This is a genomic window from Gemmatimonadaceae bacterium, from assembly GCA_020851035.1.
In the GTDB taxonomy this organism is placed as follows: Bacteria; Gemmatimonadota; Gemmatimonadetes; order Gemmatimonadales; family Gemmatimonadaceae; genus JACMLX01.
On the sequence record JADZDM010000005.1, the window covers coordinates 171,278 to 228,251 of the forward strand.

Genomic DNA, 56,974 nt, shown 5'->3' on the forward strand with positions numbered 1-56,974 from the left:
CGGAAGGGCGAATCCGCTGGCGTTGATGAACGACGCGGTGTCCATGGCCGTGATCGAGGCCACGCCATCACCATTCCGCGCCATCGCCGTGCGCAGCGCCGCCGATCCGCCCAGGAGCAGCGTCACCACCGCGGCCCGCCGCACCCACGTCGCCCCGCCTGCCAGCATCGGCGACCGCTCGGCATGCGATGGCGCGTGGTGCGCGATCCGCTGCCGGCGCTCCTCCGCGATCCGCGCGTGCAGGCGGGCCGAGAAGTCGGCCGAGACCTCGATCTGCGGGGCGTTGCGGGCCACGAGCAGGGCGCGCCGGGCCAGGGTGTCGAACCGGGCACAGGGGGGACAGTCGCCAACGTGCCTGGCAAGCCTGTCACTTTCCCGGGGGTCGAGCACGTCGTCGGCCCAGTCACCGTGCAGCTGTCGGAACTCGCGGCAATCCATAAGTGACCGACGATACCCACAGGGGCCCCACCAGTTCCAGAGGGGGCGCGACATTCGTTTGCACGAATCGCCCCTGGAGCAGCCGGCTCCAGGGGCGATCGGGTTTGGCAGGCCGGGCCGTGGGGCCCGCCAGGGTCAGCGCAGCGAGGGTGAGATCCGCTCGGCGAAGCTGGCGCGGGCACGGTTCAGGCGGGACTTCACGGTGCCCAGGTTCACCCCGGTGATCTCCGCGATCTCCTCGTAGCTCTTCCCCTCCAGCTCACGAAGCACGAAGACCTCGCGGTGATGCGCGGGCAACGTCCCCACCACTTCCTCCACCACTTCCTGCAGGTAGCGCTTGTGGTAGGCGTCGTCCGGGCGTGCCGCGGTGTCCTCGAAGTCGAGCGGGCGTTCCTCGTCATCCGAGAACTTGTCGCGCACCGACTGGAACAGCACCAGCGGGTTCCGCGAGCGGTTGCGGAGCTCGTTCTTCGCCAGGTTCGAGGCGATGGTGTAGATCCAGGTGCTGAACTTCTTCGAGGCGTCGAAGCGGTGGAGATGGCGGTAGACGCGGATGAAGACTTCCTGCACCAGGTCTTCCGCCTTCTCGCGATCACCGATGGTCCGGTAGATGAAGTTCAGGAGCCGGGTCTGGTAACGTTCCACCAGCAGCTCGAACGCCATCTCCTCGCCCGCCAGGAAGGCGGCAACCACGTCGGCATCCTCGGCCGCCCGCAGCCGTTCGCGGCGCGTGGGAGCCGGCGCAACAGGCGCCACCGGCTGCGTGTGCAGCGAGAGGACTGTGTTACGAGCGAGCTCTGCCATGTGATTCTCCCGGCTTGAATGCCTCACCGACCCGTGCGGTCACGTCCGACCGATCGTCCGATGTTCCCTGAGCAATACGGCAGGGCGCGTGCCGTGGATTCGTCCCATGCCCACTGCTTCGTAACCGTAGACACCTGAACGGTTTACGCCCCCTACGCTGATCCGCGGCTTTCTGCGCGTCCTGAAATCAGGACAGACAGTCGGCCAAGTTGACCTGACAATAGGACAGGCAGCGGACTCTGCAATTTTGGGTTGGCAGACAGGGCAATTCTGCTGGTGAAGAATGCATGCTGTCTCTGCGGGTCCTGCGCTCGCGGACTCGGGAGGGCCGGTGGCTTTGGAGGATGCTGGTTCCCGCGGAGCCACGGAGTGCACGGAGGCCACGGAGAAACTGCTTGGGAGGAACTGCGCGCGCGAGGCAGCGTCCGCACCCGCGCGCGCAGTTCCTCCAAGAAGCTGTTGTCCTTCTCCGTGGCCTCCGTGCACTCCGTGGCTCCGTGAGAACCGCGATGCCCCAGCCCACACAAGCACCCGCGCACGCGCACCGTTTGCACTCCGAACCCGAAGACGACGCTACGGAAACGCCCCACCGAAGCGAGACACGTCCGGCTCCACGACCCATCGCCATCACGCGCCCGCCCGGAACCCCGCCGCGAAGAGAATGCCGAGCACCGTCTTGGCGTCGTTGATCTGCCCGTCCTTCACCATGTCGAGTGCACGTGTCAGTGGCATCACTTCCACGCTGATGAACTCGTCCGCCTCGGTGGCCGACGCCCCGCGCGTCAGGTCGAAGGCGAGGAAGAGGTGGATTTTCTCGTCGGTGAACCCGGGCGTCGTGTACATGGTGTGCATGTGCTGCAGGTGCGCCGCCGTGCACCCCGTCTCTTCCTGCAGTTCACGCCGCGCGCACTCGAGTGGCGGCTCCCCAGGTTCCAGCCGGCCGGCGGGGATCTCGTACAGGTACTGCAGCGCCGCGTACCGGTACTGCCTGATCAGCAGGATCTGCGGATCCGGGCCGGCCGGATCGCTGAGGAACGGCACGATCGCGCTCGCACCGGGATGACGCACCATCTCCAGCTCGCCCGTCGATCCGTCGGGAAAGCGCACGGTGTCGATGTCGAGGCTGATCACGCGCCCTTCGTACGCGCGGCGCGTGGAAAGCTGCCCTGGTTCGATCTGCATCGTCGGTTCCGCTCAGGTGGCCAGGGTGTCGACCGCGTCCGTCACCGTCACCGCACCCAGGCCAAGCGCGGCCAGCGGTGCCGAGATCGCATCGGGATCACCGACCGCCACGACCTGCAGCTTCGACGGGTCCAGGTGGGCCTGCGCCACGCGGAGGATGTCGTCCGCCGTCACGGCGCGGATGTTCGCGCGATAGGTGTCGTAGTAGTCGTCCGGCAGCCCGAAGATGGCGAGCGACGCGAGCGCGGACGCGATCGCCCGTGTCGTCTCGAACCGGATCGGGAACACGCCATCGAGGTAGCTCCGGGCCAGCGACAGCTCGCTGTCGCTCACGGGTTCCGTACGGATCCGATCGAACTCCGTCATGATCTCGCCGATCGCGGCCGCCGTCACGTCGCTCTGCACCGCCGCGTCCATCGAGAACGGGCCGGCACCGCGCCGCCAGTCCACGCCGCTGTGCGCGCCGTAGGTGTACGCGTGCTCCTCACGGAGGTTCAGGTTCAGCCGGCTGGAGAAGAGCCCGCCGAGGATCGCGTTGCACATCACCAGCGGGAAGTAGTCCGGCGTGAGGCGCGGCGGGCCCACGTGGCCCACGCGCAGCTCCGTCTGCGGCGCGTCGGCCTTGCGCACGATGTGCACGCCGCGCGGGACGTCCTGCACCGCATCGGGCGCGGCATACGGCGCCGGCACGGCACCGACCCAGTCACCGAGCACGCGCGACACCATCGCGAACCCATCCTCGGCCGCCACGTCACCCACCACCACCACCGTCGTCACGTGCGGCGAGTAGCGCGCCGCGTAGAACGCGCGCACCTGCTCGATCGTCAGCGCCTGCACGCTGACGTCGGTGCCACCATCCGGACGCGCATACCTGGCCTCGGGCGCATAGATCGCCCGCGCCAGCGCCTCGTCGGCCAGCGCACGCGGTTCGCTGCGCAGCTGCATCAACTCGGCCATGCGCTCGGTGCGCAGGCGCTGGAACTCGTCGGCTGACAGGGTCGGCTCGGTGAGCACGCGAGCCAGCAGGCCGAGGGCATCCGTGAGGCGCGACGACAGCGTCGTCAGCTTCACCACGCTCGAGTCCCAGTCGGCACCGGAATCCAGCGTGCTGCCCATCGACTCCACCAGCTCCGTGAGGTCGGCACCGCTGAGGGCACCCGTGCCCTCGCTGAGCAGGCTCGCCGTGAGCTGCGCGATGCCCTCCTGCCCCGCCGGGTCGGCGATCGAGCCGGCATCCACCAGCGCCAGGACCGTCACCAGCGGCAGTTTCGTGACCGGTGCCACCACCACGCGCAGGCCGTTCGGCAGCACGCGGGAGAAGAACGCGGGGAAAGTGTACGCCCGCGGCGCACCGGGGGTCGGGCGCACCGACAGGTCGGTAATGCTCATGCGGCCTCCTCGTCGTCGGCGTTCGCGGGGTTCTCGCGCGGCACGTAGAGCAGCGTCGCGCGGTTCGTGTCCCGGCACCATTCCCGGACGAAGGCCGTCACCTCTGCCGCCGTCACCCGCTGGTAGCGCGCCGGCTGCGTGTTCACGCGCGCGGGGTCGCCGAAGTAGGTGGCGAAGCGCGACAGCGTGTCGGCGCGGTCGGAAGCACTCTGCAGCGACGAGACGAAGTCCGTCTCGATCAGTGCCAGCGCGCGGTCCAGCTCCGGCTGCGTCACCCCGTCCAGTGCCACCGCATCCAGTTCGTCGTGCACCGCCTGCTCGATGCGCGCGGCGGTGATGCCCGCGTTGGCGGTGGCGTCCACCACCAGCAGGTCGGCGCCCTTGGTGAGGTCGAACGTGTAGGCACTCGTGTCCGAGGCCACCTGCAGCTCGCGCACCAGGCGCCGGTACAGCCGGCTGCCCTTGCGCATGCCAAGGATCGCGCTGGCCACCGAGGCCGCGTACCACTCCTCCGCGCCGCACGGCGGGATCCGCATCGCCACCATCACGCGCGGGAGCTGCACGTCGTCCTCCACCACCTCGCGCAGCGCGGCACCGAAGCGCGGCGGCAGCGAGAAGTCGGGGCGTGCCGGCGGGGACGGGTTGCGTGGGATGTCGCCGAAGTACTGCCGCACCAGCGCGCGCGCCTCCCCAGGGTCGAAGTCACCGGCGATCGTCAGGACCGCGTTGTCGGGCGTATACCAGGTCGCGAAGAACTCCGCCACGTCGTCGAGCGAGGCCTCGCTGAGGTGCTCCATGGAGCCGATCAGCGAGTGGTGGTACGGGTGCGTGGAGGGGAACGCCAGCGCCGGCAGCTTCTCCCACCAGGTGCCGTACGGCTGGTTGTCCACGCTCCAGCGCCGCTCGTTCTTCACCACGTCGCGCTGCGTGTCGAGCTTCTGCTGCGTCATCGCGGGCAGCAGGCGACCCATCCGGTCTGCCTCCAGCCAGAGTGCGATCGCGAGCTGGTTGCTCGGCACCGTCTCGAAGTAGTTGGTGCGGTCGAGCCACGTCGATCCGTTGAGCGTGCCGCCGGCGCGCTGCACGAGCTCGAAGTGCTCGTTCGCCGCCACGTTCGCCGAGCCCTGGAAGAGCATGTGCTCGAACAGGTGTGCAAACCCGGTGCGTCCCTCCCGCTCGTTGGCACTGCCCACGTGGTACCATAGGTTCACCGCCACCAGCGGTGCGACGTGATCCTCGGAATACGTCACGCGCAGCCCGTTGGGCAGCGTCTCGGTCTCGATCGGTATCTGCATAGGATGCAAAGATACCGCCCCGCGACACCGAAGTGCCGCGGGGCGGTCCGTCCGCCTGACGCCGCGCAGCGCGTGTCAGGGGACGGTCACCAGTGACACCCCGCATGCCGAAGTGCATGCGGGGCCGGGGGGCCAGGGAACCTTTCAGTACCCTGGGTCGCGCGCCCACCCCGAGTTTCCACCGAGTGACAGACCAGCCCGCAACACGAAGGAGCCGCCGCTGGCGCGCGTGTCATCCGAGATGCGCCGCCCGGCCCGCAGGAACTGGTAGCCACCGCCGATGTTCAGCTGCATGCCCTTCGCGAGATAGATCAGCGACCCGATGCCGCCGCCCATCTGCGTCACGTTCGACGTGACCTCCGTGCCGGCCACCGTCTCGGCGCGCTCCAGCACACCGCCGCGTCCGTAGAGGTACGGCGTGAAGTTCGACGCCGCGAACGGCAGCGCGAGTCGCGGCTCGATGTAGAAGCCCGACAGCGTCGCATCGCTCTCGGTGCCGGTCACGCGGTGCCACGAGCGCTGGTAGCCGCCCGACACCGACAGGTTGCTGATGCCCATCGTGACCTGTGCCTCGGCACCGCGGCCATCATTCAGGTCGCCGAAGACGCTGCCACGCAGCGCCTGGTAGGTGGCGCCGCCCTCCACGGTGAACAACGGCGCCTGGCGCTGCTGCGCCAGTGCGGGCGCGGCGGTGGCACACATGGCGGCGGCGGCAATTGCGATACGACGGTACATGGGACGCTCCGGTTGAGTTCATCGCAGCACCGGCGCGACCCGTGCTGCGTGACCATCACCAGAGGCATGCGCCGTTCCGCCCGGAACGTTGCTCCTAAGTCATTGTCAGTGAACGACTTGACAATTCATGCCGTGCGGCCGTGTCCTTTTCTGCGGACAGGGACGTGTCATTTCCTGCGCGCTGCGCCGTGGTGGACTCGCCGACCGACAAGGTCGCTGCGAGAGAGGGGTTCAGGGTGCCGGGTGTCGCGAAGATTCGGGGGCGGGTGGAAGGCACTTCTTCCCACGGAGCCACGGAGCACACGAAGGCCACGGAGAACAGCAACGGCATTGTGTGAACTGCGCGCGCGGATGCGATCTCAGCTTCGCGCGCGCAGTTCCCCCAAAGCACTTCTCCGTGGCCTCCGTGTGCTCCGTGGCTCCGTGGGAACAGGTCACTCCCATTCCCCACCGACCACCCGGGTCCTGCACGAGCCCTCCGCTCCGTCGCTACAGCTCAGCCGTCGGGTTCCGGCGGAGCTCCCTGGGCAGGCCGTCGAACAGCGCATTGAGCTCCGCCGCCCGCTCCAGCGACGTGACGAACGTCACCCCCGGCAGGCTCACCACCAGCAGCGAGTTCACGCCATACACCACCACGCGACCCGACTCGGTGTGCACCACGTTCGACTCGGCATCCACCAGCAGCGCATCGCCGATCACGCCGTTCCCCGTGTCATCCAGCTCGCGCACGCGTCGCAGGCAGGCCCAGGTGCCCACGTCGTCCCAGCCGAAGGAGCAGGGCACGCAGATCAGCGTGTCGATCCGCTCCAGCAGCCCGCGCTCGATCGAGACCGATTGCACCATGCCGAAGAAGCGGTCCACCTTGCCGTTCGAGAGGTAGGCCAGGCCGTCTTCCAGTTCCTGCGTCGTCGCCTCGAGTGCCTCGAACACGGCGCCTGCCTGCCAGCAGTAGATGCCGGTGTTCCACATCGCCCCGTCGGCGATGAACTCCTCCGCCTGCAGCGGACCGGGCTTCTCGACGAAGCGCGCCACGCGACAGGCGCCTCCCTTGGCGAGCGGCAGTCCCGGTTCCAGCTCCTCGCCACCCAGCATGTAGCCGAACCCGGTGTCCGGGCGCGTCGGGCGCGCGCCGAGCGCCACCAGCGCACGCTCGTCACGTGCCGCATAGCCGGCGGCCCGGCGGATCGCGCGCCGGAATTCGTCGTCGAACTGCGCCGACAGGTCGGCATGCAGCGCGCAGAAGACGGTCTTCGGACCCACGCGGTTGATGATCTCCTGCGCCCCCCACGCCAGCGCGGCGGCCGTGCCCAGTGGACGCGGCTCGACCAGCATGTTCTTCGCCGGCAGCTCAGGGATCGCCGCCCGGATCGCGTCGGAGATGTCGGCGCTCGTGAGCACCAGCGTCCGCTCCGCCGGGATCAGCGGGTGCAGGCGGCGGAGCGTGTCGGCAATCAGCGGCCGGTCACCCACCAGCCGAAGCAGCGGCTTCGGTCGCTCCGGCGTGCTCAGTGGCCAGAACCGCGACCCGATGCCGCCGGCAAAGACCACAGCCCAGAGCGCGTCGTCCAGCGCCTGGTCGTCCTCCATCTCCGGCTGCTCGAGCGGCAGGAACCCGAGCGCCAGCTCGTCGAAGGTGGCACTCGACGTGCCCGGTGAGCCCGGCTGCCCGGGGAGGGACGAATTCGGCGTGTCAGCCATGGTGCGTCATCTGCCCTGCTCCTCGCGCGGGTCCGGACGTAGCCTGCCCGGGCGACCCCGCTGAGGTCGAACCCGTGCGAACGCCAATGAAAGCCGATCCGCGTCCGCCAAGCCAGTCAGGGAGCACCGCCGGCCCGCCACGGGGCCACCCGCCTCCAACGACACGGCGCCCGACCCACAGCTGCAGGTCGGGCGCCGGACACGATGTCGATCGACTCAGGGCTTGAACGAGATTCCGAACGAGATCGGGATCAGGCGAGCCGAGCCGCCATTCGCCATCACGTTGTGGATCCGGGCCTCGGTGAAGGCATCGAACCCAGCCAGCCCGAAGGTCACACCACCGCCGGCGTTGATGCCGAAGTTCGTCCCGATGCCACCGTTCGCACTGTAGAGCCCGGCTCCGCCGAGCACATACGGAACGAAGGTCGCATCCTTCGCGCCCTCGAAATTGTAGACCACGTTGGCGTTCACCGTGAACCAGTTCTTGCCACTGTACTTCACCGACGTCCCGCCGCCGATCGGGGTGATCGACTTCCCGGGCGTGGTCCAGAGCCCGACGTCACCACGGAAAGCGAACGGGTTCGATCCCGGCTTGTACGTCGCGTGGCCCTGGATGTTGAACCCCGTGCCCTGCGTGTCCCCGATGTTGCCGATGGGCAGCGTCAGGCCGCCGGAAATCCCGTACTGAATCGCACTGGACGACTGCGCCTGGACCGCCGGAGTGGCGCCCACAATGGCCGCGAAAACCGCCGCGCCAACCAGAAGCTTCTTCATGCGTCTCTGACTCCTCGATGTTGTTGTTGTCCCGCATGCCGCCGATCACCCACTCGGCAACACACAACGGAATCCGCGCGACTTCCGATACCTGCACATTGGGCAGGGTCAGCTGTTAAGGCAACTCAACAGCAGACAGTTTCGTGCCAGTGTCGCGCCACTGATTATTCAACGACTCTTTGCTGTCCCGATCGCCAGGGTTAATCCCGGAGAGCGGCACACCGTGACAAACACCGCAACAACGCCCACAGCAGGCCACCGTCCCTCTCATTCCGGACAGCGGTGATCCGCCGCACCCACCATCCTGTCTGGTACCAGTACGGCTGCACATCGGTCCCTGTGTCAGTCGCCGAGCCACCGGAGCCGACCCGCACTGGCGCCCCTGCACCGCACACGACGCTGGCATTTCGTGTCCCATCAGGCGGACATTTCCGCGGTTGCTTGTCACGCCCCGCCAACGGACTACCATTCGCTCACGAGACGTCTTCGTCCCTTCCGGGCGACCGGGCAATACCCCTGCCAACGCCGGCCGGCCGGTCGTCCAACACCAGGCGCCGATCACCCGGGTGGGGACGAAAGACGGTACAACTCCCGGAGAACGCGGTGCCCGTACGGCCAGCCAGCAGCCCCACCCACCCAGCGCGCCGCGGGTTCCCGCGTCGCCGGCCGGCGGCGTGCCTGCGCAGCGTGACGGGAGCGTCGGCCGCATGAGCGCCGCCACCTCCATCCGGGTCTGGGTCGACGGTGAGCTGGTCAGCGACGGCAGCCGCGCCATCTCCGCCTTCGATCGCGGCCTGACTCTCGGCGATGGCATCTTCGAGACGATGCGGGTGCTCAACGGCGTGGCTCCCATGGCGCCGGCACACCTCGACCGACTCGCCAACGGCGCCGAGCGTCTCGGGCTCGTGCTGCCGCCCGCGATTGCGGAGCACGTCAACGAGTGCGCGGCCGCGGCGCAGCGCATGCACATGGCCGACGCCGTCCTCCGCCTGACCCTCACCCGCGGTGATGCCCTTCCGGGCATGGCGGGCCTCAGCGGCGGTGCCTCCCGCTCGATCGTCACGCTCACGCCACGCATCGCCGTGCGCGACGAGGTGATCGATCGCGGACTCACACTCATCACCAGCGAGTGGCGGTGGAGCGCACGGCGCCCCACCGCCGGCATCAAGACCCTGGACTACACCGCCAACGTGCTCGCACTGCGCGCCGCACACAGCCAGGGGGTGGACGACGCCCTCGTGCTCGACACCGACGAGCGCATGGTGGGGTGCACCGCCAGCAATGTCTGCTGGTTCTCGGAGGCCACGCTCTACACCCCGTCGGCCGCCACCGGCGCGCTCCCCGGCACCACCCTCGGCCTGCTCTGCGAGCTCGCCCCCTCGGTCGGCCTGACGGTGCAGCACGTGGAGGCACCCGTCGACGCCCTGCTCCATGCCGACGCCGCCTGCGCCGCCAGTTCCATCCGCGGCGTGGTCCCGATCACGCAGCTCGACGGCACGACTATCGGCGGCCAGGGCCGCTCGCCCCGCTTCCGCGCCCTCCACGATGCCTGGCGCGTGGAGATGGCCCGGCGCGCCAGTGTGGACTTCGTGGTCGATTGAGCGCCCGCGCGTCAGCGCGGCGACTCCTCCTCGAGCAGGAACGCCAGCGGCGCCTTCAGCGACTCCGCCAGCACGTACCGGATCCCCGCGGCGTCCGAGAGCACGATCGGGCTGCTGCGCGTGGGCGACCCGTAGGCCGTGAGGTCGAGCTTCCACGCCGTCAGCAGCAGGCGCAGCATGTGGAACCGGTCGCTCACCAGCACCACCGCGCCGAGGTCCCGTGCGCGCACGATCCGGGCGACGGCGTGCATCTGCTCCGTGGTGCTGCGGCTCTCGTCCTCGAGGATGATCGCCTTCGCCGGCACGCCATGCTGCCGCGCATACCGGGCGCTGGTCTCGGCCTCGCTCGTGATGTCGCCGGTGGCCTTCCCGCCGGTCACGATCAGGTACGGCGCCACGGTGCTGCGATAGAGCGCGATGGCGTGATCGAGGCGTGCCGTGAGCACCGGCGACGGCCGTCCGGCATACTGCGCCGCACCCAGCACCACGATGGCGCCTGCAGGCTGCGCGGCGTCGCGATGGCCCGCCACCAGCACGGCAGCGATCGAGACGCCCCACACCACGAGCAGCAGCAGCAGCGCGCGAGCGAAGAACCTGAGGATCGTGCCGGGTAGCGAACGTCGTCGTCGGGCCACGCCTGAAGTCTACACCCTCAGTCGGTCAGGCCGAGCGTGGCCAGCCAGAACACGTCGAACGAGATGCGCGCATTGCGCTCCGGCGCCACCACGCGATCCAGCGCCAGCCCGTCCACGAACGCGATGAAGGTGTCCGCCACCAGCGGCACCGGCACACGCGGGCGCAGGCCGAGTGCCTCGAAGAGCTGCGTGATCACGCCGGCGGCCGCCTCGCGCCGTGCGGCCGCCGTGGCGCGCACTGCCGCCTCCACCGACGCCCCCTTCACCAGCGTCAGGTCCAGCAGCGCCCGCAGGTCGCCCCGCTCCAGCTCGTCGGAGAGCCACTGCCAGAGCGCATCGAGCGCCGCCGTGGCCGGCACACCGGTCAGTGCCGTCTCCTGCCGCGCCACCAGCCCCGCCCGCAACCACTCCACCAGGCGCGCCAGCAGCTCGCCCTTGTCGTGGAAGTGGTAGTGGATCAGCGCCTTGCTCACGCCGGCCGCCTCGGCCACGTCCTGCAGGCTCACGTCGGCCGCGCCCATCGTCACGATGCACGTGCTGGTCGCCTCGAGGATGCGGCCGGCGGCCGCGCCACGTCCGGTGGAGCCCGAGGATGCTGCGGTGCTGGAGTCACTCATGCGGACCATCCCGTCGACGTCAGAGCTGGCAACGGTCGCCGGGTGCCGGCGCCGTGACGTGGAATCCCTTCGCCGACAGCTGCGCCGCCAGCGCCGCCTGCGCCGGCGGCTCGCCGTGCACCAGCAGCACCCGCGGCAGCACCGGCGAAGTGCCGCACACGGCGTCCAGCCAGAGCGCCAGCTCGCCGCGGTCGGCATGTGCGGAATAGCCGTCCAGGATCGCGACCTCCGCCTCGAGCGGCACGTCGTTCCCGTAGATGCGCAGCGTGGGACGTCGCTCCACGATGCGGCGCCCCAGGGTGTGCTCCGCCATGAAGCCCACCACGAGGATCGTGTTCTTGCGGTCGCCGGCAGCGTGCGCGAGGTGGTGGAGCACACGCCCCGACTCCGCCATGCCCGACGGCGAGATGATGATCATCGGCCCGCGCATCGCGTTCAGCGCCTTGCTCTCGGTCACGTCGCGCGTGTAGTGCACGAGGTCGAAGTGGAACAGCTCGTCCACCGCGCGCACGAGGTCCTCGGTGCGGTCGAAGCACTCGGGGTGCGTCTCGAAGACCTGCGTCGCGCCGGTGGCCAGCGGGCTGTCGATGTAGATCGGCACACGCGGGATCTCGTTCGCACGCGCCAGCGCATGCAGGTCGTAGACGAGTTCCTGCACCCGCCCCACCGCGAACGCCGGGATGATCACGCGCCCGCCGCGCGCGGCCGTCTCCCGCACCACGGCGCCGAGCGCCGCACGCGCATCGGAGATCGGCAGGTGATCGCGGTCCCCGTACGTGGACTCCATGATCACCACGTCGGCTCCCACCGGCGGGTGCGGGTCGCGGATGATCGCCAGGCCGCGCCGACCCACGTCGCCGGAGAACACCAGCCGCACGGTGCGCCCCTCCTCCGTGCACTCCAGCACCACCGACGCCGAGCCGAGGATGTGGCCGGCGTCCGTGAACATGGCGCGCACCCCCGTGACCACGTCGAACCAGCGGTCGTACGGCTGCCCGACCATCTGCCGGATCACCTGCGTCGCATCGTCGGGATCGTAGAGCGGCTCCGCATGCGGTGCACCGCGTCGCTCGAGGACCTCGGCATCCTTCACCTGGATGCGCGCCGAGTCGGCGAGCATCAGCGCACAGAGGTCGCGGGTGGCGGCGGTGGCGTGGACCGGGCCCTCGTAGCCGGACCGCACCAGGAACGGCAGCCGGCCGGCGTGGTCGATGTGGGCGTGGCTCAGGACCACCGCGTCGATCCGGTCCACGGGCAGGGGCAGCACCTCGTTCTTGCGCCGCGACTCGGCGCGGTGTCCCTGGAACAGCCCGCAGTCGAGGAGGACGGTCTTTCCGCCCACCTCGAGGATGTGACAGGACCCTGTCACCTCGTGCGCAGCCCCTGAGAACGTGACGTGCATGCACCACCACGGAAGACGGTTGACACGGCCGGTGTGCGCCAGCGCGCACCGCCCCTATCCCGCTAGCTACACCAAAGGCCAGCCGCTGGTAAGGGCGGGCACCGGTGACGGCGGCGACGGCGCGCACCCTTCCGTTCGCCGTCCACATCCGGGCATCTTGATCGCGTGACCGACACCCCCCTTCCCGACATGACCGGCGTGACGCTGGTTCGCCATCCGCTGGTGCAGCACAAGGTCACGCGGCTGCGTGACCGGAGCGCCTCGACGAAGCTCTTCAAGGAGCTGGTCGACGAGCTCTCCATGTTGCTGGCGTACGAGGCCACCGCATCACTCACGCTCGAGCCGTACCCGGTCGAGACGCCGCTGGAGGCACACACGGGCGTGACCGTGCAGGGGAAGAAGCTCACCGTGGTCCCGATCCTCCGCGCCGGCCTCGGCATGGTGGAAGGGGTGGTGCGGCTGGTGCCGGGCGCGCGAGTGGGTCACATCGGCCTGTACCGCGACCACGACACGCTCGAGCCGGTGGACTACTACTTCAAGGTGCCGGCCGATGCGGCGGACCGCGCCTTCCTGCTGCTCGACCCGATGCTTGCCACCGGTGGGAGCGCCGCTGCGGCGGTGTCGTCGCTGAAGCGGGCCGGCGCCGGACGCATCACGTTCATGTGCATCGTGGCAGCGCCGGAGGGAATCGCGCGCCTCCGCGCGGCACACCCGGACGTGCACATCGTCTGCGCCGCCATCGACCGCGGACTGAATGCCAGCGGGTACATCGTGCCCGGGCTGGGTGACGCCGGCGACCGCCTTTTCGGCACGCGCTGACCCGGCGGAGCACCATCGCGACCGTCCGCGGAAGGGCGCGCCGCCCCTTCCGCCGCTGATCCACCCCGGCTGCGCCGAGTGCGCGCTTGCTCAGTGCGACTTGCTCCCTTGTACGTGTACCGCTCGCGCCATAGAATGCCACCGGGACCGTCACCGTCGCGACGCGCTCCGCGAGATCCGAACACAAGGCTGATGCTCATCAATCTGCTCCCCGACTTCCTGGCCGTGCTGCACAGCGCCGATCGGGTTGCCGCATACGAGCGCTACTTCGCCGCCAACAAGGCGCTGCTGACCGCGTACTGGGACAACTACGTCGTTGACCCGACCGGCCCGCACGTGGGCGAGATCATCCGCAAGACGGTCGCCGCCGACCGCAGTGACCTGCTCGGGGTGCTCGACAAGGAGCCGCTCGTGCTCCGCGCCCGCCAGACCATGGCGCAGGCCATGAGCACGCTCGACATCACCGACGAACCCGACGTGGTGCTGATGGTCGGCGTCGGCGCCGCGAACGCCGGCGAGCTGGTGATCGACGGCCGGCCGGTCGCCTTCATCTGCCTCGAGCACTTCACCGGTGAACGGAATCCGGACACCGACTCGCTCGGGCTCGACCCGGCGCTGATCCCGCCCTGGCTCGCGCACGAGATTGCCCACGGCGTGCGCTACACGGCGAAGGACAGCGAGAGCACGATGAAGCAGCTGGTGGCCGAGAACGGGGGCTACTACTCGTTCTGGGACACCGGGAAGCGCGCCACGCTGCGCGAGCTGCTGGTGAACGAGGGGCTGGCCACACACGCGGCCCAGGCGATCTGCCCCGACTACGCCGCCTGGGAGTACATGGGCTACGGCCGTCGCCAGTACGCCCGGATCCGGGAGCTCGAGCCGCTGCTGGCCCGCACCATCAGCCCCGACCTGGACCGCAACGGACTCGGCCTCCGCCTCCGCTGGCTGAGCGACGGCACCAGTGACGACGCCCGCACGGTCGAGCGCCACGTGATCCCGGAACGCGCCGGCTACTTCCTCGGCCACTCCCTGGTGGCGCCCGCCGTCGCCGAGCGTGGCATCGCCTGGGCGCTCCGGGCCAGCACCGACGCCCTCATGCAGGTCGGGCGCAACGCTGCTGTCGCCAGCGCCTGATCGACGTCGGTTCAGGATCGCTGGAACTGCATCGACGCAAGGACGCAACGGGCGCGAAGGACGCAATGAGGTCGGTGCCCGAGACGGCCTTCGCTCGAGCGAGAAGCAGAGGAATCGAAGGGAACTGCAGTTGCAGTTGCAGTTCCGGAAGCAATGACGAGGCCCCGATGCGCATGGAGGACTGCTCCGCGCATCGGGGCCTCGTTCATCATGGTCTTCTTTGCGTCCTTCGCGCTCGTTGCGCCTTTGCGTCCAAGCCGTTCACGATGCCTGCTGAACACGGACCTCAGGCCTTGCGCGGCTTGGCAGGAGTGCCTTTGTCGCTGTAGACCACCGGCTTGTCCTTCGTCTTCAGCCGCTCGTTCGAGATCAGCCACTGCTGCGGGATCGCCGCCAGGTTCTGCACGAAGTAGTACAGGTTCAGCCCCGCCGCCGCGCTGAAGAAGAAGGTGAACATCATCGCCGGGAACATGTAGGCCATGATCTTCGCCTGCGGGTTCGGCGGCATTCCGCGCATGCCGATCCACGACAGGCCGAAGGCGCTCAGCGCCATCAGCAGCGGGATCACGAACGTCGGGTCCTTCTGCGAGATGTCGGCAAGGTAGAGAAACGGCACGCCGCGGAACTCGATCGTGTTCTGGAACACGAAGAAGAGCGTGATGAACACCGGCATCGGCAGCAGCATCGGCAGGCACCCCGACAGCGCGCTGAACGGCGACATGTCGTGCTCCTTGTACACCCGCATCGTCTCGGCCTGCATCTTCTGCGGGTCGGACTTGAACTTCTCCTGCACCGCCTGCAGCTCCGGCTGGAGCACCTGCATCTTCATCGAGGTCCGCATGGCGCGCTGGTTGAACGGCCAGAGCAGCAGCCGCACCGCCACGCCGAAGATCACCAGCACCCAGCCGTAGTTCAGCTTCATCGAGTCGTGCATCCACAGCAGCGCCTTCATCACCAGCGTCGCGAACGGCTGCACGAAGCCCTGCAGCCAGCCGCCGTACGGGTTGCTGTTCTCGAAGTCGCGGCCCAGCGCCCGCAGCCGCTTCCATTCCTGCGGGCCGGCATAGAGCTCGAAGCGGAAGGTGCCGTCCTGCAGCGACTGCAGCGCGGTCGCGATCACACGGCTTTCGAGCTTGCCCGTCTTCGGGCCGCCCGTCACCGTCACCTCGTCGAAGGGACGGTCACCGGTGGCGGTCAGCAGGCCGGCGATGAAGAACTTGTTCTTCGAGGCCACCCAGGTGAACGGGCCTTCCTGCAGCTGCCGCTCGCCGGGATCGAGCTTGTCGAACGCGATGCTCGAGGTGTTGCCCCCCTTCACCGGCTTCATCGCCACCGCGAGGTGGCGCTGGTCCTCGGTGGTGTCGGCCTCGCTGGAGTTCAGGCCGCTTGGCAGCGTGACACGCACGAACGCCGGCGCGGTGAGGCCGGTGACCTTGCCGCCCACGCGCACGAGGAAGCTGTCGGGCTGGAAGGTGTAGGTGATGGCCACCGTCGCCTCACCCGCCTGCCCGGTGTAGGCCACCGTCCGGTCGTCGGGACGGGTCGCTGTGAACGACACGCCGGCGAGGTCGATCACGCGGTTCCCGGCCGGCTCCTTCACGATCAGCGCGTACTGCAGCAATGCCTCGTCGCGGCGCACGAGCTCGACGCGCTCACCGGCACTCGCCTTCTCGGGCAGGCGCTTGTACCCCGAGAGCTGCACCGACACCGGCGCTGCACCCACGCTGCTGAGCCGCACGATGCTCTTGGTTCCCGTCAGCGTGGCCGTGTCGGCCGCCGCCGCCATCACGGCGGTCGCGGCGCCAGGCTGCAGCGCGGCGGCGGCGCCCGGTGCAACCGGCGCGACGGTTGCCGCCGGTGACGCGGCGGCTGGTGCCGGTGCCGCCGCCGGCGCGGGTGCGGCCGGCTTGGCCGCTGGCTTCACCGGAGGGAACAGGTACTGAGTGAGACCGATCACCGCCGCCGACAGGGCGAGGGCGAGCAGCATGCGCTTGTTCATACTGAGGTGTGGAGGGTCAGGCGAGGCGCGAAGGCGCGCTCAGAAGCGCGTACGATCGCGGCGGTCGGAAGGTTCAGGGAACGGGGTCGTGTCCGCCGGGCCGGAACGGGTGGCATCGCGCGATTCGCCGCGCTGCCAGCCAGGAACCGCGAAGGACGCCGTGTCGCTCGATCGCCTCGACGGCATATGCCGAGCAGGTGGGAGTATAGCGGCAGGTGGCTGGAAACAGCGGGGAGAGGAAGAGCTGGTAGACCCGGATCGCGGCCGTGGCGGTCCAGCGCGCCGCCGCCACCAGCGCGGGCAGCGGCGGCCGCGGCGGCGGCCCCTCGGGACCGGGCTCTGCCGGCGTGACCGTCATCAGTCCCGGGCCTGCGCCGCGGCGGCAGGCACCGGCTGCGTGTCGAGACGCCGGAGCAGTGTCGTCACCTCCGCCTGCACCTGCGCCCACGTCAGCCGGTACGCGCCCGGCAGCACTCGCACGACCACATCCTGCGGACGCAGCGCGGGCAGCGCCAGGACGCGGACCAGTTCGCGCAGCCGTCGCTTCAGTCGATTCCGGTCCACGATCTCGTGGCCATGCTTCGGCACGATGAACCCGGCACGCGCATACGACAAAGGGGAAGCCGCGACGCGGAGCTCGAAATGAGCCGACCGCACACGCTTCCCCTCACGTCGCACCCGTTCCAGCTCCGGTTTCCTCGTGAGACGCTGGTCTCGCGAGAACCGGAACGACTCAGGCGCCGGCGTACTTGTCCGGCAGCTGAACGGTCAGCTGCTTGCGGCCCTTCTTGCGACGACGTGCCAGCACCGCGCGGCCCCAACGATCGGCCATGCGGGCACGGAAGCCGTGCTTGCGGATGCGGCGCTTGTTTCTCGGACGATACGTCGGCTTGCCCATATGTACTCCAGGAGCGTTTGCTGTATTCGGGGAAAGTCTCCAAACCTATTCAGGACAAGCACTTCGGTCAAGCGACCTGATTCGACGGATCACTTGCCCGGACTCACGCGCACCACCATCTGCGCGGTTTGCGATCCTGCCCGCGTCCCTGTAAACTCGCGCTCCCGCAGTGAATTTCTCCCCGCCGCTCGTAATGCTCTCGGCTGCAGAAACCTGGGCCCGTCTGCTCGACCGCGCCCGCCTCGAACTCCAGGAGCAGACCGTCCGCACCTGGCTCGAGCCGTGCGAACCGCTCCGCGTGGACGAACGTGCCCTGACGGTCGGTGTCCCCGACCAGTTCGCCGCCGACTGGAACGAGTCGAAGCACTCGGCACTGCTCGCCAGCTTCGCTCCCGTCGCGCTCGGACACCCCCTCCAGGTGCAGTTCGTCGTCCACGAGTCGGCACGCACGCGGCCGCAGATGGACCTGTTCGTCGCCCCCGTCGAGGCGCCGCGGCCACCCGCCGTCCCGAACCCGAACTTCGCGCCACTCTCCGAGCGCTACACCTTCGAGCACTTCGTCGTCGGCAAGAGCAACGAACTGGCCGCCGCTGCCGCCATCGCCGCCGCTCAGGCCCCCGGCAAGCTCTACAACCCGCTCTTCCTCTACGGCGACACGGGGCTCGGCAAGACGCACCTGATGCAGGCCGTCGCACACGAACTGCTCAAGCGCGACGCCAGTACCCGCATCACCTTCGTCGGCACGGAACAGTTCACGAATGAGCTCGTCGGCTCCATCCAGAGCCGCACCACCCAGGATTTCCGCCGCCGCTACCGCGAGACCGACCTCCTGCTCGTGGACGATGTGCAGTTCCTGAAGGGCAAGGAAGCGACCCAGGAAGAGTTCTTCCACACCTTCAACGCGATCTACGAGGCCGGCCGCCAGATCATCCTGACCTCCGATCGACCACCATCGGAGATCCCGGGCCTCGAGGCCCGGCTGGTGAGCCGCTTCCAATGGGGCATGGTCGCCGACATCGCGCTCCCCGACGTCGAGCATCGCGTCGCCATTCTCCGGCGCAAGGCGCAACTCGACCACCTCGAGCTCACGATCCCCGACGATGTCATCCAGGTCATCGCCGACAACGTGCGGTCGAACGTGCGCGAGCTCGAAGGGGCGATCATCAAGCTCCTCGCCTACGCCTCGCTCAAGCATGCCGACATCACCGTCGACCTGGCCCGTGAGGCCCTCAGGGACCGCTTCAGGAGCGACGGTGGCGCTGCCGCGCCGGTCGGGGTCACCGTGGCCGCCATCCAGGCCGCCGTGGCCCGGGAATGGGGTGTCACGGCCGAAGGCCTGAAGTCGAAGACGCGCACGAAGATGCTCACCGTGCCACGGCAGGTCGCCATGCTGCTCTGCCGCGAACTCCTCGCACTCCAGCTGGTGGAAATCGGCAACGCGTTCGGCGGACGTGACCACTCGACGGTCATCCACTCCCTCGACCGTGCCGAACAGGCTGCCAGGGACGACATCACCTTCGCCGCGCGTGTGGAAAAGGTCCGACGGCTGTTGGAAACCGGCGAATGATCCACACCACTCCACGCCCGGCACCGACAATCCACATGACTCGGCGCGACGATGATGACGGATGCGGAAAAGCGCTGTCGTTCTCCCCGCCGCTCCACAGCCGCTCGGCTTGGCGAAACCCTTGCAGCGACGTAGCTTCCGGCATTCTTCCACAGTCCCGTCGCCCTCTACGACTACGACTGTTAAAGATCTATAGAACAGCATTACAGCAGTACGTCCACACAGATCGGAACAGGCTGGTCCAGACCGCAGGATCGATTGCCACACAGGGCGTTCGCCCGGCGTCGATCCGGTGCACCCCGAGGAGCTGATGCGATTCACCATCGCGCGTGAAAAACTTCAGGAAGGGCTGGCCGCGGTCGCGGCGAGCATTCCCGGCAAGACAACGCTGCCGGTCCTGGCGAACATCCTCGTCGAGACCACCGAGCGCGGCATCCGGTTCTCGGGCACTGACCTCGACATCCACGTCAGCCACGAAGTCCAGGCCGACGTCGAACGGCAGGGCGGCATCACCATCCCCGCCAAGAAGCTGCAGGAACTCGCCCGCGAGCTGCCCCCAAACCCGGTGAAGATCGAGTCGGCCGGCGAGCAGAAGGTGAGCCTCGAGTGCGGCCGCGCGAAGTTCAAGCTGAACGGCCTGCCGAAGGACGACTTCCCGCAGTTCCCGGCGATCAAGTTCGGGGAAGGCTGGCGCGTGAAGTCGGCCGACGTGCGCAAGCTGATCCGCCACACCTCCTACGCCGTGAGCACCGAGGAGAGTCGCCCGATCCTCAACGGCGTGCTCTGGGAGCTGAAGCCGGATCACATGCGCATGGTCGCCACCAACGGCCACCGCCTGGCAAAGATGGACGTCGCCGTCTCCGGTCACGGCGCACAGACGTCGGACCTGATCGTCATGCCGAAGGCACTCGACCAGGTGAGCAAGCTCTTCCCCGACGAGGAGGAACTGGAGGTCGCCCGCGGCGACAACCACCTCGCGTTCAAGAGCCCGTTCACCACGATCTACACGCGCCTGATCGAGGGACCGTACCCGAACTACGAGCAGGTCATCCCGAAGGACAACGACCGCTTCGCGATCGCCGACAAGGATGCCCTCGCCTCCGCCCTGCGCCGCATGGCCACCGTCGCCAGCGACCAGACGCACCGCATCAAGCTCTCCTTCAATGCCGGCATCCTCCGCTTCCAGGTCACCACGCCGGACCTCGGCGACGGCCAGGACGAGATCCCCGTCCGCTACGAAGGCGACCCGATGGACATCGGCTTCAACGGCGCCTACCTGCTCGAGATCCTGAAGTACATCCCGACGCCCGAGGTGAAGCTCACCTTCAAGGCACCGGAGCGCGCCGCGACCGTCGAACCGGAAGGCTGGAGCGACCCGGCGACGTACCTCACGATCCTCATGCCGCTGCGCCTCTCCGACTGAGGCGCTGTGACCGGGGGGGCGACGGAACCACGCGTCGCCGCCCCCCGGCAGACCGGCTCAGGGCAGCAGTGTCGCCGAGTCCGTGATCTGCTGCACGATGCGCCGTGTCTGCTGGCCATTGGTGAGTTCCAGCTCCAGGCTCTGCGTTCCGCGCCACGACTGCAACTGCCGCGTGCCCACCAGCACCACACCCAGTGACTCGCTCGTGCCGCTCCCGTTCAGCGTGACCTGCTGCGCACGCAGCGTCGCGCCACCCGACACCCGGATCACGGCGCGCCGCTCCAGCAGCAGGCTGGTGCTGTCCATTCCAGTGAGCAGCCGGTTCGTCACCACCGTCACCGCCGTCACGGGAAGTCCCGCACGACAGGTCGTCACGGTCAGCGTGTCACTCCAGCTCGCGTCGGCGACGAGCGGCACCGGCAGCAACGGCAGCAGTTCGGGCAGCAGCCCGGCCAGCGGCCGCTCCGAGGCACAGGCCGTGGCGCTGTCACCCGTGACACGCGGCCGCCCACCGGTCAGCACGGCGAGCACCGACACCCCGCGGGTGAACGCATCCGGCGGACGCTTCACCATCCCGGTCGACGTCACCTGCAGTGAATCCAGCGACATCGTCGCCACCGTGTCCGCCACCGCACTCAGCGCGATCGTGACCAGCGATGCCGTCGTCAGTGTGTCCACCAGCGGTGGCTGGCCCGCCCGCTCCAGCGCGATCACGGCCGTGGACACCACGCGATAACGCGCGCCCTGCGCCTCCGCGTCCTCCACCGACACGACCTGCACGCACACGAGGCAGGCCAGGAAGGCGCAGCAGCGCCGGCCCGCCAGCACCAGCCAGCGGGGAATCTGCGTGACGAGTGCGGCCACGGGAATCAAGAAGAAGCCAGACGGGAATGATGGGTGATGTGCGCCGACCTGTAAGCCGGGTTCTGTCATCGCGCGAACGCGATGGATGATCATTCCTCTCGGCGTACAATCGCTTGCACGCTCCAGCAGCCTACCCGCGGCGTCCTGATCGGGACGGGCCGTCCCTCGCCGCTTATTTGGCCTTGCTCCAGCCGGGGTTTACCCTGCCACCACCGTTGCCGGTGGCGCGGTGCGCTCTTACCGCACCTTTTCACCCTTGCCTGATCCGGCGCGAACGCCGGCCATCGGCGGTGTGTTTTCTGTGGCACTTTCCGTCGCCGGGCAGCGATCCCGCCACTGCACGACGCCCAGGCATTACCTGGCGGCCCGCCCTGCGGAGCCCGGACTTTCCTCGAGCAGACATCCTTGCGGACCTGTCTCGCGATCACCCGGTCGACGCCCATCACCTGCCGCAACGTAGCGCCACCCGACGCGACATGGCAGCAGCGCATCCGGCACATCGGTGCGTTTCGACACCGCCCCAACCCCCCCGCCCCTGACAGCGCCGTGACGGGCCACCTGAGGTTTGCCACGTCCTCAGCACAGGTGACCCGACATGTCCGCACCGCGACACAGCGCACCGCGCGTCTCCGCCGCCGCCACACGGCCCGCCGCCCCAGTACCCGTCACCACCATCCTCACCCCGTCCGAACGCAGCGCGGTGGATGCCGCCGGACACGGTCTGTATCGCACGATGCACCGCACCTCGCTCGACGAGGTCCGTCGCGACCTCCGCGAACAGTCCGCCAACGCGGTGCTGCTCTCCCTTGCCTGCTGCACGCCACGCGACGCCATCCGGATGGCCGCCATCCTGCGCGAACACCCGCGCATCCCGATGATGGGACTCGTCACCAGCGCCGACCGCGTCCATCCGCAATCGCTGCTCTCGCTCGGCCGCAGCGGCATGCGCATCGTCATCGACGCCCGCGAATCGGGAGGCTGGCACCTGCTGCGCGAGACGGTGGCGACGGCCGACCGCGCTGGGTTCACGGTGGATTCCGCCATCGCAGACCTGCGGCAGCGCCTCGTCGCCGCCGGCGACGACTGCCTCGAACTCTTCGAGCTGTTCTTCAGCGCACGCCCCGCAGTCCACAGCGTGCGGCAACTCGCGAAGATGGTCGCGGTGCACCCTGGCACGCTCATGAGCCGCTTCCATCGCGCCGGACTGCCGTCGCTCAAGTCCTACCTCGACCTCGCGAACCTCGTCCGCGCGGCACACCGGCTCGAGGACGAACGGCGTTCGATCGCCGACGTGGCGACGAGCCTCGACTACTCCTCCCCCCAGAGCTTCGGCCGCCACGTCACACTCGTGCTCGGCATGACGGCATCGGCGTTTCGCGAGCGCTACGACTGCGAGGGGATGTACCGACGCTTCTGCGACGAGCTGATCACCCCGCACCTCGGGAAGATCTGCGCCCTGCAACCCCTGCGACCGGCGCCCGACGGCCCACACTGACCCCAGCTCAGGGGTCAGGATGCCGGGATCAACCCCTTGAGCTCGGCCGCCGTCGTGAACGCCAGCAGCGGAATACCATCGGCTGCCAACGCCTCCCGTGCACCCTCTTCCCGGTCGACCAGTGTCAGCGCCCCCACCACCGCACCTCCCTCGGCGCGGATGGCACCTGCAGCGTTGAGTGCGCTTCCGCCGGTCGTCATCGAATCCTCGATCACCACGACCCGGTCGCCGGCGCGGAACGAACCCTCGATCCGCTTCCCCATGCCATGACCCTTTGCCTCCTTCCGAACCGCGAAGCAGCGGACCGGATCGCCAGCCAGGGCGCTCGCGTAGGCGATCGCGTAGCTCACCGGATCGGCACCCATCGTCAGGCCACCGACGGAATCCACCGCCCAGCCGCTGTCGCGCAGCAGCGCGTGCGCCAACGGTCCGACCAGGACCAGGCCGTCAGGGCTCATCGTCGTGAGCCGGCAATCCACGTAGAAGTCACTCGTCCTGCCGGACGCGAGCGTGAACGAGCCCCGCCGAGCCGACCTGGCCGCGAGCAAGGCCACCAGGGCGTCGCGGCGTGGGGGCGCGGTCACGCTCAGGTGTCCCGGGATCCGAAGAGCCCCTTCACCTTCCCGAACAGGCCGCCCGACTTCGACGCGGCCGACGGCGCCGGCATCGCGACCAGCGCCGACTCCAGCGCCGTGGCAAAGTCAGTGATGCCCGGATAGCGATCCGCAGGCTGACGCGACAGACCCTTCATGACCACCCGCTCGACATCATCTGAGAACGTCATCCCCGGCACCGCCTTGTTCAGCGGCGTCGGCGGCTGCGTCAGGAGCTGCGAGAGCATGTCGCGCGTGGACCGGGCCGTGTACGGGTGCACGCCGGTCAGCAGGAAGTACGCGATCGTCGCCAGGCTGTACTGGTCCGCCGCCGGCCCGACCAGCACGCCGCTCAGCGCCTCGGGCGCCACGTACAGCAGCGTTCCCACGAAGAACCCGTCGCGCGTCAGCCGCTGGTCGTTGCCCTGCTCCGGCTCGGCCGCGATCCCGAAGTCCAGCAGGCGGATGCGGTCGTTCTCCGCGTCGTACATCAGGTTTTCCGGCTTCAGGTCGCGGTGCACGATGCCCTGCCGGTGCGACGCATCCACTGCGGCGCCGATCTGGCGCACGATGCTCGCGACCTGTGCCCGCGGGAACGCCCCCGTGCGCTTGGCCACCTTCTCCAGCAGCTCTCCGGGCGCCCACTCGATCGCCAGGTATCGCAACCCGTCGGCGGCGCCCAGCTCGATGGTGCGCACCACGTTCGGGTGCACCACCCGCAGCCCGAACTCGGCCTCACGCTCGAATCGCGTGACAGCCGTCGGGTCATTCCGGAGCTTGGTGCGAAGCACCTTCAGCGCGACGACGCCATGCGTCGGATGCGACGCGCGATAGACCATCGCGGTCCCGCCTTCGCCCACCATGTCCTGCACCGCATATTCAGCGATGACCGTCCCAACGAGCGCGTCTCGAGTCACGGGGGTAAGCCTACGTGGCGCGAGGGAAGGCGGCAAGCGCACAGGCCGTCTGCCCCTCACGCAACGATGCAGCGGGACACGTGTACCGTATCTTGCAGCAGCCCCCGGCGACCGCCACGGCGATGCTCCGGGACACTCCGAACTGGTCACCAACGCATGATCGCGACCGACGTCTTGGCTCAGCAGGGGACTCACTCTCGAGGGCGGCGCTCCGTCCGGACCCTGGCCCTCGGGGTCCTTGGCGCGCTGCTGCTCGTCGGCTGCGCCGGACGCGCCGGCGGCCCGAGGCCGGTCGGGCCCCCCGGCGGCGACGGCCAGCCACCGGCGGGGCGACGCGGCGATCTCGTCGCGCAATCCGACCTCGTGAAGGTGTTCCAGAACCTCGGCATGCTCGCCAACGGTCTGCCGCTGCCCTTCACCGGCTCCATCGCGACACTCGCCGGCCCGACCGCCGACAGCACGCTGATGGTCGTCTCACTTTCCTTTCCCACTCAGGCCTTCAGCTTCACCCGCGAGGGCGACCGGTTCCGCGCCTCGTACGTGGTCGCGGTCGAGGCGAGGCAGAACGGGGCCGTCGTGGCCCGTGGCGAATCGAACGAGACCGTCCGGGTCGTGAGCTTCAAGGAGACCCAGCGGATCGAGGAGAGCATTCTCTTCCAGCAGCAGCTTCTCGTGCCGCCCGGCGCCTACACCATCGCCGTCCTCGTGCGCGACGGAGCGACGTCCCGCTCCGGTGCCCAGGAACGCACGCTCGTCGTGCCGCGGTACGGCCGGCAGCCCTCAACGCCGATCATCGCCGTCGAGGCGACGCCACGGAATACTGCCACCACCGCGCCCGACCTCATCGTCAACGCGCGCAGCACCATGGTCCTCGGGCGCGACACCGACCTGCCACTGTATCTCGAAGTCCGGGACTCCGCGCCGGGCGGTGTGCCGATCCAGATCGCCATCCGCGACGCGAAGGGCGCCTCGCTCTGGCAGGACAGCGTCGTGCTGCCGCAGCGCGCCGGCCTCGCCAGCAACATCGTCCGGGTGCCAGTCAGCCAGCTCGGAGTGGGCATCGTGCAGGCCGCCGTCTGGCGGACCGGACAGGCCGACACCGTCACGCAGCCCGTGCTGATCAGCTTCGGCGACGACCTCCCCGTGGCATCGTTCGACGAGATGATCGGCTACCTCCGCTTCTTCGCCAGCACCACGCGGCTCAACGCCCTCAAGACCGGCACGCCGCAGCAGCGTGCGCAGTCGTGGGCGTCGTTCCTCACCGAGACGGATCCCATCTCGATCACGCCGCAGAACGAGGCGCTGCGTGACTACTTCCAGCGCATCCGGATCGCGAACGAGCGGTACCGCGAGGATGCGGCGGCCGGCTGGCTCTCCGATCGCGGGTCCGTCTACGTCGCCCTCGGTGAACCCGACCAGATCATCGACAACAACAACCAGGGGTCGCAGGACCTGAACATCGGCCAGCGCGGGCGCATGCAGGCGTGGGACTACACCGGTGAGCGCCTGCGGCTGATCTTCATCGACCAGAGCGGGTTCGGACGCTGGCGCTTCTACGGCTCGGGCGCGAACGACTTCGCCTCGGCGCTCCATCGTCGCCTGAACCGATGACCAACCGGGGCGTCGTCGCGGGCGGCCGGGAGCTGCCGCGGAAGACGCTCCACCTCACCACGATGTCGGTGCCAGTCGGGCTCTCGCTCGGCGTGCCGCAACGGACGGTGGCACTCGCCCTGCTGGCGCTCTTCGGCGTGGCCTGCGGCGTGGAGTTCGCGCGCCGCCGGTCGCGGCGGTTCGGCGCGTTCTTCGAGGGCACGTTCGGGTCCCTGCTGCGACCGCACGAGCGCCACCGGGGCATCACCGGCGCCACGTGGCTGCTGGCCGCCTTCGCCCTGACCACGCTCGCAGCGCCTCCCGCCGCGGCCATCGCCGCCACCTGGGCCGGTGCCGTGGGCGACGGCACCGCGGCACTCGCCGGACGTGCCTGGCGGCAGCGGCACCCCGGCAGCGGCAAGACACTCGCCGGCAGTCTCGCCTGCCTCGTTTCCACCGCCGCCGGCGCCTGGTGGCTGGCCGGATTCGCCGCCGCCGCCGCCGCCGGCCTCGGTGCCGTCGCCGCCGGTGCCGAGCGCCCCGGCGTCGCCGTGGACGACAACCTGCGCGTGACCCTTGCCGTGGCACTCGCCGCAGCCCTGTTCCTCGCGTCCGCGACCCCCGGCTGAGTCCCGCGAAACCGGGCCGTCTCGCGGGATAGATTGCCCGCATGACTGCGCCCGCTCCGACCGTGCCCGCGTCGCCACGGCTCTTCCTCGTCGATGGCTATGCGCTGATCTACCGCGCCTTCTTCGCGCTGATCACCCGCCCGCTCAAGACCAGCCACGGCGTCAACACGTCGATCGCATGGGGCATCGCGAACTTCCTGAACCGCCTCGTGAAGCAGCACCAGCCCGACTACCTGTGCTGGGTGCACGACTCCGGCGCGACGTTCCGGGACGAGATGTACCCGGACTACAAGGCGACGCGCGAGAAGCTGACCGAGGACCTGCAGGCGGACTTCGACCTCGGGCTCACGCACGTCCGCGCCCTGCTCGATGCGTACGACACCCCCATCATCTCGCTCGAGGGCTTCGAGGCCGATGACGTGATCGGCACGCTGGCGCGGAAGGGAGTCGACGCCGGGCTGAACGTCGTCGTCGTCTCCGGCGACAAGGACTTCCACCAGCTCGTGCGACCCGGGGTCTGGCTCCTCAACCCCGGCCGCGGCGGGCCGGCCAGCGTGGATGAGCACTGGGTCGGCGTCGAGAACGGCAGCGAGCGCCTTGGCGTGCCGCCCGAGCGGACCATCGACTTCCTCGCGCTCGTCGGTGATGCGTCCGACAACGTGCCTGGCGTGAAGGGCATCGGCGAGAAGGGTGCGCAGGAGCTGATCCGGGAGTTCGGTGACCTCGAGTCGATCCTCGCCAACGTCGCGAGGATCACGAAGAAGCGCCCCCGTGAGGCACTCGAGCAGCAGGTCGAGAGCGCGCGCCTGTCGAAGACGCTGGTCACCATCCGCACCGACTGTGACGTACCGCTGGACCTGGATCGCCTGCGCTTCCACCAGCCGCACCGCAACCAGCTGCGCCAGGTGTACGTGGACCTCGAGTTCACGTCGCTGGCGCGGCAGCTCGGTGATGGCGCAGCCGAGCCGCGGCCCGCCGGCCCGCCGGAGGGCGTGGACGCGCCGATGGACGTGATCGTGGCGGAGGTGGTGCCGTCTCTCGCGACGACCTACACGACCGTCAGCACCGTGGCGCAGCTCACGGCGCTCGTGCGCCGGGCCCGGGAGGTGCCGGTGATCGCGTTCGACACCGAGACGCGCATCGACGCCGACTGCCCGATCCCCATCAACGCGATGCGGTCCACGGTGGTCGGGCTCTCGATCGCGACCGCGCCATGCGAGGCGTGGTACCTCCCGTTCCGGCATGTGCGCGCCGGTGCGTTGCAGGGCGACCTGCTCGATCCCGGGGCGAACGCGGTGGTCGAGGTCCCAGAGAACCTGCCGCCGCTGGACAGCGAGGCCTGCCTCCCGCTGGTGGCGCTGCTCGAGGACGGGTCGGTGCGGAAGGTGGCGCAGAACGCGAAGTACGACCTGCTCGTGATGCGGAAGGCCGGCATCACCGTGCGCGGGCTCGTGTTCGATCCCATGCTGGCCAGCTATGTGCTCGATCCCGGCCGCCGCTCGCACGGGCTCGACGCGCTGGCGCTCGAGGTGTTCGACCATCGCATGATTCCGTACGACGAGGTCACCGGCAAGGGACGCAACCAGGTCACGTTCGATCGCGTGCCGGTGGATGCCGCGACGCAGTACGCGGCCGAGGATGCCGATTTCACGCTGCGGCTGTACGAGCACTTCGATCCGCTGGTGGAGCAGTCCGGCACGCGCGAGCTGCTGGACCGCATGGAGCTGCCGCTGGTGAATGTGCTGGCCGACATGGAGTGGGCCGGCATGGCCATCGACCTGTCGTGGTTCGCGTCGCTGAAGGAGCGGTTCATGGCCGAGCGACAGCGGGTGGAGCAGCTGGTGTACACGTCGGCGGGTGAGACCTTCAACATCAACTCCACGCCGCAGCTCCGCACGATCCTGTTCGAGAAGCTCGGGCTGCCCGTGAAGAAGAAGACCGCCACCGGCGCCTCCACCGATGCCAGCGTGCTGCAGGAGCTGGCCGACGAGGGCCACGAGCTGCCGGCGCTGCTGCTGGAGTACCGCGAGATCTTCAAGCTGGAAGGCACGTACATCGACTCGCTGCCGACGCTGGTCGATCCACGTGATGGGCGCGTGCACACGACGTTCAACCAGACTGTCGCGGCCACCGGGCGCCTGGCCAGCACCGACCCGAACCTGCAGAACATCCCGATCCGTCGCGAGCTGGGCCGCCTGATCCGCCGCGGCTTCGTCGCCGCGCCGGGCACGAAGCTGCTCGCCGCCGACTACTCCCAGATCGAGCTGCGGCTGCTCGCGCACCTGTCGCAGGACCCGGCCTTCGTGACGGCGTTCAACGCCGGCGGCGACATCCACAAGCAGACGGCGAGCATCATCTTCGGCGTGCCGCTCGCCGATGTCACCGGTGAGATGCGGGCGCGGGCGAAGACGATCAACTTCGCCACGATCTACGGCCAGGGCGCCCGCGCCCTCAGCCTGCAGCTCAGGATCAGCTTCGCCGAGGCGAAGGAGTTCATCGCCACGTACTTCGAGCGGTTCGCGGGGATCCGCGCGTTCCTCGACTCGCAGGTCGCGCTGGCGCGGGAGCAGGGCTACGTGCAGACCATCTTCGGGCGGAAGCGCTTCATTCCCGAGGTGCACGACCGGAACTTCAACACCCGCGCCTTCGGCGAGCGCATCGCGCAGAACTCGCCGCTGCAGGGGTCGGCCGCAGACCTGATCAAGATCGCGATGCTGAAGATCGCGGATCGCCTCGCTGTCGAGGGCCAGGGCGCTCGCATGCTGCTGCAGGTGCACGACGAACTGGTCTTCGAGATCCCCGAGCCCGCGCTCGACGCCGTGACGGCGATGGTGGTGCACGAGATGGAGCACGCCGCGGCGCTCAGCGTGCCGCTGGTGGTCTCCACCGGCGTGGGCGACAACTGGCTCGATGCGAAGTGAACCGGGACGCCGCGGCACCGGAGGCTGCCGACGAGCGGTTGCGGTGGCGTGAGTTCGCCGACCGTCGCGAGGGGATGATCCACGCGATGGAGGGCGGACTCTGGCTCCACCGCCACGTCTGGTTCGGCACGCCGATGGCGCACCTCGTGAGCACCGATCGCGAGCGGCTGCTGGCCTACGGCGAGTCGGTGGGGCTGCCGGCGCACCGGCTGCAGGAGAAGCCGCTCAAGGACCCGCGCACCGGTGCGCGGCGCGCGGCCTGGCACTGGGACCTCGTGGGCCGCTTCCTGCCGCCCGTGCCGCCGGGCGGCTGAGGCGTCACGTCTGCGGCCGCTCCGCCTCGACCTTCATCGCCGCGAGCCCCTTCTCGAAGTCCTTGCCGAGCAGGTCGTCCATCGAGACGAACACCTGCATCACCCGCGACAGGAACGGCGACGGGCCGTACATGCGGAACGTCACGGTCGTTGCGCTGCCGGACGGCACGAGGGTGTACTCAGCGGTGTTCTGCGACGGAATCGGCTTCAGGAAGGTGAACGTCGCCTTCACGCGGGACCCCGGCACCGACTCGATGATCTCCATGCGCCCCGCGCCGGCCTTGCGGTTGCCGCTCCACGCATAGCTCGCGCCCGTGCCCGCAGAGGGCGTCGAGATCGCGCGCGTCATCCCGGGATCCAGGTGCTCCCACGGCGACCACTTCCCGAACTGCTGAAAGTCATTCACGAGCGGGAAGATGCGCGCCGGGGGGGCATTGATCGTGATCGATCGCTCGACCCGGAACGAGTCAGGCCGGCGCAGCGCTGCCAACGCCACGATGCCGACGATGACCAGGATGACGAACAGCAGCTGCTTGATCACGAACAGGCCCCGGTCGGAGGAGGGACGCGGATGGGACTTCGCCGTGCGCCCGGACACTTCGGCACACCGCCGCGTCCGGGACGACCCGCCACCACTCTACATCGCCGCGACGCCGGTGGCGATGGCCGCCGCCTCGTCCCGCAGCGCGAACAGCTCGGTGCGGAGCCTGGCCTGCAGTCCCGGGTCGTCCCGGAAGGCCCGCCAGGCCCGTGCCCGCATCCGCAGGTCCCGCAGGCGTTCGCTGTACCGGATGTCCCACGATGCACTCGGGATCAGCAACCCGGCGTATGCCAGCGCCCATCCCCCACCGGTGAGCCACCACACCAGCGCCGTCTGCAGGACATAGAAACTCGGGACCAGCAACACGCCCAGCACGACGGTGTTCATCGCCAGGTTCGACTTCGCGCTGGCCGTCGCGCGTCCGAGCCAGCGGGTCAGGGTGAACGGCAGGAAGTGATTGAGCCGGCCCCACATCGCGAGTGGCACGCCCACCGCCGCCAGGAGCAGTTCACGCACCACGAACCGCCCCGCCGCCGGCAACCCGGTGTCCAGGATCACGTCATCGAGACGGATGCCGAGGCCGGTGGCGGTCCGTCGCAGCGCCAGCAGCCGGTGCTGCACCTGCACCACGTGTGCCTGCACCGGAGCCGGCAGGTCCCCGCGCGCCATGCGGTCGCGGATCGCGTCGGCACGGCGCGCCACGTCCACCATCGCCGCAATCGGCGCGTCGGGATCGTCCAGCGGCCGCACTTCATCGGTCGTCGCCGCCAGCACCGTCGCCACGTCCAGCACCTCGGCCGCGTCGGCATCATCGGTGAAGTTCAGCGTCACCGCATGCAGCCGGCGCGAGATCTCCGCCGTGAGCGCGTCCACCGTCGACGCCTCCGCCGGCAGCGCGTCGAGCAGGATCGGTGCACCCACCTCCACCAGCACCCGCGACCGCAGGCTGTGCTTCCCTTCGTAGTTGATGCCCACCGGGACGATCGCAATGCCCGCCACCCCCGCCTGCCGGGCCGAGAGGGCGATGCGCGCGGTGCCCGTGCGGATGGGGGCGAGGCGCGGTTCGTCCCAGCTGCGCCCCTCCGGAAAGATCAGGACCATCTGCCCCGATTCGAGTGCCGCGTGGATTGCCGCGAACGACTGGGCGTTGCGCGCGGCATCCGGCAGGGCCGCCCCGCCGGCCTGCGCCAGCTCGTCCTGCACGCGCCGCAATGGCACGACCCGCATGTGGCGCAGGAACGCGCCGATGGCGGGATTCGCGAACAGCGTCGCCTTGCCGGTGAACGTCAGCTGCCGCGGCGCGATGATCCCCGCGAAGATCGCATCCATCAGCTCGTTCGGGTGGTTGACCACGAGCAGCACCGGACCGCCCGCGGGGATCCGGCTTGCGCCGTCGAACGCCACCTCGCGGTAGTACCAGCGCACCGCCAGCCGCGCCACGCCACGCAGCAGGCGATAGCTGAGCGTCTCACGCTGCTCAGGCGGCACCGGCACCCGGTGTGATGGCTGCGTCATCGGCAGCCCGCGCCGCCTGCGCACCGGCCTTCTCGTCCACCAGCGTCAGCAGCCAGGCCCCCACGACGAAGAAGGCGATGACGGACAGGATCGCGACCCGGCTGCTCCCCGCGAGCTGCGCTGCCACGGCGAACGCCAGCGGCCCGAGGATGCCGCCGAACTTCTCGAAGACACTGAAGAAGCCGAAGAACTCGCCGCTCTTGTGCCGGGGCACGAGCGTCGAGAACAGCGACCGGCTGAGCGCCTGCGTGCCACCCTGCACCAGCCCCACCACCACCGCCAGGATCCAGAAATCCCGCGCGGTGCGGAGGAAGTACCCGAAGATGCAGATGCCGGTGTAGACCATGAGGCCGAGGAAGATCGATCGCTTCGCGCCAAGGCGGCCGGCCAGCGACCCGAAGGCGAACGCGGCGGGGATCCCGATGAACTGCACCAGCAGGATCGCCGCGATGAGCTGGCCCTGGTCGATCTGCAACTCGGTCCCGTACACGCTGGCCATCTTGATGATGGTCTGGATGCCGTCGTTGTAGATCGTGAACGCGAGCATCATCAGGAAAGCCTGCTTGTACTCCCGCAGCTCGCGCAGCGTGGTGCCGAGCCGACGGATCGAGGCTGCGATCGGCGACGCGCGCTCGGTCTCGTTCGGTTCGAGGCCGGCCGGTGGCTCAGCCACCACCCGCAGCACGGGAATGGCGAACGCCACCCACCACGCGGCCACTGCGATGAAGCTCAGGCGCACCGGCAGCGTCGCCTGGGACGGCGTGAGCCCCGCGCCGTGCGGCAGTCCGAACAGCCCGGGCTTCTGGATCACGAGGAGACTGAGCGCCAGCAGGAGCCCTCCCCCCACGTAGCCGAGCGCGTATCCGGCGGTCGAGACGCGATCGACCTCGGATTCGTCGGCGATGTGCGGGAGCAGCGCCTCGTAGAACGTCATGCTGCCGGTGGCGCCGGCCAGCGAGAGAATGAAGGCGAACGACGCGAAGACCATGTCGCCGCGCGCCGTGAAGAAGAGCGCCGCCGTCGCGCCGGCACCGATCAGCATGAACGCGACCAGGAACTTCTTCTTGGCCGCCTTGAAGTCGGCCAGGGCACCGAGGATCGGTGCCAGCACGGCGATCAGGACGGCGCCGATCGTGTTCACGTAGCCCCACCACGCCGAGGCGCGCTCCGGGGTCATGTCTGCCGCGGCCACCTTCACGAAGAAGATCGGGAAGACGGCCGTCATGATGATCGTCTGCATCCCCGAGATGCCCCAGTCGTAGAGGGCCCAGGCCCGCAGTTCCGGGCGATGCAGCCCCAGGGCACGCAGCCAGCGCGGGCCGGTCGAGGCCTGGCGGGAGTGGGGCGCGGACTGCTCTGTCGGCACGGAACCTCGATCGTGGACGGAATGGCGGGTCGTGCCGGTAGGGTAATCGCCAGCGCCGGGTTCGGCATCGCGTTGCCGGGGCATGCTGCGACCCTATGTTTGTGCACATGGAGTCGAAATCGACCGCCCGCACCCGCCCGTCCCATCGCCGCCTCACCGCCGCCGTGGGGTGCTGGATGGTGGCCGGTGTGCTGCTCGTGGCCTGTGGCAAGGACACGCCCGCGCCGCGCGTGGACTCCGTGGCGCCGTCGGTCGCTCCCGCCGCAACACCGGTCGACAGTGTCGCGCCGAAGGTGGATACCCGCTGGAGCGGCAGCGCCGGCCCCGCCCTGTACCTGCCGGGAGAGAATGGGGTTGCGCAGGTCATCCTGCCGCCGGTGCTCGACGACAGCGTGCCGAAACCGTCGTCGGTCACGCTCCCGGCTGGCGCCGCACCGGCCTCGGTCGACCTGTTCGCGCCCACGGGCCGGGTCGCCACGGTGTCGCTCGGTGAATACGCCGCGTCGGCCCAGCCGGAAGCGGTCGAGGGGTGCGACGCGTGGCCGGTGGTGCCGCTGCGGGGGGACGCGGCGGGTGTGGCCCCGGCCTCGTGGAAGGTCGCGCTGCGCGCCGGCGTCGCCGACCCGGTGCCGACCGACTCCATCGGGGCGATGTCGCGGGGCGATTCCGCGCAGCTCGTCGTCGCGATCAACAAGGCCGCCGCCCTCCTCCCGCTGGACCCCGCCGGCGTGCTCCGACGCGTGCCATTCGGCGTCACTCGTGCCTATCGCCTGAAGCTCGGCACGGACATCGACGCCGTCGTCGCGGTCGTGGAACGCCGGCTGAACGTCGAGGCCTCGCCGCGCGTCGAGCGCACGGTGATCGTGCTCGAGAAGTCGCCAGGCATGCGCGCCTACGCCGCCGTCTGGCGCGACACGCAGTACGCCGAGGAGGATGACCTCATCGCCGTGGAACTGCTCGCGGTCGTGACGTTCCGCGCCACCGGCATCCCGGCCGTCTTCCTCGGCCAGGACTTCGGCGACGGCTCTCGCGTCCAGATGCTCCAGCGCACTGCGGGCGGCATCTGGTCGCTGCGCTGGGAGAGCGCCTACACGGGCTGCTGATGCACGCCAACGCCGGGACGCACCGTCAGTCGCGGCCGGATCGGCCCGACATGCGGACGCCGAGCGCTGCCGGCGCGCGATACCGACCCGACGCGAACGCGAGCGCCAGCAGTGTGAGCACGTAGGGCATCGCGAGGAAGATCTGGTAGGGAACGTCCAGCTCCAGTGACTGAAACAGGAACTGGAGTGCGCTGGCCATCCCGAAGAGCAGGGCCGCGAGTGCCGCTCCGAGTGGATTCCAGCGGCCAAGTGCCACGATCGCGATCGCCACGAAGCCGCGCCCGGCCGACATCCCCTCGGCAAACGTCCCGACCTGCGCCAGCACGAGCGTGCCGCCGGCCAGTCCGCCGCACAGTCCGCCGAAGAGCGTGCCGACCAGCTGCATGCGCCGTGGTGACACGCCGGCCGCTCGCGCGGCCGCGGGGTTCTCGCCAACCGCGCGCAGCGAGAGGCCGTGCTGCGTGCGGTAGAGCCACCACCAGACGCCCGGCACGAGCAGGGCGGCGATGTAGCTCGGCAAGGGCTGCGTGAAGAGCACGCGACCGAGCAGGGGAATCCGGCTCAGCACGGGGATGGCGATCGGCGCGAGGGTCGGGCTCGACAGGGACGCGCCGCCGTCGCCGTACACCACGCGATACAACGTCCCGGTGAGCCCGAGCCCGAACATGGTGATGGCGGTGCCGGTGATGATCTGGTCAGCGGCGAGGCCGATGGCCACCGCGACGAAGATCACGGCCACGGCGATGCCGGCGAGACCGGCCGCGGCGAGCCCGCTCGCCGGGCCGATGGCGGCCGCAGCCACGAGGCCTGCCAGGCAGCCGGCGATGATCGTGCCCTCGAGTCCGACGTTGATCACGCCGCTGCGCTCTGCGACGGTCTCGCCGAGGGCGGCGAGGAGCAGTGGTGTGGCGCTGCGGATCGACGCGTCCAGGAAGTCCGCGACCGGTGTGCCCGTCATGGCGTGGACTCGGCGGTCGGGGGCGCCCCCCGATTCCACGTTCGCATGAGAGGCACCCGCGACGCAATCCATTCCGACGCCAGCAGCATCAGGATCACGCACGCTTCCACCACCGCCACCACGCCGGCCGGCACCTGCGCGTCACGCTGCATGGCACTCGCCCCGGCCTCGAGTGCACCGAACACCACCGCCGCGCCGATCGCCGAGACGGGATTGAGTCGGGCCAGCAGGGCCACCGCGATCGCCGTGTACCCATATCCCGGCGAGAGGTTCTCGTAGAGCGCGAAGGTCACCCCGGTGACCTCCACCGCGCCGCCCAACCCCGCGATCGCACCGCTCGCCACGAACGCCAGCATCGTCACGCGACGCACGTCGACCAGGCCAGCACTGGCGGCCGCACTCGGGTTGGCGCCCGTCACGCGCAGGCGGAAGCCGGCGGCGGTCCTGCGCAGGAACCACCCGAGCCCGAGCGCTGCCAGGAGTGCCAGCACCGCCCCTGCATGCAGGCGCGTCCCGGGCACCACGCGCGGCAGTCGCACGGCAACGTCCAGCAGTGCGGATTGCGGGAAGGTGTGCGTGGGCTCCTGCAATGCGCCGCGAACGAGCAGGCCGGTCACGTTCAGCGCCACCACGTTGAGCATGATGGTGCTGATCACCTCCAGCACGCCGAAGCGCAGCCGCAGGATCGCCGGCACCGTGGCCCATGCACCGCCGGCGACCACGCCGGCACCGAGCGCGACGACCGCACCACCGCCGCCCAGTGTGTCACCCAGCGCAAGGCCGACCGCCGTCGCCGCCGCCGCGCCCATGAGCAGCTGGCCCTCGGCGCCGATGTTGAGGATGCCCGCACGAAACGCCACCGTCACCGCGAGCCCGGCGAACAACAGCGGCGTCGCGCGCACGAGCGTGCCCGAGGTGATCACCATCCACGAGCCGAACGCGCCACGCCACAGCGCAGCGAGTGCGTCAGCGACCGGGTAGCCGGTCACCGTGAGGAGCGCGGTGAGCACCGCCAGCGACAGCACGGCGGCTGCCGCGAGCTCGGCGATCGGGCGCGCGATGCGTTGCATCAGCGTCCGGCCGACAGCATCGCACGCCCGATCGCCTCGCGGTCCAGTCCTACCGCCTGCAACCGCCCCGCTGCGACCACGACGATCCGGTCGGCGAGTGCCAGCACTTCGTCGAGGTCACTCGAGTACACGACCACGGCCGTGCCGTCATTGCGGGCGCGGCGGAGGGCGGTGTGCACGTCGGCCGTCGCCCGGATGTCGAGCCCGCGGGAGGGATTCTCGACCACGATGGCGTCGGATCCGGCGTCCAGCTCGCGGCCGAGCACGAGCTTCTGCTGGTTGCCGCCCGAGAGCGACGACATCCGCGTGTCGGGTCCCGCCGCACGCACGTCGCGCGCGGCCATCATTCGCGCCGTCCGCGCGCGTTCTGTCGCCCATGCCACCAGCCCGCGCCGTGCTCCGGCGCCCTGCAAGACCACGTTCTCGGTGAGCGTCGCGTCCAGCACCACGGCGTCCCGGTGTCGATCCTCCGGGACGAAGCCAACGCTCGGGGGTGTGCTCACGGTGCCGTGCGTGGCGCCAAGGCGACCGGACATCACGCGAAGCAGCTCGCGCTGGCCGGCGCCCTCCACGGCGGCGATGCCGAGGATCTCGCCGGCATGGACCTCGACCGATGCATCGGCCAGGCGTGTGACGCCCTGTTCATCGAGGGCCGTCACGTTCCGCAGTGTGATGACCGGGCGGGCGCCGGCGGACGGGATCGCGTCCGCCGGCCCGGCTGGCGCATCGGTGAAGGTGCTGCCGATCATGGCCCGCGCCAGGTCGGCCTCGGTGACCTGCGACACCGGCGCCGTGAACACACTCGCGCCGCGCCGCAGCACGGTGACACGGTGTGCGACGCTCAGCACCTCGCGCAGCTTGTGCGCGATGAGAATGACCGTGCCGCCGGCATCGGCGAAACGCCTCGCCCAGGCAAGCAGTTCGCCCGCCTCCCGTGGCGAGAGCACGGCGGTTGGCTCATCGAGAATCAGGATCCGGGAGTGCTGCGACAGCGCCTTGATGATCTCGACGCGCTGCCGTGCGCCGACCGGCAGCGTACCGACGAGGGCATGTGGATCGAGCGGCAAGCCGGATTCTGCCGAGATGTCGCGGATCCGCCGTGCGGTGTCCTGCAGGTCGAGCCGTCCCTGACGGCCGAGCGCGACGTTCTCGGCGACCGTCATGGCGTCGACGAGGGCGAAGTGCTGCTGGACCATGCCGATGCCGTGCCGCATGGCATCGCGCGGTGAGCGGAGTGCCACGCGCTGGCCATCGACGAGCACCGTGCCGCTGTCGGGCTGCTCGAGGCCGAATGCGACCTTCATGAGGGTGGACTTCCCGGCACCGTTCTCGCCGAGCAGCGCGTGCACCTCGCCTGCGGCGACCGACAGGCTCGCGTCGTCCAGCGCCATGACCGGACCGTAGTGTCGGCTGATGCCTGCCAGCGCCAGGCGCGGCGCGACCTCCGTCACAGACCGCTTGGTGCCGGCAGGAAGGACCAGGGCAGGTTCCACTGCGCGGCCACGCGCGCGGCGAGTGCCTGCACGCCGAGGGTCTCGGTGGCGTAGTGGCCGGCATAGATCACCACCAGCCCCGCCTCCTCCGCATCGACGGCGGTGTGGTGTGGTCCCTCACCGACCACCAGTGTGTCGGCGCCGAGGTTGATCGCCTCACGCAGTGATTCGCTCGATGCTCCGCCGCCGGTGCAGATCGCAACGCGGCGAGTCCGGCGTGCTGCGTCGTGCGGTGTCACCACCGTGTGATGCCCATGCGCGGCGGCGAAGCGCCGGGCCCGGTCGCAGAGCTCGGCCGTCGGCATGTCCGTCTCCGCGACGACGCCGATCGGCACGCCCTTGTAGGGCAGCCAGGTGGCACCCGGCGTGAGGCCGAGTTCGCGCGCGAGCAGGGCATTGTTGCCGATCGCGGTGTGCCGGTCGAGTGGCAGGTGTGCACTGTAGACCGCGATGTCTGCCGTGACCAGCCGGCGGAACTTCCGGTGCAGCGTGCCGCGCACGGGCTGCGCGCCGGCCCAGAAGAGGCCGTGGTGCACGATCAGCAGGTTGGCGCCGGCTTCCGCCGCCAGTTCCACGGTGCGCAGCGAGGCGTCGACCGCGGCGGCGACGCGGGTCACCGGGCCGAGGTGGTCGAACTGCAGCCCGTTCAGCGCGCCGGCGTAGTCCGGTGTCGTCTGCGTCTCGAGCAGGTCGTCGAGCCAGGGTGCGATCACCGATGTCGTGGCCGCCTGCGCTCCGGTCCCCGTCATTTCGCGGTCGCGGCTGCGGGAGGCACCGGTGCGGTGAAGTCGCCGGTGATGAGGCGCTTCGTGACCGAATCCACGGCGGCGAGCGCGGTAGCCGGAATCGTGCTGCGGAGCTGCGGATTGAGCACGAGGCGCACCACGTCGGTCTTCATGCCGAGTGCAATGACACGCGGCTTGAAGGTGCCGGCCTGCAGCTCACGCGCGACGAGCAGGAATGCATGCGGGAGGTCGATCACCACGCTGCCGAGGACGACCTCCGGTGCCACCGCGTTCTGGTCGCTGTTTGCTCCGAATACCCGGACGCCGCGGGCTTCGCGCGCGGCCTGGAAGATGCCGAATCCCGCGGCGTCGGCATTCTGGAAGATCACGTCGGCGCCTCGGCCGATCTGCGCCAGCGCCTGCTCCTTGCCGGCGCTGGCGTCGTCCCAGTTGCCGATGTACGAGGTGATGACCCGGATGGACGGATTGACCGACCTGGCACCCTGCTCGAACGCGTAGAAGCTGCGTTTCACGGGGGGGATCTCCTGGCCGCCGATCGCACCGATGGTCCCCGTCTTCGTGGTGGCGCCGGCGACGATGCCGGCGAGATAGGCACCATCCTCGAAGGCGAACTCCAGTCCGGCGATGTTGGGGCCGGTGAGGGTGCCTGAGGTCGTGACGTATGTCGTGCGCGGGAATTCCGGTGCGATCCGACCGGCGGCGTCCTGGTATTCGAAGCCGTGCCCGATGACGAGTGAATAGCCCTGCTCGCCGTAGAGGCGGAAGTTCTCATCGAACTCTGCAGGCGTCTTGGTCTGGATGTGGCTGATGCGTGCACCGAGTGAATCCCGGATGCGCTGGAGTCCGGCATAGGCGCCACCGTTCCAGGCCTGGTCCGAGATCGGGCCCGGGGTCAGGAGCGCGACGCGGAGCTGTGCGGCGCCCGTTGTCGAGTCCGCCTTGCTGGGCGAATCCGGTGGTGCGCACGCATTGAGAAGGGCCAGCGCACTAAGCGACACCAATGTGGAAAAAGGCGCCCCAAACCCGCGCCTTTTGCTGTAAGTCATTGCCATCAAACGGTTTACGGGTTTGTGTAGAAGTCGCGATTTGTCTACACCGGGGTCCGAATACCGAATCCGGCCGGTGGTGGAGCGGGATTCAGCCTGTCGAATCCGCCCCAAGGATCAGGTCGAGCACGCGGGCAAGGTCGTCGTTCGAGTAGAAGTGGATACGGAGTTCGCCCTTGGTCGACTTGCCTTTCGCGAGGTGAACGCTGACGTCCGTCTGAAGGTGTCTGCGGAGCCGGTCCTCGATGCTCCGAGCTTCAGCCGAGCTCCCGGTCCGGGTTTTCGCGGGTGTGGCTTTTCCGGCCATGCGTGCGGTCGGTGCTCCCTGCACGCGTCGTTCGACGTCTCGGACGGAGAGTCCCTGGGATGCGGCTTCGCGGGCGAGGTCGATCATGGCGCGTTCGTCGCCGAGTCCGAGCAGCGCGCGGGCGTGTCCGAGTGAGATCGCGCCGTCGCCGAGGAGTCGTCGGACCGCGGCGGGGAGCTGGAGGAGTCGGAGGAGGTTGGCGACGGTGGATCGGTCTTTTCCGACCACTTCGCCGACCTGTGTGTGCGAGAGGGCGAACTCGTCGACGAGGCGCTTGTAGCCTTCGGCTTCCTCGAGGGGGTTGAGGTCGCTTCGCTGGAGGTTCTCGATGAGTGCGAGCGTGAGCAGCGTCTTGTCGTCGATGGTCCTGACGACGGCTGGGATCTCGGTCCATCCGAGGGAGGATGCGGCGCGGAATCGGCGTTCGCCGGCGATCAGTTCGTATCCAGTGCCGTGCTGGGACGGGCGCACGGTGATGGGCTGGAGGAGTCCGGAGGCTCGGAGTGACGCTTGCAATTCCGAGAGTTCCTCGAGCTTGAACTCCTTGCGGGGCTGATACGGGTTCGGGCGGATCTCGCTGAGCCGGAGGTTCTGGAGTCCGGCGGCGGGCAGCGTGTCGCTGGTCGCTGCGGCGGCGCCTCGGGGTTCCGGGTTCTTCATGGCGAGAAGCGCTTCGAGTCCGCGTCCCAGGCGGCGTGGCTGTTCAGGGGGCATGATCGGGTCTGGTTGCGTCGGCCGGCCGGGCGCGGTCGTCGGGGATGTGAGCGTGCGCGGTCAGGATTCGGCGCGTTGGCCGGCCGAGCTGGGTGCCGGCGTTGGCGACTTGCGATGGCGTGCGATCAGTTCTTTCGCGACGGCCATGTATGCCTGTGCTCCGACGGAGGCGAGGTCGTAGAGGATGATCGGCTTGCCGAAGCTCGGGGCTTCTGCGAGTCGGACGTTCCGCGGGATGACGGACTCGAAGACTTTCGGGCCGAAGTATTCCCGGGCGTCGGTGGCGACCTGTCTGGAGAGGTTGAGCCGGGCGTCGTACATGGTGAGGAGGACGCCGTCGATTCCCAGACCCGGGTTGACGCTTCGCTGGACGAGGTGGACCGTGTTCAGCAGCTGGGAGAGGCCTTCGAGCGCGTAGTACTCGCATTGCACCGGGATGAGCAGCGCGTCGGCGGCGGCGAGCATGTTCACGGTGATGAGTCCCAGCGAAGGCGGGCAGTCGATCAGCACGTAGTCGTACTCGTCGCGCACGGCGGCGACGGCCTTTCGCATCATCGCCTCGCGCTCGTCGCGATCGACGAGTTCCACTTCGGCGCCGGCGAGGTCCGCAGTGGCGGGAAGGACGTCGAGGGACGGGAACTGCACCCGACGATGACGAGACTCCGCGATCGTCGCTTCGCCGATCAGCACGTCATACGTCGTCTTCACGGCGGCGTCCCGTGCGAGTCCGATGCCGGACGTCGCGTTGCCCTGCGGATCGCCGTCGATCAGCAGGGTGCGCTGTTCCGCGACCGCCAGGCTGGCGGCGAGGTTGACTGCGGTGGTCGTCTTGCCGACCCCGCCCTTCTGGTTCGCGATTGCGATGACTCGTGCCACTGGTCTGTGCGGCGAGGGAGGATGGGAACCCTGCGCCGAATATACTCGCGGCACGGATCCACAACGGGCTTCGGCTGCGTTTCACGTGAAACAAACCGGCCCTGCTGCCGAGGACGCCGTTTCACGTGAAACAGGGCGGGTTCAACCTATGACATTGTGTTAACTCGTTGCCGCACAACGACTTAGCCAACGTTCCGGGGCACGCTCAATCACCGGGGGTTGCCGGCTCGGAGCCACGTCGCAACACCAGAGATCCGGAGCGCGCCCACCCCGAGGACCCGCGCCGCTTCCCCGCTGCGCGTCCGCGCACAACTTCACCCCCAGCGCCATACCGCGTCACCGGACCACGCACCAGATCGCACCACAGCGCACCGCGCCACCACCACCACGATGCCATTGCCACTGCCCTCCAACGGGCCGACCCTCGCCATCCGCCGCGACGCGTTCGAGTCCGCAGGCCTCTCCCGCGAACAACTCGACCGGATCCTCAACCTCACCGACGAGGAGTTCCGCGTCGAAGGCGCGCTGATCGCCATCGGGCCACTCCCCAGCCCCGATGACGTGCCGAACCTCATCGACCTCTTCGAAGACGCAGGCCTGATCTACTTCGACGACTTCATGGAAATCCCCGGCGGACTTCCCGACTGGCTCGAACTCTTCGTCCGACATCGCTGAATCCGCACGCCTTCGATGCCCAGCGACGCAACACGGCGCTCGGCCTCGCCGCCGCCGGTCAGCGACGCGGCACCACCGGTGGATAGGTCGGCCGAGCGCGCGTCGCGGCACGCGGCTGGTCCGAGGGCACACGCCGCAGCCGGTGCACCCCACGCCAGCCGCAGGCCAGGCACCAGCTCGACCTGAAGGACCGCACACACCGCAGCAGCCACCCAGGCGACAACCGCATCGTCTCGGCATCACACTGCGGGCACCGGCTTCCCTCGGGCAGGATCCACAGGAACACCACCGTCGCCGCGATTCCGCGCAGCACGAAGAGGCCGCCGAACACCACCACGAACAACATCGCGTCCGACATCGCTCCGGCCTCCCCGTCAGGCTGTCAGCACCCCGCTCACCGGCCCAGTGCGCGCTGGAAGAAGGCCACCGTCCGCGGCCACGCGGCGCGCGTCGCCGCCAGGTTGGCACCATTCTGCCCATCCTGCTGCCGCAGGAAGCCGTGGCCGGCCCCCGCCAGGATCACCGGCTCGAAGGACTTCTTCAACGCCTTCATCGTCGAATCGGCCCCCGCGATCGTTGCATTCACGCGTGCATCGTTCTCACCGTAGAGCCCCAGCACCGGCGCGCGCACACTCGACAGCCCCGCCAGCGCGGGCGCGCCGCCGTAGTACACCACGCTCGCGCGAAGTCGAGGGTGCGCCTGCACGGCCGTCGCGAAGGACGTCGAGCCTCCCCAGCAGAACCCGACGACGCCGAACTTCTGCTGCGCCGACGGCAGCGCCATCGCATACTCGGCCACCCGCGCGATGTCGCGCTGCACACTGTCCGCCACCAGTGTGCGGATCAGCGCGGACGCCTGTGCCTGCGTGATCGTGTCGCCTGGGGCCAGCGTGTACTTGCCGCTGATCAGGTCCGGTGCGATCGCGATGTATCCCTCCGCCGCGAGCTGGTCCGCCACGCCGCGGATCCAGGTGCTCAGGCCGAAGATCTCGTGCACGACCACCACCACCGGCGCCTTGTCCCGGCGCTCAGGGTAGACGACCCACGCCCGCACCGAATCCGGACTGCCCGGGGCCCGCGCCACCATGACGTACTCGCCGTGACGCGACGACGAGGCGAGTCGCGCGGCGACGGTTGCCGACCCGGCCGGAAGCGATGCGTCGGTGGGCTGGTGTGTGGCGGCGGCGCCGGCGCCGGCGGAAGCCGCGTCGTCGTGCCCCATGTGCTCATCGTGTTCGCGCGCGGTCTGCACGTGCGAGCTGGAACACCCCACGAGCAGCGCGATGGTGGCGAGTGACGCAGGCAGCGTGCGACGGCGGAGCAGGATCATCGTTCGGGTCCGGTGGGGTGGGAATGCGCGGGACGCGGGTGCGGAGCGCGCGGCGCGGCTGCGTGCTGACCAACGGGCATCGCCCGCTACGCGTTCGCGGCTGGCGGATGCACGACTGGCGGGACAGGGGCGCACCGAGTGACGGTCTCGTCCGCCCGGTGATGCGGAAGCACGAACCGGGACAGGAACGCCGGCACACGATCGGCCAGATAGGATCGTGTGCCACCCGAGTCTGCGCCAGTCACGAATCCGACGTGCCCACCGAATGGTGACACTTCGAGCTCGACCAGCGCATTGTGGCGCGCCTCCTCCCGGACGTCGTCGAGCACCTCCGCCGGCAGGAACGGATCGTCGATGGCGCTCAGCAGCAGCAGCGGAATCCGTGCCCCACGGATGAAATGCCGCGCGCTGGAGCGGGTGTAGTAGTCCGCCGCGTCAGCAAAGCCATGTAGCGGACCGGTTATGATGTCATCGAATTCCCAGAGCGTCCTGATGCGCGCGATGCGTTGCGGTGCGGGAAACAGGTCCGGATATCGCGCGGCCTTCTCGAGCGCCTTGCGACGGAGCGAACGCAGGAACCACTGCTCGTAGACCCGCGAGAGGCCGGTGCCGATGCGGCGCGAGCCGCGCGCCAGGTCGAATGGCACCGACACCCCCGCCGCTGCGCGGAGTGTCGGCGGCAGGGGCACCAAGGGGTCGCCGACGAGCTTCGTGAGCACGTTGCCACCCAGCGAGACGCCGCACGCAAGCAGCGGCGCGCCCGGGTGCTCGTGCGCCAGCCTGTGGAGGAACCAGGCCGCATCGCCGGTCTCGCCGGAGTGATAGAAGCGAGGGGCGGTGTTGTTGCGGCCATTGCAACTGCGCCACAGCAGCAGGTCCGCGCCCCAGCCACGGGCCACGGCCTCCCGGAACAGCGCCGGCACGTAGTGCGAACGCCCGGTGCCCTCGAGGCCGTGAAACAGCACCAGCCGTGGTGCATCGGTATGTGAGGCACCCGCCCGGATCACACCGACGTCATCGCCGTCGGGCGTGACCCACGTCTCGCGCGTCGTGACCACCGGTGCCGGCGTCCGCGCGAACCTGCCCCACAGTGTCTGGACGTGCGGGTTCCTGGCGTACCACGGCGGCCGGCGCATCGGAGTGCCTGTGTTCCGTAACTGGACGTCCTACATTGGTGCCGACGTGCCCGGCTCACCGGCCTGCGCCGCGCACGCCCGTCGGGTGCATCCCCTGCATGCCCCGCTCGAGAAGATACCGGTCCCGCGCGACCCACCGCGCCAGCCCACCGTGCAGCCAGCCCGAGCGATGCCCGTCCAGATCTTCGGTACACGGAAGAACGCCGCCACCCGGAAAGCCGAACGCTTCTTCGCCGAGCGGCGGATCCCGGTCCATTTCGTGGACTTGGCGGAACGGGGCGCCTCGAAGGGCGAGCTGCAACGTTTTGCGCAGAAGTTCGGCGTCGATGCGCTCGTGGACCGGAACAGCCGGCGGTTCCTCGACCTCGGACTCGGTGTGGCCAGGTACGGTCCGGACCGCTGGCTCGACATCCTGATGGATGAACCGCTCATCCTCATGCAACCCCTCGTGCGGAACGGCGGCAAGCTCACGGTCGGCGGTGAGTCCGACGCAGAGTGGAAGGCCTGGGTCAGCGCCGGCATCACGTGAGCCACGCGCGCCAGTCCGGGTTTCCCAGCTGGGGCGGCGCAGCGATCCTCGCCCTGTGCGCCGCGCCGGCAGCGCTCGCCCAGACGGCCCCGGAGGCCGTGGCCCCGGCCGAGCGACACGCGAGCCGGTGGGAGCGCACCGTCGAGGTCAACGGCAACTATCTCTACGGCAACACCGAGCAGGCGATCCTCGGTGTCCGGACGGGTGTGCTGCGCAACGACAGCACACTCGCTGTGCGCGTGGACACCCGCTACACCATCGGCGTCCGATCCGGCACCGACGGACAGCGGACCATGGACCGACGGTCGTGGCTGCTGTCGGCCAACGCCGACTACCGGCAGTACGGACGGGAAAGCCCCTTCGTCTTCGCGAGCCTCGAGGAAAGTCTCGAGCTCCGCGTCGACCGGCGTCTCAGCCTGGGCATCGGCGAGAAGGTGAGCTTCATCCGGAACGACACCACCCGATTCGACGCCAGCCTGGGCCTCATCGGTGAACACAGCCGGCTGCCGAAACAGGTCCCAGCGGGCGACTCGACGCGTCCGGTCGTGGTCAGCTCCCTCGCCCGCCTGTCAGGTCGGATCCGCTACCGTCGCGCGCTCACGCACCGGTTCGGTTTTGACCAGGTGGCGTGGTACAAGCCGGAGCTGGCCCATCCGTCACACTGGCTCGGTTCTTCGTCCTCGATCTTCAGTTACGTCATGACGCGTCGGACGGGCCTCACGGTGACGCTCTACAACGAATTCGACAGCCTGGCGAAGAGTCGCGGGGTGCGTTCGAACTCGGCTGGCCAGATCCTCATCGGTGCCTCCTCGAAGTTCTGAGAAGCCCCATCGAGCCAGACACGAGACAGTAACGAAGCTGTAAGCTGGTTCAGGCTCTTTCGTTTCATGTACCGCGACCACCACGCTTCAACGCCTTCGCAAGCGGGCCGAATTCCGCCATTCCCCGCTCGAAGAAGTCGGACTCCACGCGGTCAGCGAGCCTGATTGCCCGATCAGCGAGCGCACCGCCGGCATCGGTCACTTCGATCGACCGGGCTCGTCGGTCTGTCGGGTGTGGCGACCGCTTCACCAGCCCCCGCGCCTCGAGGGTCCGCAAAACCTCTGACGTGGTGACGGGATCGGTCCCCGCCACCGCGGCGATGTCAGCCTGGCGGACCCCGGGATCCCGGGGCGACAGCCACGCAACCGCTGTGAGCAGCCTGAATTGGGCCGGTGTCAACTCCAGAGCTGCCATCGCCGCCCGCAGCACCGACTGCCACGCCGCCGCGACTCGATCCAGCTGCGCTCCCGCCGCAGACGCGGGCGACTCGGCGCGAGCAACGAGATGTGCTGCCGTCGTGTTCGCTGTCATGCCTGCCCTCTCTCAGAACGTCGCGCGACTCGCAGTGGTCGACCTCATCCAATGCTGGAGGTCCGGAGTTCGTGCGTTCACGAACGGAATCATACCGAACCCTGCAACTTCGCCTGGCGGAACGTGTTGCAGCCGTGCGTCTGCGAAAGAAATTAGTTCGTACCTGAACGGAATATTGTTTGTTGACGAACTACTTGTCGACGCTCAGGTGGTTGTGAAGGCACCAATGAACCCGATCTCGGGCTCCAGCCGGTGCCCGAAGCGCGCTTCGACGGCGGACTGGGCGTGTGTGATCAACGCCCGGACGTCAGCCGCCGTGGCGTGCCCGAGGTTCACCATGATGTTGGCGTGCATGTGGGAGATCTGCGCGTCCCCGATCCGGAAGCCCTTCAGGCCGCACTGGTCCACCAGCCGACCGGCGCCGATCCCTTCAAGCTTCTTGAAGATCGACCCCGCGCTCGGGTGGTGCTCGAGCCAGGGGTGCCGGGCGCCGCGCCAGCTCAGGTTCTCCTGCAGGATCCGATGCATGACGTCCGGATCGCCGCGCGTCAGGCGGAACGTCACGTCCAGCACCACATCCCTCGTATGGTGGAACACCGTGTCGTCGTACCCGAACCCGACGTACGCGGCATCGACCGTCGTGCGCGTCCCCGTCGCCGTCCGGATCCGGCACGCCTCGAAGACTTCGGCGATGAACATCGTGCGCTCGCGTTCGGGGGCCGGCGACAGGAAGTGGAGATTCTGCCAGATCGCGCCGCCGACCGTACTCGGGATGCCGACGTAGTGCTCGAGGCCGGACCACCCGCCCGCGACCGCGTCCCGGATCAGGTCCGCCATCACAGTACCGCTCTCGGCCGTACAGTGTCCCTCCGGGTCCCACCGCACGTGGCGGGCCCGGTTGCGGATCACCAGCCCCCGGAATCCGCCGTCACCCACGAGGATGTTGGCGCCCAGTCCCAGGACGAACCAGTCGACGCCGGCCGCCTCGGCGCGGTCGATGGCGTCGGCGAGGTCGTCCCCGGTGTCGGCGTCGTACAGCAGGTCGGCCGGACCCCCGATTCGGAAGGTGGTGTATGGCGCGATCGGCACATCGCGCCGCAGCTGCCCCGCCTGGAGGCCCCTGGCAACGGCATCGAGGGCTTCGGCAGGCACGGGGGCGGTACCACGGCTTTTTTCAGTCATCGTCCGAAACAACTCATCCCCCGCGTTGCGTGCCAGATGTCCCGAGTCCGGGTGGCGCAATGCCCGCAACACAGCTCCCCCGCCCGTCCGTGACCAGATCCCGCACCACTCCGCCCGTTCGCCTCGCCGCCACGCGCTCCGCCGCGTTGTTCCTCGGCGGCCTCCTCCTCGCGCTCGCTGCGCCGCTCGGTGGCCAGCGGGCCGAGCTCGAGCGCGTGATCAAGCGCACCGTGCTCAGGAACGGGCTCGAGGTGATCGCCGTGGAGAACCACGGCATCCCGATCGCGACCGTCGAGCTGAACGTGAAGAACGGCGCCTTCACGCAGCGCCCCGAATACGAGGGGCTCGCCCACATGTACGAGCACATGTTCTTCAAGGCGAGCAAGGCGTACCCGAACGCCGAGGCCTTCGGCCAGCGTGCGGCCGAGCTGGGGGCGCGCTACAACGGCACGACGCAGGAGGAGCGGGTGAACTACTACCTGAGCCTTCCGTCGGACAGCGTGCGTGGTGGCATCAGGCTGATCGCCGATGCGGTGCGCGGTCCGCTCTTCCTGCCCGAGGAGCTCGCGCAGGAGAAGCAGGTCGTCCTCGGCGAGTATGACCGCAACGAGGCCTCGCCGGGGTTCGAGATCATGCAGCGCCTCGGCGCAGCGCTGTATCCCGGCAACTCCAGCCGCAAGAACACCATCGGCAACCGCGAGGTGCTGCGCACCGTGACCCCGGAGAAGATGCGCTTCATCCAGGCGCGGTACTACGTGCCGAACAACATGGCGCTGATCGTCACCGGTGACATCAACCCGGCGCAGGTCTTCGCGTATGCCGATTCCGTGCTGGGTGCGTGGCCGCGGGGCGCGGATCCGTTCACGGTGGATCCCATCCCGCCGATCCCGCCGCTCACCGCGCCGCAGGCCATCATCGCGGAGGCGGAAGTCGGTGCGGTGACGGTGCTGATCCAGTGGCAGGGACCCAGCGTGCGGCGTGACCGGGCGAGCACGTACGCGGCGGACGTGTTCTCCGACGCCCTCAACACGAAGGGGTCCCGCTTCCAGCGGCTGCTGACCGACAGCGGACTCTGGACCGCGGTCGGCGTGAACTACTACACGCTGGACCAGGTCGGGCCGATCACCATCAGCGGCCAGACCTCGCCGGAGCGGCTGAGGGAGGCCCTCGCGGTGCTGTGGCGGGAGATCGAGAAGCTGGATGATCCGGGGTACTTCACGAGCGCGGAGCTGGAGGCGGTGAAGGCGCAGCGCGGCACCGACAACCAGTTCGGCATCGAGAAGACATCCGAGCTGACGCACACGATCGGCTTCTGGTGGGCGGTGGCCGACCTGGACTACTTCATGGGGTACGTGGACAACATGGCACGACAGACGCCGCTCGACCTGCAGCGTTACGCTGGCCGGTTCATCGTCGGCAAGCCAAGCGTCACGGGTGTGCTGATCAGCGCGGAGGACCGCGCGCGGCTCCGGCTCACGCCGACGGACGTCGTGGGCCCCGTGAAGGGTGCGAGGGTGGCGCCATGATGCGCACGGTCGGTCGTGCCGCGCCGCTCGCCCTCCTGCTGGCCGGGGCAGGCCTGCTGCTGCCGGCGCGCGCGGCACACGCGCAGCGGGCCGCCGACTCGGCGACGGTCGCCTTCGAGGTGAACGGGCTGCAGGTCATCCACCGTCGCGTGACGGCCAACGAGGTCGTGGCTGCGAACCTGTACCTGCTCGGCGGCGTGTCGCAGGTGCCGGCGTCCAAGGCCGGCCTCGAGCTGTTGCTGCTGGAGTCGTCGGAGCGGGGCACGCGCAAGTACCCGCGCGAGGCGCTGGAGCGGAAGATGGCGCGCCTGGGGAGTGCGATCGTCGCGTCGCCGTCCATCGACTGGACGATGGTCGGGGTGCGCAGCACGGTCACCGCATTCGACTCCACCTTCGCGATCTTCGCCGATCGCATCATGCAGCCGCGCCTCGATTCGTCGGAGGTGGAATCGGTCCGCACCACGATCATCAGCGGCGTGCGCCAGCGTGGCGATGATCCCGAGGCACTCCTGAACACCTTCTCCGACAGCGTGTCGTTCGCCGGCCATCCGTACGGGACCCCGCCGCTGGGCAGTGAGGCGACGCTGCGGGCGATCTCGCTCGCCGACCTCCGGCAGTGGCACCGCACGCAGTTCGTCACGTCGCGCATGCTGCTGGTGGTGGTGGGCGACATCTCGCGCACGCGCCTCGAGGCGATGGTGCGCGCGACTCTCGGCACGATGCCGCGGGGGGAGTACCGCTGGGCGCCGCCGCTGGTGCCGGCGCCGCGCGCCAGCTCGCTCCACGTGATCGCCCGGCCGCTGCCGACCAACTACCTGCAGGGCTACTGGGTGGGGCCGCGCGCGGACAGCCGCGACTACCAGCCCATGCGCATCGCGATGGCGGCCCTCGGCGGCCGGCTGTTCACGGAGGTGCGCGTGAAGCGGAACCTCACCTACGCCGTCAACGCCCCATTCGTGGACCGTGCCGTGACGGCGGCGGGGCTGTACGTGACGACCACCCAGCCCGACTCGGTGCTGGGGATCATGCGCCGTGAGGTCGAGGCGATGAAGCGCGGGTTCATCGACCCCGAGGGGCTGCGCCTGCTGGTGCAGCAGTTCATCACCGAGTTCTTCCTCGACAACGAGACCAACTCCGACCAGGCCACCTTCCTCGCGCGGTCGGAGCTGTACCGAGGGGACTGGCGGCTGGCCGGCCGCTTCGTGGATGAGCTGCGCAAGGTCACGCCGGAGGACATCCAGCGGGTGGCGCGGCAGTACCTCAGCGGCCTGACGATGGCATATGTCGGCGATCCGCGGCGCGTGTCGGGGGCGCGGGTCACGACGTTCTAATTACTCCATGCAGCATTGTTCACTCGGGGAGGCTCACATCGTCGCACTCCAGTGACCACGGCAGTTGATGGTGTACGCAATCGGAATCTGCGCCGCTGGCCTGCTGACCTTGTTCCGCATGCACACAGCTCGCCGTGCGACAGCGCGAATGAGATTCGATTCTCCAAACGGGAGCGTGAATGAATAGATGTGAGTCGCGCTCCCAGATGGGTGCAGCACTGGCAATGACCTGGCGATGAGCGCTGTGCGGTCTTGGGTCGGCACGAAGGTGAGACCGCCGATCTGAATTGTGGTCCGCGACCGACTGATGCCCCGCTTGAAGACAAGAGCGGTGGATCGTACACAGAGATTGCCGAGCGCAACCGGCATGCTGCATAGGTGACTCGTCTCAAACTCAAGTTGCAGCCAATACTGGTAGCGAGTCTCGCTGCCAAATCCAGCGAAGCCTGCGATGAGCACCGTCACCGTCCTCCCGCACTCCGAAAGCTTGACCGCCTTGACAGTCGTGCGGCGCGGTGAGACTGCGTATTCCTTGAATTCTGCCTTGGTCGTCAGTTCGCCACAGTCTCGTTCTGCCCCACGCCTATCGATTTGCGTCATGGTGTCTCCAGTTTGAGTGATTGCTTTGTCTTCGCGCTACCGCAGTCGCTATGAGGCGAGCTGCACATCAATGCCCAGCGCCCGCCGGACACGACGCAAGAAGTCCATGGTCAGCGTTGCACTGATCCTGCGTTCGTCGAACACGATTCTGTCACGCGCCACCGTGGTGAATCGCAGTTGCGGGTTGCCGTGCGCATACTCCGCCACCACATGCCATCCCGCGTCCCCGCCGTCGCGGCCGATCACATCGAACACCACGCAGCTTCCATCAGCAAACACCCCGTCAACCCGGGCGAGCCGTCCCTGCAGTGGCCCCGCGTCAGCGCGTGACATCGTGGCCAGCTCACGCAGAAGTGTCCGGAGCTTGCCCTCGTGCAGCCGGCCAATCGGTGCACTGATCTCGGAGAGCGGCACTGTGTACAGCTGCGACAGGTCAAGGATTCGAGCCTGATCCAGTCCTGCCGGCGTGTACCGCCGGAGATCGTTCGGTTGGAGAAGCACGCCGGTGGTGAAACCGTTGGGCCGACGCAACGGGGCTGCAATGGCCAGCCCGGTGCTGTGTGCGTACGCTGCGGTGCTGAGCACCACGCATGTGTGTGCTCCACCACTCAGCTTTCCAAGGATCGTGGTGTCAATCCACGCGCAATCTCCTGCACGCAACATGTCGCGCCTCCAATGTGATATGATTTGTGTGTGAGACCTGCTGAATCGCCTACAGCGTGTCTGGTACGCTGTTGCTGGAATTCAGAGATGCTGATTTCCATGTGCGTCTGTCCTTCTTTGCGCACAAACAAGCAACGGCGGCCAATCTGGCCGCCGCTATCTCAGCAATTCTGACAAACTGTGTGTACGTCTGACGCGTACTGTGCAGGAACGCACGTCAGAACTGAACATTCGCACAGTCAATTCAATCTGTTCTACGCTAGAACTTTGAATCACTACAAAATATGTGTTCTTCAAACTGAATGAGCGACTCAATTCCGAGTCGCTCAGAGTGTACAGTGTTCAGATCTATTCCTACTGACTTGAACAGATACTCGTTGAGTGAACATAGAGGGCAGTTGTCCGCCCATGCGTGTGCGCTCGACCCCGCGCCCGCCTGCGACGAGTATGATGGCTCGCCAACCCGCGCGCAAGCCCCACGAAACTCGAAGGCGCCGCGCTACTCCGTGCACCCATACTGCGCGATCAACCCCGGCAACGTCGCCAGTGCATTCAGCGCCGCATCAGGCACCAGCAGATATCGCCACCGCTTTCCACCATGCTGCGACGCATGCGCTGATGCATGCGTACACCACATCACCGCCGCACGCTTCTTCGCCTGCACCTCGGCTGACTCAAGCTCGTCCGGGTCCTTGATCTCGACCAGCAACTTCTCTGTCGCCGTCTCGACCACGAAGTCCGGCTGATACTGATGGTCCGCGCTCCAGAAGATGCGGATGTCCTGCCGCCCGGGCCGGAACCAGCGGAGTGTGGTATCGGCATCGTCCTCAAGGACCACGGCAAACCGGCGCTCACCATCGGACTCGAACTGCACCTCCGCAAACAGGCACCTGCCGAAGCCGATGAAGCGCATCTGTCGGATGCGTGAGCGGTTCGGCACCGCCTCGCGGAACGACGTGAACGGTTCGTCGCGTGCCACGGTGCGCGTGCGTCCGCTCAACAGCGCCCATCCGTGCGTGACCACTGGCTCGTACGATGCCGGCACGTCAATCCGATGCGCCCGCAGATGCGCGGCAACCTTCCGCGCGATGTCGCGCGAATAGAACGCCACCAGATTGTGCAGCTTCGTCTCATCGCCCTCGTACTGCCGTATCGCAGCCACCGCCTCGCCCGCTCGTGCGTACAACAGGTCGGCGTGCTCCTCGTAGTCCAGGTCAGGTTCGTCAATCAGCACGCGGATGATGTAGTCCTCGACCCGTGACTCGGTGGCTGGCAGGCCGACCGAGATTCGTTCGCGCTGGCGCGACTGCAGCTCCTGCACCACCAGGTCCATCTCGGGCATCACGAACCGAAGCCCGTCCGCTGACAGCGGTCCGTCACCATACGTCACCGTCGTCTCGCCCGACGGCTGCAGCAGGATGCGTGGCACATCGATCGTGGCGCCACGCACCGTTGCCGTCACGTCCGCCACGATCTTCTCCAGATCAACCGCAGGCGCGTCGATCGGCATCTCCATCTGCGCACCGGCAAGCCCGCTCCGGACCTGCGTCACGATGGCCTGCTGCTGCACCGGATCGCTCAGGCGTTCGCTGGTGGGCAGGGCCGATAGCGTGGAAATCACCTGATAGGCAACATGCGCCACCCGCTGCTCGGCCGGGTTGCTGTAGAACGGCTTCGGTACTGCCGGTGCAGGTGCTCCGCCGGCAATGGCCGATATGGGCGCAGGCGCTGCCACGGGGGGGGATCCCGCTGGCAGTGGTGCAGGGGCAGCCGGCGGCGGGGCGAACTGATGCGCGACGGTCGGCTGGAGCGTCACCGGCACCAGTGGCGCGAGCGCGCCCGGCGCATCCAGCAGCACCTCTTCGATGGCAAAGGGCGAGTCGCCCCGCTTCGCCTCCTCCACGATCTCGGTGAACCGGTCATGGGCCACGATCGTCAGGCGGTCCACGGCGTCCACACCGGTGTGCCGGCCATAGGGCAGGCGCAGCCCGCGCCCGATGGACTGCTCCACCAGCGTGCGCGAGTTCGCCGCGCGCAGCGGCACCACCGTGTAGAGGTTGGTGACGTCCCACCCCTCCTTCAGCATCTCCACATGGATCACGATCTCCGTCGGCTCGTCGGGATCCTCCACCCGCAGCAGCCGCTGGATCACCTCATCCTTCTCGGCGCCGGTGCGGTTGGAATGCACCGTGATCACACGACCGTTGTAGAAGCCCTTGTGGAAGCCATCTGATGAGATCAGCGCCTGCAGCTGCTCAGCATGTGTGGTGTCACGCGCGATCACCAGCACGAACGGCTTCACTCGCTTCACATTCTGCTGATCGGCGTAGGTGATCAGCTCGGTCTTCACCCGCTCGTGCAGCACGAGGGCGTCCTCGAGCTTCATCCGGTCCAGCTGTTCGGCGTCGATCTCGCCGGCACGCAGGTTCTGACGTCCAGCCACGGCCGGCTTCTTCACGAACCCGTCGCGGATGGCGGCGCCGAGTGGGTAGGAGTAGGCGATGTTTCCGAAGGAAACCACCCGCGTGCCCTCCTGCACCTGGGGCGTGGCCGTGAGCTCGATGCCCAGCAGCGGCTTGAGGTCATTCAGCGCACCGGCTGCCGCGCGCGCCCTGTAGCGGTGCGATTCGTCCATCAGCACCACCAGGTCGGGCAGCGTGGAGAGGTACTCGAAGTAGCTGCTGCCGATGGTCTCGTGCAGCCGGCGCATCCGTGATCCGTCCACCGTGTCGAACTTGGCCACGTTGAACAGGTTGATGTGCACGGCATCCTGCCCGAACAGCCCGCCCCCGCCGCCGCGCAGCCCGCGCCCCGTGTCCCAGTCGTCGCCGGTGATCAGCTCGGGGGGCGTGGTGGCAAACTCCGAGAGCCCCTCGAACACGTACTTCGGGGTGTTCGGGGTGAAGTCCTGCTTCAGCTTGTCGTAGATGGTGAGGTTGGGCGCCACCACGAAGAAGTGCCGCACCCCGTGCACCCGGTGCAGGTAGGCGATCTGCGCCCCCATCAGCCGCGTCTTCCCCACGCCGGTCGCCAGGGCAAAGCAGAACGACGGGAAGTCGCGGTCGAAGGCCTTGAGGCTGGGCACGCGCTCCACACACCGGGCCAGCTGTTCGGTGCGATCACCCGCCTTTACGGAGTTAAACGCACGCGGATCGGCGCCGGCTGTGGGCAGCGCGAGACATTCCGCCAGCACGCCCAGCCGCGCCAACGCCTCCCGCTGTGGAGCGCGAAGCGACAACCGGTTCGAGATATCGCGATGTGCGCGCTCGTTCACGCGTCCGCCGGGTTGTTGTCGGCATCGTCCAGCAGCGACGGCTGATTCCGCAGGACGGAGCGTGTGCCCGCCGTCTTTGCGGCCTTTTTGGCTGCCTTTTTTGCCGCCGGTCGCGCTGTCGTCCGCGACGCACGGGGCGCGGCCGGTGTGGCGTGATCATGATGATCCTGGTGATCGTCTTCGTCATCCTGATCCACATCATCATCAGCAGCAGCCGGCAACGACGCCACCTGCAGCGAGTAGTCATCCTTCCCAAACTCGCACCTGCCCAGCACTGCGTTCGGCACCTTCTTCAGCGTGAGGTTGGGCCACTGCTCGGCGTTCCCGCGCCACGAGCGGCATAGCACCAGCAGGGAGCGATGCTCACCAACGTCATGGCTCAGCCACTCCAGCTGCACGCTGTCGAGCGTCTGGGTGGTGGCGTACAGGTAGTCGGTATCGGTGCTGCGCCCCTGCTGCCAGAACACTTCCGGGCTGGGGTCGTAGCGGAAGCCTTCAAGCTTGCAGAGCGCCTCGGTCAGCATGGCCGCGTTGTACTCGCGGCTGACGACCCAGTTGCCCCAGCGGTCGCGTTCGAGCAGGGAGGGGGCGAGGCGCATGAAGCGGAAACCGCCACCGCCGGCCCAGCTGGTTTGCGTGGTGACTCCGCCCGGGTCGCTGCCGTCAATGACCTTGCGCAGGCGCGGTGCGCAGTGCGTCACGGCGTGGTCACCCAGTTCGACACCAATCCAGCGACGGTTCATTTTGTGTGCAACGGCGGCCGTGGTTCCTGAGCCGAGAAACGAGTCGAGCACGAGATCACCAGGATCCGAAGAAATCTGGATCACGAGTCGTAGTAGTCTCTCAGGCTTTGGTGTGTCGAATGCATTCTGGATTCCGAAGATTCCGTGCATTTCCTTCTTCGCTTCATCGGTGTGCCCGGCTTCTTCGTGCGGCCACCAAGTCCACGGCACGAATCCATCTACCTCGTCGAGATAGCGAATGATATTGGGCTGGCTATTGCCGTTTTGCCCAAAGTAGATTCGCCCCGCATCGCGAAGCTTCAAGTACTCAGGCTCTATCGTTGACCAGCAGCGCCCTTCTGGAGGGAGGTGGGTAGCTCCTCCAGGAGCGGTGATCGTGTACATCTGATTGGGCCGATAGCCTTGCGCAGTCATGGGAATCGGGCGCCAGCGACCGCGCGGATCATTGTTCGGATTCTTGTATATCCTTGCTTGATCTTCCGTGATCGGAACCTTGTTCCTCACTTTCTTGAATCGGTCCGGATCCTTCGCGTAGACAAGCAGGTAGTCGTGCGCATCGCCGATCGCTTCGCGATTTTCGCGGGAGTAGCGCTTCTGCCACACGATGCTCGCGACGAACTGCCGACGGCCAAAGACCTCATCACAGAGGACTTTGAGATAGTGCGCCTCGTTGTCGTCTATCGTGATCCAGATGCTACCATCCTCCGATAGCAGCGTTCGCAAGATCTCCAACCTGTCACGAATCAGCGTCAACCACAGCGAATGCTCCACCCCATCATCGTAGTGCTCGAACGCACTCCCCGTGTTGTACGGCGGATCGATGAACACACACTTCACCTTGCCGGCATACTCCTGCTCCAGCGCCTTCAGCGCGAGCAGGTTGTCGCCCTGAATCAGCAGGTTGTCGAATCGGTCCGACTCGCTCACCCGGTGGCTGGCGTGATATGACAGCGCCGGATCCTCCAGCAGGATGCGCGGCTCGAGGCGGGGGCGTTCGTCCTTGCCCACCCAGGTCAGTCCCAGCTTCTGTGAACGAGTCATGCTGCCAATATCGTGGAAGGGTCTGACAATATGTTCACTTGGAGAAGATCAACCGGCTCATGCCTGTGAGCACATACCGTGTGGCCTGGCCTCCGGTGCGCGGCAGTGCCATGGCGTACCCGC

The 56,974-nt window shown here is 68.4% G+C and carries 55 protein-coding genes and 1 other RNA gene (2 of these 56 cut by a window edge); 17 read left to right on the top strand and 39 right to left on the bottom strand.

What is annotated here, in order from left to right; genetic code table 11:
* The 8 genes from IT355_04490 to IT355_04525 all read right to left on the bottom strand — a co-directional run.
* A protein-coding gene (locus tag IT355_04490; protein ID MCC7052501.1) for a zf-HC2 domain-containing protein crosses the window boundary here: on the bottom strand, positions 1–438 show its 5' portion. The gene continues 261 nt to the left of window position 1, outside the view; only the first 438 of its 699 coding nucleotides appear in the window; its start codon is at positions 436–438; the stop codon falls past the left edge of the window.
* A gap of 135 nt (positions 439–573) precedes the next feature.
* Positions 574–1,242 (bottom strand): sigma-70 family RNA polymerase sigma factor, encoded by a 669-nt coding sequence (locus tag IT355_04495; protein MCC7052502.1) that lies wholly within the window; start codon positions 1,240–1,242, stop codon positions 574–576.
* Between the two features lie 627 nt (positions 1,243–1,869).
* Positions 1,870–2,424: an NUDIX hydrolase gene (locus IT355_04500; protein MCC7052503.1), complete on the bottom strand. Its 555-nt coding sequence runs from the start codon at positions 2,422–2,424 to the stop codon at positions 1,870–1,872.
* 12 nt (positions 2,425–2,436) lie between these two features.
* Complete coding sequence (locus IT355_04505) at positions 2,437–3,813, bottom strand: insulinase family protein (GenBank protein ID MCC7052504.1); 1,377 nt, start codon at positions 3,811–3,813, stop codon at positions 2,437–2,439.
* A complete protein-coding gene (locus tag IT355_04510) occupies positions 3,810–5,108 on the bottom strand; it encodes an insulinase family protein (GenBank protein ID MCC7052505.1) in 1,299 nt (432 codons plus the stop codon). The genes IT355_04505 and IT355_04510 overlap by 4 nt, the downstream gene beginning before the upstream one ends.
* A 144-nt stretch (positions 5,109–5,252) precedes the next feature.
* On the bottom strand, positions 5,253–5,843 hold the full coding sequence (locus IT355_04515; protein MCC7052506.1) for an outer membrane beta-barrel protein: 591 nt from the start codon (positions 5,841–5,843) through the stop codon (positions 5,253–5,255).
* A gap of 489 nt (positions 5,844–6,332) precedes the next feature.
* Positions 6,333–7,541, bottom strand: coding sequence for a mannose-1-phosphate guanylyltransferase (locus tag IT355_04520; GenBank protein ID MCC7052507.1), 1,209 nt, complete (start codon positions 7,539–7,541; stop codon positions 6,333–6,335).
* Between the two features lie 216 nt (positions 7,542–7,757).
* The gene (locus IT355_04525) at positions 7,758–8,315 is read right to left on the bottom strand and encodes a hypothetical protein (GenBank protein MCC7052508.1); all 558 of its coding nucleotides are present in this window, start codon (positions 8,313–8,315) and stop codon (positions 7,758–7,760) included.
* A gap of 707 nt (positions 8,316–9,022) precedes the next feature.
* Here IT355_04525 and IT355_04530 point away from each other — a divergent pair.
* Positions 9,023–9,916, top strand: coding sequence for an aminotransferase class IV (locus tag IT355_04530; protein MCC7052509.1), 894 nt, complete (start codon positions 9,023–9,025; stop codon positions 9,914–9,916).
* A gap of 11 nt (positions 9,917–9,927) precedes the next feature.
* Here IT355_04530 and IT355_04535 read toward each other — a convergent pair whose 3' ends face one another.
* Genes IT355_04535 through IT355_04545 form a run of 3 tightly spaced genes read right to left on the bottom strand, consistent with a single transcriptional unit; the run spans position 9,928 to position 12,537 of the window.
* The gene (locus IT355_04535; GenBank protein ID MCC7052510.1) at positions 9,928–10,551 is read right to left on the bottom strand and encodes a YdcF family protein; all 624 of its coding nucleotides are present in this window, start codon (positions 10,549–10,551) and stop codon (positions 9,928–9,930) included.
* 17 nt (positions 10,552–10,568) lie between these two features.
* Positions 10,569–11,168, bottom strand: a complete 600-nt coding sequence (locus IT355_04540) for a TetR/AcrR family transcriptional regulator (GenBank protein MCC7052511.1) — start codon at positions 11,166–11,168, stop codon at positions 10,569–10,571.
* A gap of 19 nt (positions 11,169–11,187) precedes the next feature.
* Positions 11,188–12,537 (bottom strand): MBL fold metallo-hydrolase, encoded by a 1,350-nt coding sequence (locus tag IT355_04545; protein ID MCC7052512.1) that lies wholly within the window; start codon positions 12,535–12,537, stop codon positions 11,188–11,190.
* A gap of 222 nt (positions 12,538–12,759) precedes the next feature.
* Between IT355_04545 and upp the strand changes: the two genes are divergently transcribed.
* Complete coding sequence (gene upp, locus IT355_04550) at positions 12,760–13,389, top strand: uracil phosphoribosyltransferase (protein MCC7052513.1); 630 nt, start codon at positions 12,760–12,762, stop codon at positions 13,387–13,389.
* Between the two features lie 192 nt (positions 13,390–13,581).
* On the top strand, positions 13,582–14,523 hold the full coding sequence (locus IT355_04555) for a hypothetical protein (GenBank protein ID MCC7052514.1): 942 nt from the start codon (positions 13,582–13,584) through the stop codon (positions 14,521–14,523).
* Positions 14,524–14,809: 286 nt separating this feature from the next.
* Here the strand turns inward: IT355_04555 and yidC are convergent, their stop codons facing one another.
* The 4 genes from yidC to rpmH form a co-directional block, all read right to left on the bottom strand.
* Positions 14,810–16,522 (bottom strand): membrane protein insertase YidC, encoded by a 1,713-nt coding sequence (gene yidC, locus IT355_04560; protein MCC7052515.1) that lies wholly within the window; start codon positions 16,520–16,522, stop codon positions 14,810–14,812.
* 73 nt (positions 16,523–16,595) lie between these two features.
* Positions 16,596–16,880 (bottom strand): membrane protein insertion efficiency factor YidD, encoded by a 285-nt coding sequence (gene yidD, locus IT355_04565; GenBank protein MCC7052516.1) that lies wholly within the window; start codon positions 16,878–16,880, stop codon positions 16,596–16,598.
* The gene (gene rnpA, locus IT355_04570; GenBank protein MCC7052517.1) at positions 16,880–17,209 is read right to left on the bottom strand and encodes a ribonuclease P protein component; all 330 of its coding nucleotides are present in this window, start codon (positions 17,207–17,209) and stop codon (positions 16,880–16,882) included. Before rnpA ends, yidD begins: the two co-directional genes overlap by 1 nt.
* 46 nt (positions 17,210–17,255) lie before the next feature.
* Positions 17,256–17,420, bottom strand: coding sequence for a 50S ribosomal protein L34 (gene rpmH, locus IT355_04575; protein ID MCC7052518.1), 165 nt, complete (start codon positions 17,418–17,420; stop codon positions 17,256–17,258).
* Between the two features lie 193 nt (positions 17,421–17,613).
* Between rpmH and dnaA the strand changes: the two genes are divergently transcribed.
* Positions 17,614–18,987, top strand: a complete 1,374-nt coding sequence (gene dnaA, locus IT355_04580; GenBank protein MCC7052519.1) for a chromosomal replication initiator protein DnaA — start codon at positions 17,614–17,616, stop codon at positions 18,985–18,987.
* A gap of 310 nt (positions 18,988–19,297) precedes the next feature.
* Complete coding sequence (gene dnaN / locus IT355_04585) at positions 19,298–20,410, top strand: DNA polymerase III subunit beta (GenBank protein MCC7052520.1); 1,113 nt, start codon at positions 19,298–19,300, stop codon at positions 20,408–20,410.
* Between the two features lie 57 nt (positions 20,411–20,467).
* Here the strand turns inward: dnaN and IT355_04590 are convergent, their stop codons facing one another.
* Positions 20,468–21,274, bottom strand: coding sequence for a hypothetical protein (locus IT355_04590; protein ID MCC7052521.1), 807 nt, complete (start codon positions 21,272–21,274; stop codon positions 20,468–20,470).
* A 35-nt stretch (positions 21,275–21,309) separates the two neighbouring features.
* Positions 21,310–21,714: RNase P RNA component class A (gene rnpB, locus IT355_04595), an RNA gene on the bottom strand.
* Positions 21,715–21,869: 155 nt separating this feature from the next.
* Here rnpB and IT355_04600 point away from each other — a divergent pair.
* Positions 21,870–22,769, top strand: coding sequence for a helix-turn-helix domain-containing protein (locus IT355_04600; protein ID MCC7052522.1), 900 nt, complete (start codon positions 21,870–21,872; stop codon positions 22,767–22,769).
* A gap of 14 nt (positions 22,770–22,783) precedes the next feature.
* Here IT355_04600 and pyrE read toward each other — a convergent pair whose 3' ends face one another.
* Both pyrE and IT355_04610 read right to left on the bottom strand, forming a co-directional pair.
* On the bottom strand, positions 22,784–23,326 hold the full coding sequence (gene pyrE / locus IT355_04605; GenBank protein ID MCC7052523.1) for an orotate phosphoribosyltransferase: 543 nt from the start codon (positions 23,324–23,326) through the stop codon (positions 22,784–22,786).
* A 29-nt stretch (positions 23,327–23,355) separates the two neighbouring features.
* A complete protein-coding gene (locus IT355_04610; protein ID MCC7052524.1) occupies positions 23,356–24,279 on the bottom strand; it encodes a serine/threonine protein kinase in 924 nt (307 codons plus the stop codon).
* 156 nt (positions 24,280–24,435) lie between these two features.
* Here IT355_04610 and IT355_04615 point away from each other — a divergent pair, with 156 nt between their 5' ends.
* The 4 genes from IT355_04615 to IT355_04630 are packed head-to-tail and all read left to right on the top strand — an operon-like array spanning position 24,436 to position 29,733.
* Positions 24,436–25,890 (top strand): GWxTD domain-containing protein, encoded by a 1,455-nt coding sequence (locus IT355_04615; GenBank protein MCC7052525.1) that lies wholly within the window; start codon positions 24,436–24,438, stop codon positions 25,888–25,890.
* Positions 25,887–26,498, top strand: coding sequence for a hypothetical protein (locus IT355_04620; protein MCC7052526.1), 612 nt, complete (start codon positions 25,887–25,889; stop codon positions 26,496–26,498). Before IT355_04615 ends, IT355_04620 begins: the two co-directional genes overlap by 4 nt.
* Positions 26,499–26,539: 41 nt before the next feature.
* Positions 26,540–29,419, top strand: coding sequence for a DNA polymerase I (polA, locus tag IT355_04625; GenBank protein ID MCC7052527.1), 2,880 nt, complete (start codon positions 26,540–26,542; stop codon positions 29,417–29,419).
* Positions 29,416–29,733: a hypothetical protein gene (locus tag IT355_04630; GenBank protein MCC7052528.1), complete on the top strand. Its 318-nt coding sequence runs from the start codon at positions 29,416–29,418 to the stop codon at positions 29,731–29,733. The genes polA and IT355_04630 overlap by 4 nt, the downstream gene beginning before the upstream one ends.
* 4 nt (positions 29,734–29,737) lie before the next feature.
* Here the strand turns inward: IT355_04630 and IT355_04635 are convergent, their stop codons facing one another.
* The 3 genes from IT355_04635 to IT355_04645 are packed head-to-tail and all read right to left on the bottom strand — an operon-like array spanning position 29,738 to position 33,239.
* A complete protein-coding gene (locus IT355_04635) occupies positions 29,738–30,331 on the bottom strand; it encodes an SRPBCC family protein (GenBank protein ID MCC7052529.1) in 594 nt (197 codons plus the stop codon).
* 39 nt (positions 30,332–30,370) lie between these two features.
* On the bottom strand, positions 30,371–31,789 hold the full coding sequence (locus IT355_04640; protein MCC7052530.1) for a 1-acyl-sn-glycerol-3-phosphate acyltransferase: 1,419 nt from the start codon (positions 31,787–31,789) through the stop codon (positions 30,371–30,373).
* Positions 31,752–33,239 carry an MFS transporter gene (locus tag IT355_04645; protein MCC7052531.1) on the bottom strand — a complete coding sequence of 496 codons (1,488 nt, stop codon included), beginning with the start codon at positions 33,237–33,239 and terminating at the stop codon, positions 31,752–31,754. The genes IT355_04640 and IT355_04645 overlap by 38 nt, the downstream gene beginning before the upstream one ends.
* Positions 33,240–33,262: 23 nt before the next feature.
* On the opposite strand from IT355_04645, the gene IT355_04650 reads away from it, so the two are divergent.
* Complete coding sequence (locus IT355_04650; protein MCC7052532.1) at positions 33,263–34,258, top strand: hypothetical protein; 996 nt, start codon at positions 33,263–33,265, stop codon at positions 34,256–34,258.
* 25 nt (positions 34,259–34,283) lie between these two features.
* Here the strand turns inward: IT355_04650 and IT355_04655 are convergent, their stop codons facing one another.
* The 7 genes from IT355_04655 to IT355_04685 form a co-directional block, all read right to left on the bottom strand.
* Complete coding sequence (locus IT355_04655; protein ID MCC7052533.1) at positions 34,284–35,216, bottom strand: ABC transporter permease; 933 nt, start codon at positions 35,214–35,216, stop codon at positions 34,284–34,286.
* A complete protein-coding gene (locus tag IT355_04660; GenBank protein ID MCC7052534.1) occupies positions 35,213–36,286 on the bottom strand; it encodes an ABC transporter permease in 1,074 nt (357 codons plus the stop codon). Before IT355_04660 ends, IT355_04655 begins: the two co-directional genes overlap by 4 nt.
* Positions 36,286–37,737, bottom strand: coding sequence for an ABC transporter ATP-binding protein (locus tag IT355_04665; protein ID MCC7052535.1), 1,452 nt, complete (start codon positions 37,735–37,737; stop codon positions 36,286–36,288). The genes IT355_04660 and IT355_04665 overlap by 1 nt, the downstream gene beginning before the upstream one ends.
* Entirely contained in the window at positions 37,734–38,528 is a 795-nt protein-coding gene (locus tag IT355_04670) for a Nif3-like dinuclear metal center hexameric protein (GenBank protein MCC7052536.1), read from the bottom strand. The genes IT355_04665 and IT355_04670 overlap by 4 nt, the downstream gene beginning before the upstream one ends.
* Positions 38,525–39,571 (bottom strand): BMP family protein, encoded by a 1,047-nt coding sequence (locus tag IT355_04675; GenBank protein MCC7052537.1) that lies wholly within the window; start codon positions 39,569–39,571, stop codon positions 38,525–38,527. Before IT355_04675 ends, IT355_04670 begins: the two co-directional genes overlap by 4 nt.
* A gap of 91 nt (positions 39,572–39,662) precedes the next feature.
* A complete protein-coding gene (locus tag IT355_04680) occupies positions 39,663–40,592 on the bottom strand; it encodes a ParB/RepB/Spo0J family partition protein (protein ID MCC7052538.1) in 930 nt (309 codons plus the stop codon).
* Between the two features lie 60 nt (positions 40,593–40,652).
* A complete protein-coding gene (locus IT355_04685; protein ID MCC7052539.1) occupies positions 40,653–41,468 on the bottom strand; it encodes a ParA family protein in 816 nt (271 codons plus the stop codon).
* A 390-nt stretch (positions 41,469–41,858) separates the two neighbouring features.
* On the opposite strand from IT355_04685, the gene IT355_04690 reads away from it, so the two are divergent.
* Positions 41,859–42,143, top strand: a complete 285-nt coding sequence (locus IT355_04690) for a hypothetical protein (protein ID MCC7052540.1) — start codon at positions 41,859–41,861, stop codon at positions 42,141–42,143.
* A 58-nt stretch (positions 42,144–42,201) separates the two neighbouring features.
* Here IT355_04690 and IT355_04695 read toward each other — a convergent pair whose 3' ends face one another.
* The 3 genes from IT355_04695 to IT355_04705 form a co-directional block, all read right to left on the bottom strand.
* Entirely contained in the window at positions 42,202–42,501 is a 300-nt protein-coding gene (locus IT355_04695; protein MCC7052541.1) for a hypothetical protein, read from the bottom strand.
* 36 nt (positions 42,502–42,537) lie between these two features.
* Positions 42,538–43,473: a dienelactone hydrolase family protein gene (locus IT355_04700; protein ID MCC7052542.1), complete on the bottom strand. Its 936-nt coding sequence runs from the start codon at positions 43,471–43,473 to the stop codon at positions 42,538–42,540.
* A gap of 86 nt (positions 43,474–43,559) precedes the next feature.
* On the bottom strand, positions 43,560–44,609 hold the full coding sequence (locus IT355_04705) for a hypothetical protein (protein ID MCC7052543.1): 1,050 nt from the start codon (positions 44,607–44,609) through the stop codon (positions 43,560–43,562).
* A 169-nt stretch (positions 44,610–44,778) separates the two neighbouring features.
* Here IT355_04705 and IT355_04710 point away from each other — a divergent pair, with 169 nt between their 5' ends.
* Positions 44,779–45,138 carry a hypothetical protein gene (locus IT355_04710; protein MCC7052544.1) on the top strand — a complete coding sequence of 120 codons (360 nt, stop codon included), beginning with the start codon at positions 44,779–44,781 and terminating at the stop codon, positions 45,136–45,138.
* Positions 45,135–45,959, top strand: a complete 825-nt coding sequence (locus IT355_04715; GenBank protein MCC7052545.1) for a DUF481 domain-containing protein — start codon at positions 45,135–45,137, stop codon at positions 45,957–45,959. Before IT355_04710 ends, IT355_04715 begins: the two co-directional genes overlap by 4 nt.
* 64 nt (positions 45,960–46,023) lie before the next feature.
* Here the strand turns inward: IT355_04715 and IT355_04720 are convergent, their stop codons facing one another.
* Positions 46,024–46,491 carry a MarR family transcriptional regulator gene (locus IT355_04720; protein MCC7052546.1) on the bottom strand — a complete coding sequence of 156 codons (468 nt, stop codon included), beginning with the start codon at positions 46,489–46,491 and terminating at the stop codon, positions 46,024–46,026.
* Between the two features lie 204 nt (positions 46,492–46,695).
* The gene (gene murB / locus IT355_04725) at positions 46,696–47,673 is read right to left on the bottom strand and encodes a UDP-N-acetylmuramate dehydrogenase (GenBank protein ID MCC7052547.1); all 978 of its coding nucleotides are present in this window, start codon (positions 47,671–47,673) and stop codon (positions 46,696–46,698) included.
* Between the two features lie 89 nt (positions 47,674–47,762).
* Here murB and IT355_04730 point away from each other — a divergent pair, with 89 nt between their 5' ends.
* Positions 47,763–49,199, top strand: coding sequence for an insulinase family protein (locus IT355_04730; GenBank protein MCC7052548.1), 1,437 nt, complete (start codon positions 47,763–47,765; stop codon positions 49,197–49,199).
* The gene (locus IT355_04735; GenBank protein MCC7052549.1) at positions 49,196–50,530 is read left to right on the top strand and encodes an insulinase family protein; all 1,335 of its coding nucleotides are present in this window, start codon (positions 49,196–49,198) and stop codon (positions 50,528–50,530) included. Before IT355_04730 ends, IT355_04735 begins: the two co-directional genes overlap by 4 nt.
* Before the next feature lie 33 nt (positions 50,531–50,563).
* Here the strand turns inward: IT355_04735 and IT355_04740 are convergent, their stop codons facing one another.
* Both IT355_04740 and IT355_04745 read right to left on the bottom strand, forming a co-directional pair.
* Entirely contained in the window at positions 50,564–51,130 is a 567-nt protein-coding gene (locus tag IT355_04740) for a hypothetical protein (GenBank protein ID MCC7052550.1), read from the bottom strand.
* A 48-nt stretch (positions 51,131–51,178) separates the two neighbouring features.
* Entirely contained in the window at positions 51,179–51,793 is a 615-nt protein-coding gene (locus IT355_04745; GenBank protein ID MCC7052551.1) for a type II toxin-antitoxin system PemK/MazF family toxin, read from the bottom strand.
* A gap of 56 nt (positions 51,794–51,849) precedes the next feature.
* Here IT355_04745 and IT355_04750 point away from each other — a divergent pair, with 56 nt between their 5' ends.
* A complete protein-coding gene (locus IT355_04750; protein ID MCC7052552.1) occupies positions 51,850–51,987 on the top strand; it encodes a hypothetical protein in 138 nt (45 codons plus the stop codon).
* 305 nt (positions 51,988–52,292) lie between these two features.
* On the opposite strand, the gene IT355_04755 is transcribed toward IT355_04750, so the two are convergent.
* The 3 genes from IT355_04755 to IT355_04765 all read right to left on the bottom strand — a co-directional run.
* Positions 52,293–54,887 carry a DEAD/DEAH box helicase family protein gene (locus IT355_04755; GenBank protein ID MCC7052553.1) on the bottom strand — a complete coding sequence of 865 codons (2,595 nt, stop codon included), beginning with the start codon at positions 54,885–54,887 and terminating at the stop codon, positions 52,293–52,295.
* Positions 54,888–55,063: 176 nt separating this feature from the next.
* On the bottom strand, positions 55,064–56,851 hold the full coding sequence (locus IT355_04760; protein MCC7052554.1) for a site-specific DNA-methyltransferase: 1,788 nt from the start codon (positions 56,849–56,851) through the stop codon (positions 55,064–55,066).
* Positions 56,852–56,885: 34 nt separating this feature from the next.
* Positions 56,886–56,974, bottom strand: the end of a protein-coding gene (locus IT355_04765; GenBank protein MCC7052555.1) for an ATP-binding protein. Its footprint extends 1,183 nt past the window's final position; the window shows 89 of its 1,272 coding nt (coding positions 1,184–1,272); the start codon falls outside the window, past its right edge; its stop codon occupies positions 56,886–56,888.

Excerpts from the sequence above, each read along its gene's own strand:
- IT355_04670 (MCC7052536.1), bottom strand. The coding sequence starts at position 38,528 with ATGACGGGGACCGGAGCGCAGGCGGCCACGACATCGGTGATCGCACCC.
- dnaN (MCC7052520.1), top strand. The coding sequence starts at position 19,298 with ATGCGATTCACCATCGCGCGTGAAAAACTTCAGGAAGGGCTGGCCGCG.
- IT355_04735 (MCC7052549.1), top strand. The coding sequence starts at position 49,196 with ATGATGCGCACGGTCGGTCGTGCCGCGCCGCTCGCCCTCCTGCTGGCC.
- IT355_04620 (MCC7052526.1), top strand. The coding sequence starts at position 25,887 with ATGACCAACCGGGGCGTCGTCGCGGGCGGCCGGGAGCTGCCGCGGAAG.
- IT355_04705 (MCC7052543.1), bottom strand. The coding sequence starts at position 44,609 with ATGCGCCGGCCGCCGTGGTACGCCAGGAACCCGCACGTCCAGACACTG.
- IT355_04615 (MCC7052525.1), top strand. The coding sequence starts at position 24,436 with ATGATCGCGACCGACGTCTTGGCTCAGCAGGGGACTCACTCTCGAGGG.
- IT355_04690 (MCC7052540.1), top strand. The coding sequence starts at position 41,859 with ATGCCATTGCCACTGCCCTCCAACGGGCCGACCCTCGCCATCCGCCGC.
- IT355_04600 (MCC7052522.1), top strand. The coding sequence starts at position 21,870 with ATGTCCGCACCGCGACACAGCGCACCGCGCGTCTCCGCCGCCGCCACA.
- IT355_04505 (MCC7052504.1), bottom strand. The coding sequence starts at position 3,813 with ATGAGCATTACCGACCTGTCGGTGCGCCCGACCCCCGGTGCGCCGCGG.
- yidD (MCC7052516.1), bottom strand. The coding sequence starts at position 16,880 with ATGACGGTCACGCCGGCAGAGCCCGGTCCCGAGGGGCCGCCGCCGCGG.
- IT355_04675 (MCC7052537.1), bottom strand. The coding sequence starts at position 39,571 with ATGACTTACAGCAAAAGGCGCGGGTTTGGGGCGCCTTTTTCCACATTG.
- upp (MCC7052513.1), top strand. The coding sequence starts at position 12,760 with ATGACCGGCGTGACGCTGGTTCGCCATCCGCTGGTGCAGCACAAGGTC.
- IT355_04700 (MCC7052542.1), bottom strand. The coding sequence starts at position 43,473 with ATGATCCTGCTCCGCCGTCGCACGCTGCCTGCGTCACTCGCCACCATC.
- IT355_04760 (MCC7052554.1), bottom strand. The coding sequence starts at position 56,851 with ATGACTCGTTCACAGAAGCTGGGACTGACCTGGGTGGGCAAGGACGAA.
- IT355_04710 (MCC7052544.1), top strand. The coding sequence starts at position 44,779 with ATGCCCGTCCAGATCTTCGGTACACGGAAGAACGCCGCCACCCGGAAA.
- IT355_04525 (MCC7052508.1), bottom strand. The coding sequence starts at position 8,315 with ATGAAGAAGCTTCTGGTTGGCGCGGCGGTTTTCGCGGCCATTGTGGGC.
- IT355_04555 (MCC7052514.1), top strand. The coding sequence starts at position 13,582 with ATGCTCATCAATCTGCTCCCCGACTTCCTGGCCGTGCTGCACAGCGCC.
- yidC (MCC7052515.1), bottom strand. The coding sequence starts at position 16,522 with ATGAACAAGCGCATGCTGCTCGCCCTCGCCCTGTCGGCGGCGGTGATC.
- IT355_04745 (MCC7052551.1), bottom strand. The coding sequence starts at position 51,793 with ATGTTGCGTGCAGGAGATTGCGCGTGGATTGACACCACGATCCTTGGA.
- dnaA (MCC7052519.1), top strand. The coding sequence starts at position 17,614 with ATGCTCTCGGCTGCAGAAACCTGGGCCCGTCTGCTCGACCGCGCCCGC.
- polA (MCC7052527.1), top strand. The coding sequence starts at position 26,540 with ATGACTGCGCCCGCTCCGACCGTGCCCGCGTCGCCACGGCTCTTCCTC.
- IT355_04655 (MCC7052533.1), bottom strand. The coding sequence starts at position 35,216 with ATGACGGGCACACCGGTCGCGGACTTCCTGGACGCGTCGATCCGCAGC.
- IT355_04660 (MCC7052534.1), bottom strand. The coding sequence starts at position 36,286 with ATGCAACGCATCGCGCGCCCGATCGCCGAGCTCGCGGCAGCCGCCGTG.
- IT355_04740 (MCC7052550.1), bottom strand. The coding sequence starts at position 51,130 with ATGACGCAAATCGATAGGCGTGGGGCAGAACGAGACTGTGGCGAACTG.
- IT355_04510 (MCC7052505.1), bottom strand. The coding sequence starts at position 5,108 with ATGCAGATACCGATCGAGACCGAGACGCTGCCCAACGGGCTGCGCGTG.
- rpmH (MCC7052518.1), bottom strand. The coding sequence starts at position 17,420 with ATGGGCAAGCCGACGTATCGTCCGAGAAACAAGCGCCGCATCCGCAAG.
- IT355_04540 (MCC7052511.1), bottom strand. The coding sequence starts at position 11,168 with ATGAGTGACTCCAGCACCGCAGCATCCTCGGGCTCCACCGGACGTGGC.
- IT355_04645 (MCC7052531.1), bottom strand. The coding sequence starts at position 33,239 with ATGCCCCGGCAACGCGATGCCGAACCCGGCGCTGGCGATTACCCTACC.
- IT355_04695 (MCC7052541.1), bottom strand. The coding sequence starts at position 42,501 with ATGTCGGACGCGATGTTGTTCGTGGTGGTGTTCGGCGGCCTCTTCGTG.
- IT355_04680 (MCC7052538.1), bottom strand. The coding sequence starts at position 40,592 with ATGCCCCCTGAACAGCCACGCCGCCTGGGACGCGGACTCGAAGCGCTT.
- IT355_04515 (MCC7052506.1), bottom strand. The coding sequence starts at position 5,843 with ATGTACCGTCGTATCGCAATTGCCGCCGCCGCCATGTGTGCCACCGCC.
- IT355_04500 (MCC7052503.1), bottom strand. The coding sequence starts at position 2,424 with ATGCAGATCGAACCAGGGCAGCTTTCCACGCGCCGCGCGTACGAAGGG.
- IT355_04520 (MCC7052507.1), bottom strand. The coding sequence starts at position 7,541 with ATGGCTGACACGCCGAATTCGTCCCTCCCCGGGCAGCCGGGCTCACCG.
- IT355_04495 (MCC7052502.1), bottom strand. The coding sequence starts at position 1,242 with ATGGCAGAGCTCGCTCGTAACACAGTCCTCTCGCTGCACACGCAGCCG.
- IT355_04640 (MCC7052530.1), bottom strand. The coding sequence starts at position 31,789 with ATGACGCAGCCATCACACCGGGTGCCGGTGCCGCCTGAGCAGCGTGAG.
- IT355_04720 (MCC7052546.1), bottom strand. The coding sequence starts at position 46,491 with ATGACAGCGAACACGACGGCAGCACATCTCGTTGCTCGCGCCGAGTCG.
- IT355_04650 (MCC7052532.1), top strand. The coding sequence starts at position 33,263 with ATGGAGTCGAAATCGACCGCCCGCACCCGCCCGTCCCATCGCCGCCTC.
- murB (MCC7052547.1), bottom strand. The coding sequence starts at position 47,673 with ATGACTGAAAAAAGCCGTGGTACCGCCCCCGTGCCTGCCGAAGCCCTC.
- IT355_04530 (MCC7052509.1), top strand. The coding sequence starts at position 9,023 with ATGAGCGCCGCCACCTCCATCCGGGTCTGGGTCGACGGTGAGCTGGTC.